This window comes from Enterobacter cloacae complex sp. SHL001, assembly GCF_049236825.1.
Classification (GTDB): Bacteria; Pseudomonadota; Gammaproteobacteria; order Enterobacterales; family Enterobacteriaceae; genus Enterobacter; species Enterobacter hormaechei_C.
On sequence record NZ_JBMKIP010000009.1, the window covers coordinates 1 to 57,671 of the forward strand.

At 55.6% G+C, this 57,671-nt stretch carries 52 protein-coding genes, 1 rRNA gene and 1 pseudogene (1 of these 54 running past the window's edge); 26 read left to right on the forward strand and 28 right to left on the reverse strand.

The genetic code is table 11. From position 1 onward, the window contains the following. The first annotated feature begins 233 nt into the window (after positions 1-233). Positions 234-349 (forward strand): 5S ribosomal RNA (gene rrf / locus ACOTYH_RS19255). A 98-nt stretch (positions 350-447) separates the two neighbouring features. On the opposite strand, the gene mobB is transcribed toward rrf, so the two are convergent. Beyond that, the gene (mobB, locus tag ACOTYH_RS19260; RefSeq protein ID WP_048246651.1) at positions 448-951 is read right to left on the reverse strand and encodes a molybdopterin-guanine dinucleotide biosynthesis protein MobB; all 504 of its coding nucleotides are present in this window, start codon (positions 949-951) and stop codon (positions 448-450) included. Further along, positions 948-1,532: a molybdenum cofactor guanylyltransferase MobA gene (gene mobA, locus ACOTYH_RS19265; protein ID WP_017694040.1), complete on the reverse strand. Its 585-nt coding sequence runs from the start codon at positions 1,530-1,532 to the stop codon at positions 948-950. Before mobA ends, mobB begins: the two co-directional genes overlap by 4 nt. Positions 1,533-1,600: 68 nt before the next feature. On the opposite strand from mobA, the gene ACOTYH_RS19270 reads away from it, so the two are divergent. The 3 genes from ACOTYH_RS19270 to dsbA all read left to right on the forward strand — a co-directional run bounded on the left by ACOTYH_RS19270 (position 1,601) and on the right by dsbA (position 3,583). Next, positions 1,601-1,870, forward strand: coding sequence for a YihD family protein (locus ACOTYH_RS19270; RefSeq protein ID WP_003861904.1), 270 nt, complete (start codon positions 1,601-1,603; stop codon positions 1,868-1,870). A 75-nt stretch (positions 1,871-1,945) separates the two neighbouring features. After that, positions 1,946-2,932 carry a serine/threonine protein kinase gene (locus ACOTYH_RS19275; protein WP_058689023.1) on the forward strand — a complete coding sequence of 329 codons (987 nt, stop codon included), beginning with the start codon at positions 1,946-1,948 and terminating at the stop codon, positions 2,930-2,932. A 27-nt stretch (positions 2,933-2,959) separates the two neighbouring features. Then, entirely contained in the window at positions 2,960-3,583 is a 624-nt protein-coding gene (gene dsbA, locus ACOTYH_RS19280) for a thiol:disulfide interchange protein DsbA (protein ID WP_015569896.1), read from the forward strand. 22 nt (positions 3,584-3,605) lie between these two features. Here dsbA and ACOTYH_RS19285 read toward each other — a convergent pair whose 3' ends face one another. Then, the gene (locus ACOTYH_RS19285) at positions 3,606-4,514 is read right to left on the reverse strand and encodes an acyltransferase (RefSeq protein WP_049012784.1); all 909 of its coding nucleotides are present in this window, start codon (positions 4,512-4,514) and stop codon (positions 3,606-3,608) included. Positions 4,515-4,953: 439 nt separating this feature from the next. Between ACOTYH_RS19285 and polA the strand changes: the two genes are divergently transcribed. Continuing rightward, positions 4,954-7,746 (forward strand): DNA polymerase I, encoded by a 2,793-nt coding sequence (gene polA, locus ACOTYH_RS19290; protein WP_058700980.1) that lies wholly within the window; start codon positions 4,954-4,956, stop codon positions 7,744-7,746. A 312-nt stretch (positions 7,747-8,058) separates the two neighbouring features. On the opposite strand, the gene yihA is transcribed toward polA, so the two are convergent. Then, complete coding sequence (gene yihA, locus ACOTYH_RS19295; protein ID WP_003861913.1) at positions 8,059-8,688, reverse strand: ribosome biogenesis GTP-binding protein YihA/YsxC; 630 nt, start codon at positions 8,686-8,688, stop codon at positions 8,059-8,061. Between the two features lie 579 nt (positions 8,689-9,267). On the opposite strand from yihA, the gene yihI reads away from it, so the two are divergent. Next, positions 9,268-9,783, forward strand: coding sequence for a Der GTPase-activating protein YihI (yihI, locus tag ACOTYH_RS19300; protein ID WP_015569898.1), 516 nt, complete (start codon positions 9,268-9,270; stop codon positions 9,781-9,783). A gap of 188 nt (positions 9,784-9,971) precedes the next feature. Beyond that, the gene (gene hemN / locus ACOTYH_RS19305) at positions 9,972-11,345 is read left to right on the forward strand and encodes an oxygen-independent coproporphyrinogen III oxidase (protein WP_015569899.1); all 1,374 of its coding nucleotides are present in this window, start codon (positions 9,972-9,974) and stop codon (positions 11,343-11,345) included. Positions 11,346-11,445: 100 nt separating this feature from the next. On the opposite strand, the gene ACOTYH_RS19310 is transcribed toward hemN, so the two are convergent. The 4 genes from ACOTYH_RS19310 to glnA all read right to left on the reverse strand — a co-directional run bounded on the left by ACOTYH_RS19310 (position 11,446) and on the right by glnA (position 15,717). Continuing rightward, positions 11,446-11,556: a YshB family small membrane protein gene (locus ACOTYH_RS19310; protein WP_017382667.1), complete on the reverse strand. Its 111-nt coding sequence runs from the start codon at positions 11,554-11,556 to the stop codon at positions 11,446-11,448. Positions 11,557-11,666: 110 nt separating this feature from the next. Further along, the gene (glnG, locus tag ACOTYH_RS19315; RefSeq protein ID WP_003861919.1) at positions 11,667-13,079 is read right to left on the reverse strand and encodes a nitrogen regulation protein NR(I); all 1,413 of its coding nucleotides are present in this window, start codon (positions 13,077-13,079) and stop codon (positions 11,667-11,669) included. A gap of 11 nt (positions 13,080-13,090) precedes the next feature. Further along, complete coding sequence (gene glnL / locus ACOTYH_RS19320; protein WP_003861923.1) at positions 13,091-14,140, reverse strand: nitrogen regulation protein NR(II); 1,050 nt, start codon at positions 14,138-14,140, stop codon at positions 13,091-13,093. A gap of 167 nt (positions 14,141-14,307) precedes the next feature. Beyond that, positions 14,308-15,717 carry a glutamate--ammonia ligase gene (gene glnA / locus ACOTYH_RS19325; protein ID WP_003861925.1) on the reverse strand — a complete coding sequence of 470 codons (1,410 nt, stop codon included), beginning with the start codon at positions 15,715-15,717 and terminating at the stop codon, positions 14,308-14,310. A gap of 377 nt (positions 15,718-16,094) precedes the next feature. Here glnA and typA point away from each other — a divergent pair, with 377 nt between their 5' ends. After that, positions 16,095-17,918 carry a ribosome-dependent GTPase TypA gene (gene typA / locus ACOTYH_RS19330; protein WP_006808726.1) on the forward strand — a complete coding sequence of 608 codons (1,824 nt, stop codon included), beginning with the start codon at positions 16,095-16,097 and terminating at the stop codon, positions 17,916-17,918. 80 nt (positions 17,919-17,998) lie between these two features. On the opposite strand, the gene ompL is transcribed toward typA, so the two are convergent. From ompL to yihU, 7 genes are all read right to left on the reverse strand, one after another. Next, complete coding sequence (gene ompL / locus ACOTYH_RS19335; protein ID WP_003861929.1) at positions 17,999-18,685, reverse strand: porin OmpL; 687 nt, start codon at positions 18,683-18,685, stop codon at positions 17,999-18,001. 74 nt (positions 18,686-18,759) lie between these two features. Next, positions 18,760-20,184: an MFS transporter gene (locus tag ACOTYH_RS19340; protein WP_149121138.1), complete on the reverse strand. Its 1,425-nt coding sequence runs from the start codon at positions 20,182-20,184 to the stop codon at positions 18,760-18,762. 43 nt (positions 20,185-20,227) lie between these two features. After that, positions 20,228-21,610, reverse strand: coding sequence for an MFS transporter (locus tag ACOTYH_RS19345; RefSeq protein ID WP_003861932.1), 1,383 nt, complete (start codon positions 21,608-21,610; stop codon positions 20,228-20,230). Positions 21,611-21,655: 45 nt separating this feature from the next. Then, the gene (locus tag ACOTYH_RS19350; RefSeq protein ID WP_193361327.1) at positions 21,656-23,680 is read right to left on the reverse strand and encodes an alpha-glucosidase; all 2,025 of its coding nucleotides are present in this window, start codon (positions 23,678-23,680) and stop codon (positions 21,656-21,658) included. A 16-nt stretch (positions 23,681-23,696) separates the two neighbouring features. After that, positions 23,697-24,938: a sulfoquinovose isomerase gene (gene yihS / locus ACOTYH_RS19355; protein ID WP_032668940.1), complete on the reverse strand. Its 1,242-nt coding sequence runs from the start codon at positions 24,936-24,938 to the stop codon at positions 23,697-23,699. Positions 24,939-24,952: 14 nt separating this feature from the next. Continuing rightward, entirely contained in the window at positions 24,953-25,828 is an 876-nt protein-coding gene (gene yihT, locus ACOTYH_RS19360; protein WP_015569905.1) for a sulfofructosephosphate aldolase, read from the reverse strand. 17 nt (positions 25,829-25,845) lie between these two features. Further along, positions 25,846-26,736, reverse strand: coding sequence for a sulfolactaldehyde 3-reductase (gene yihU, locus ACOTYH_RS19365; protein WP_032649900.1), 891 nt, complete (start codon positions 26,734-26,736; stop codon positions 25,846-25,848). A 155-nt stretch (positions 26,737-26,891) separates the two neighbouring features. On the opposite strand from yihU, the gene ACOTYH_RS19370 reads away from it, so the two are divergent. From ACOTYH_RS19370 to fabY, 6 genes are all read left to right on the forward strand, one after another. Further along, complete coding sequence (locus ACOTYH_RS19370; protein WP_026080563.1) at positions 26,892-27,788, forward strand: sugar kinase; 897 nt, start codon at positions 26,892-26,894, stop codon at positions 27,786-27,788. A gap of 34 nt (positions 27,789-27,822) precedes the next feature. Beyond that, positions 27,823-28,623 carry a DeoR/GlpR family DNA-binding transcription regulator gene (locus ACOTYH_RS19375; RefSeq protein WP_003861944.1) on the forward strand — a complete coding sequence of 267 codons (801 nt, stop codon included), beginning with the start codon at positions 27,823-27,825 and terminating at the stop codon, positions 28,621-28,623. 118 nt (positions 28,624-28,741) lie between these two features. Next, entirely contained in the window at positions 28,742-29,341 is a 600-nt protein-coding gene (gene yihX, locus ACOTYH_RS19380) for a glucose-1-phosphatase (protein WP_058689019.1), read from the forward strand. Then, entirely contained in the window at positions 29,335-30,216 is an 882-nt protein-coding gene (locus ACOTYH_RS19385) for a virulence factor BrkB family protein (RefSeq protein WP_058689018.1), read from the forward strand. Before yihX ends, ACOTYH_RS19385 begins: the two co-directional genes overlap by 7 nt. After that, positions 30,213-30,650, forward strand: coding sequence for a D-aminoacyl-tRNA deacylase (gene dtd / locus ACOTYH_RS19390; protein ID WP_015569909.1), 438 nt, complete (start codon positions 30,213-30,215; stop codon positions 30,648-30,650). The genes ACOTYH_RS19385 and dtd overlap by 4 nt, the downstream gene beginning before the upstream one ends. A 44-nt stretch (positions 30,651-30,694) precedes the next feature. Then, positions 30,695-31,636 carry a fatty acid biosynthesis protein FabY gene (gene fabY, locus ACOTYH_RS19395; protein WP_015569910.1) on the forward strand — a complete coding sequence of 314 codons (942 nt, stop codon included), beginning with the start codon at positions 30,695-30,697 and terminating at the stop codon, positions 31,634-31,636. A 14-nt stretch (positions 31,637-31,650) separates the two neighbouring features. Here the strand turns inward: fabY and ACOTYH_RS19400 are convergent. Further along, positions 31,651-32,565: pseudogene (locus ACOTYH_RS19400) on the reverse strand (alpha/beta hydrolase); the annotation flags it as partial. 198 nt (positions 32,566-32,763) lie between these two features. On the opposite strand from ACOTYH_RS19400, the gene ACOTYH_RS19405 reads away from it, so the two are divergent. After that, positions 32,764-33,006, forward strand: a complete 243-nt coding sequence (locus ACOTYH_RS19405) for a ribbon-helix-helix domain-containing protein (RefSeq protein WP_015569912.1) — start codon at positions 32,764-32,766, stop codon at positions 33,004-33,006. A 2-nt stretch (positions 33,007-33,008) separates the two neighbouring features. After that, on the forward strand, positions 33,009-33,380 hold the full coding sequence (locus ACOTYH_RS19410) for a type II toxin-antitoxin system VapC family toxin (RefSeq protein WP_017382676.1): 372 nt from the start codon (positions 33,009-33,011) through the stop codon (positions 33,378-33,380). A 39-nt stretch (positions 33,381-33,419) separates the two neighbouring features. Here the strand turns inward: ACOTYH_RS19410 and fdhE are convergent, their stop codons facing one another. The 4 genes from fdhE to fdnG are packed head-to-tail and all read right to left on the reverse strand — an operon-like array spanning position 33,420 to position 38,943. Beyond that, positions 33,420-34,349 (reverse strand): formate dehydrogenase accessory protein FdhE, encoded by a 930-nt coding sequence (gene fdhE, locus ACOTYH_RS19415; RefSeq protein WP_003861956.1) that lies wholly within the window; start codon positions 34,347-34,349, stop codon positions 33,420-33,422. Beyond that, entirely contained in the window at positions 34,346-34,981 is a 636-nt protein-coding gene (fdoI, locus tag ACOTYH_RS19420; RefSeq protein WP_003861958.1) for a formate dehydrogenase cytochrome b556 subunit, read from the reverse strand. The genes fdhE and fdoI overlap by 4 nt, the downstream gene beginning before the upstream one ends. Then, entirely contained in the window at positions 34,978-35,880 is a 903-nt protein-coding gene (gene fdxH / locus ACOTYH_RS19425) for a formate dehydrogenase subunit beta (protein ID WP_014072386.1), read from the reverse strand. The genes fdoI and fdxH overlap by 4 nt, the downstream gene beginning before the upstream one ends. Before the next feature lie 12 nt (positions 35,881-35,892). After that, on the reverse strand, positions 35,893-38,943 hold the full coding sequence (gene fdnG, locus ACOTYH_RS19430; protein ID WP_086626598.1) for a formate dehydrogenase-N subunit alpha: 3,051 nt from the start codon (positions 38,941-38,943) through the stop codon (positions 35,893-35,895). Positions 38,944-39,314: 371 nt separating this feature from the next. On the opposite strand from fdnG, the gene fdhD reads away from it, so the two are divergent. From fdhD to ACOTYH_RS19460, 6 genes are all read left to right on the forward strand, one after another. Further along, positions 39,315-40,151, forward strand: a complete 837-nt coding sequence (gene fdhD / locus ACOTYH_RS19435; RefSeq protein ID WP_023295636.1) for a formate dehydrogenase accessory sulfurtransferase FdhD — start codon at positions 39,315-39,317, stop codon at positions 40,149-40,151. Between the two features lie 114 nt (positions 40,152-40,265). Then, positions 40,266-40,478, forward strand: a complete 213-nt coding sequence (locus tag ACOTYH_RS19440) for a DUF1471 domain-containing protein (protein ID WP_032651998.1) — start codon at positions 40,266-40,268, stop codon at positions 40,476-40,478. 464 nt (positions 40,479-40,942) lie between these two features. Continuing rightward, entirely contained in the window at positions 40,943-41,650 is a 708-nt protein-coding gene (locus ACOTYH_RS19445; RefSeq protein ID WP_058688864.1) for a DUF1120 domain-containing protein, read from the forward strand. Between the two features lie 76 nt (positions 41,651-41,726). Then, complete coding sequence (locus ACOTYH_RS19450) at positions 41,727-42,413, forward strand: fimbria/pilus chaperone family protein (RefSeq protein WP_032668945.1); 687 nt, start codon at positions 41,727-41,729, stop codon at positions 42,411-42,413. Between the two features lie 26 nt (positions 42,414-42,439). Further along, positions 42,440-44,863 carry a fimbrial biogenesis usher protein gene (locus ACOTYH_RS19455; protein WP_023295634.1) on the forward strand — a complete coding sequence of 808 codons (2,424 nt, stop codon included), beginning with the start codon at positions 42,440-42,442 and terminating at the stop codon, positions 44,861-44,863. Continuing rightward, on the forward strand, positions 44,854-45,453 hold the full coding sequence (locus ACOTYH_RS19460; protein WP_032649890.1) for a hypothetical protein: 600 nt from the start codon (positions 44,854-44,856) through the stop codon (positions 45,451-45,453). Before ACOTYH_RS19455 ends, ACOTYH_RS19460 begins: the two co-directional genes overlap by 10 nt. Positions 45,454-45,495: 42 nt before the next feature. On the opposite strand, the gene ACOTYH_RS19465 is transcribed toward ACOTYH_RS19460, so the two are convergent. Together ACOTYH_RS19465 and ACOTYH_RS19470 are read right to left on the reverse strand one after the other, a co-directional pair. Then, positions 45,496-45,819, reverse strand: coding sequence for an AzlD domain-containing protein (locus ACOTYH_RS19465; RefSeq protein ID WP_015569921.1), 324 nt, complete (start codon positions 45,817-45,819; stop codon positions 45,496-45,498). Continuing rightward, positions 45,819-46,478: an AzlC family ABC transporter permease gene (locus ACOTYH_RS19470; RefSeq protein WP_015569922.1), complete on the reverse strand. Its 660-nt coding sequence runs from the start codon at positions 46,476-46,478 to the stop codon at positions 45,819-45,821. The genes ACOTYH_RS19465 and ACOTYH_RS19470 overlap by 1 nt, the downstream gene beginning before the upstream one ends. A 103-nt stretch (positions 46,479-46,581) precedes the next feature. Here ACOTYH_RS19470 and ACOTYH_RS19475 point away from each other — a divergent pair, with 103 nt between their 5' ends. The 4 genes from ACOTYH_RS19475 (at position 46,582) to ACOTYH_RS19490 (ending at position 51,694) form a co-directional block, all read left to right on the forward strand. After that, positions 46,582-47,130, forward strand: coding sequence for a helix-turn-helix domain-containing protein (locus ACOTYH_RS19475; RefSeq protein ID WP_032649886.1), 549 nt, complete (start codon positions 46,582-46,584; stop codon positions 47,128-47,130). Between the two features lie 17 nt (positions 47,131-47,147). Further along, the gene (locus tag ACOTYH_RS19480; protein WP_421637869.1) at positions 47,148-48,143 is read left to right on the forward strand and encodes a LacI family DNA-binding transcriptional regulator; all 996 of its coding nucleotides are present in this window, start codon (positions 47,148-47,150) and stop codon (positions 48,141-48,143) included. Between the two features lie 105 nt (positions 48,144-48,248). Beyond that, on the forward strand, positions 48,249-50,372 hold the full coding sequence (locus tag ACOTYH_RS19485) for an alpha-galactosidase (protein WP_047055762.1): 2,124 nt from the start codon (positions 48,249-48,251) through the stop codon (positions 50,370-50,372). A gap of 44 nt (positions 50,373-50,416) precedes the next feature. Further along, complete coding sequence (locus ACOTYH_RS19490) at positions 50,417-51,694, forward strand: MFS transporter (protein WP_015569924.1); 1,278 nt, start codon at positions 50,417-50,419, stop codon at positions 51,692-51,694. On the opposite strand, the gene rhaM is transcribed toward ACOTYH_RS19490, so the two are convergent. The 6 genes from rhaM to rhaS form a co-directional block, all read right to left on the reverse strand. Continuing rightward, a complete protein-coding gene (rhaM, locus tag ACOTYH_RS19495) occupies positions 51,682-51,996 on the reverse strand; it encodes an L-rhamnose mutarotase (protein WP_047055759.1) in 315 nt (104 codons plus the stop codon). The two genes, ACOTYH_RS19490 and rhaM, sit on opposite strands and share 13 nt — an antisense overlap. After that, positions 51,993-53,141: a lactaldehyde reductase gene (gene fucO, locus ACOTYH_RS19500; protein ID WP_022649823.1), complete on the reverse strand. Its 1,149-nt coding sequence runs from the start codon at positions 53,139-53,141 to the stop codon at positions 51,993-51,995. Before fucO ends, rhaM begins: the two co-directional genes overlap by 4 nt. A gap of 97 nt (positions 53,142-53,238) precedes the next feature. Beyond that, the gene (locus ACOTYH_RS19505) at positions 53,239-54,243 is read right to left on the reverse strand and encodes an ABC transporter permease (RefSeq protein ID WP_058688869.1); all 1,005 of its coding nucleotides are present in this window, start codon (positions 54,241-54,243) and stop codon (positions 53,239-53,241) included. After that, positions 54,240-55,244 (reverse strand): ABC transporter permease, encoded by a 1,005-nt coding sequence (locus ACOTYH_RS19510; RefSeq protein ID WP_045327161.1) that lies wholly within the window; start codon positions 55,242-55,244, stop codon positions 54,240-54,242. Before ACOTYH_RS19510 ends, ACOTYH_RS19505 begins: the two co-directional genes overlap by 4 nt. Further along, the gene (locus ACOTYH_RS19515; protein WP_015569928.1) at positions 55,245-56,747 is read right to left on the reverse strand and encodes a sugar ABC transporter ATP-binding protein; all 1,503 of its coding nucleotides are present in this window, start codon (positions 56,745-56,747) and stop codon (positions 55,245-55,247) included. Positions 56,748-56,846: 99 nt separating this feature from the next. Further along, positions 56,847-57,671, reverse strand: the 3' portion of a protein-coding gene (gene rhaS / locus ACOTYH_RS19520) for a rhamnose ABC transporter substrate-binding protein (RefSeq protein WP_032649875.1). It continues 162 nt past the right edge of the window; 825 of the gene's 987 nt are visible here — the last part of the coding sequence; its start codon lies beyond the right edge, outside the window; it ends in the stop codon at positions 56,847-56,849.

The window sequence follows — 57,671 nt, forward strand, 5'->3', positions numbered from 1 at the left end:
GTTGAGCTAACCGATACTAATGAACCGTGAGGCTTAACCTTACAACGCCGAAGGTGTTTTGGCGAAGAGACAGACACGATTTTCAGCTTAGATTCAGAGTCCGAAGGATTTTGCGCTGAGACAAGGCGGCAAACGAAGGAAAGGAAGGAGCATACTGAGGTATGTGACTGACTTTACGAGAGCAGCCAACGCAGTATCAGTGCGAAAGACACAGGACAGAGCACAAGAATTTGCCTGGCGGCTGTAGCGCGGTGGTCCCACCTGACCCCATGCCGAACTCAGAAGTGAAACGCCGTAGCGCCGATGGTAGTGTGGGGTCTCCCCATGTGAGAGTAGGGAACTGCCAGGCATCAAACAAGTGAAGAGGCCATCCGGAAGGATGGCCTTTTTGCGTTGTACGTCGAAAAACGGCAGGCCGGGCAAGGCGAAGCCGCCACCCGGCAGATCTCAGACTGCACACCACGCCAAAATAAACGCTGCAATCCCCTCCACATTATTCAAATCCAGAACCGGTACTTCCAGCGACAACGCAACGTCACTGGCCACGGCAATCACATGCTCATCCAGCATTAGTTCGCTAACATCATGCCCGGCGCCGTTTCTGAACAGCAAGATCTTAGGCACGGCCTCATGCTTAAACCCCTCAACCAGCACCAGATCCAGCGTGGAGTGATCCATCCGGCTGACAAGATAAACGAGATCCAGCGGTGCTTCATCCGGTGTTTCTGTCATTAACGCCCAGCGCTGGTTACTCGCCACCATCGTTTGTGCAGCGCCAGCCTTACGCAGCTCATAGCTATCTTTCCCCGGCTTATCGACATCCATGTTATGGTGCGTATGCTTAATCAATCCGGGACGAATGCCTTTGGCGCAAAGTGCTGGTATTAGTTTTTTTAGCAGCGTAGTCTTCCCGGTGCCACTCCAGGCAGAGATCGCTAATACGGGTATCATTTCTTCTCCTGCATTATCTGCAAATCTTCCGTCGTGTTTACATTCACAAACGCCGATTTCATGTCGCTGAAATCAACGGAATGCCCTCCGGACTGACGCATAAATACCATGACGCGCCGCTCTCCTGCGGCCAGGTAATCTTCCAGCGCGGATATTAACGAGCGATTAATCAATGCGATCGTTGGATGGTCGCGTTCACCGTCGTGTACCCAGACGACGGGAGCACCACCGCGCCGCTGCACCAGACGTTCAACCAGGCAGGACGGGATGAAGGGCGTATCACAGGAACAAAAGAGAAACCACTCTCCATGCGACTGCTGCATAACGGAAAGCATTCCCGCCAGCGGACCGGGGTAGTCCACCAGGTTATCCTGATAAACCGGATACCCGCTGCGCTGATAAATATCAACATGTCGGTTAGCGCTGATCGCCATCGAGGACACCTGATCTGCAAGCGTATCAGCAACATGCTGCCATAATGGTGTGTTATTCAGGAGCTGAAGCCCCTTATCCTTTCCGCCCATACGCGTTGCCCTGCCCCCGGCCAGAACAACTCCGATGATTTCCTGGCATTGATTCACGAATATCGCCTCTTTTATTGTGGGATTGACCCTGCTAACGTGTCTCTCTAAATGAAAGGAGCACTACCATGAAATGTAAACGTCTTAATGAAGTCATTGAGCTTCTCCAGCCGGCCTGGCAAAAAGAGCCAGAGCTGAATCTGATGCAATTTTTACAGAAACTGGCGAAAGAGTCAGGTTTTGATGGCGAACTGGCAGACCTTTCTGACGACATCCTGATCTACCACCTGAAAATGCGTGACTCGGCTAAAGATGCTGTTATTCCTGGCATTCAGAAAGATTATGAAGAGGATTTTAAAACCGCATTACTGCGTGCCCGAGGCGTAATTAAAGAGTAAAAGCTTGTAAGCGGAGCCACCGAAATCGCCACAAGATGATATCCTGAATCATTCGTATAATTTCCGGATGATCGGATGAACGACCAGGCTTTTACTTTCCAGACACTACACCCGGATACCATTATGGATGCGCTGTTCGAACAGGGTATTCGGGTGGATTCCGGGTTAACCCCTTTAAACAGCTACGAAAACCGTGTCTACCAATTTCAGGACGAAGAGCGCCAGCGCTTTGTCGTAAAGTTTTACCGTCCACAGCGCTGGTCCGCAGAACAAATTAAGGAAGAGCATCAGTTTGCCCACGATCTGCTGGATGACGATGTTCCCGTTGCGGCACCCATTAAATTCAATAACCAAACGCTGCTGACCCATCAGGGCTTTTACTACGCGGTATTTCCGAGCCTGGGCGGAAGACAGTTTGAGGCAGATAATATCGATCAGATGGAATGGGTTGCCCGCTATCTGGGGCGCATTCATCAGACGGGACGTAAAAAACCGTTTGTTGCCCGTCCGACGATTGGTGTTCAGGAATATCTTATTGAGCCGCGACAGGTATTCGAAACATCGGCGCTGATCCCGAATGCGCTAAAGGATAATTTCCTCACGGCGACCGATAAGCTTATTGATGCTGTAAAAGCCTGCTGGCGGGATGATATTACTACTCTGCGCCTGCACGGTGACTGCCACGCCGGGAATATTCTCTGGCGCGATGGCCCACTATTTGTCGATCTTGATGACGCACGTATGGGACCCGCGGTGCAGGATCTGTGGATGCTGCTCAACGGTGATAAAGCCGAGCAGCGCATGCAGCTTGAGACCATAATTGAAGCTTATGAAGAATTTAGCCCCTTTAATTCAGACGAAATTGCCTTGATAGAACCTTTACGTGCGATGCGATTTGTTTATTATCTCGCGTGGTTAATCAGGCGTTGGGAAGACCCGGCTTTTCCCCGAAATTTCCCCTGGCTTACCGGGGAGGATTACTGGCGCAACCAGATATCCACATTTACCGAGCAGGTTAAGGTTCTACAGGAACCCCCTTTGCAATTAACGCCGATGTATTAATTGGACACACCCAGGAGAGAGTTAATCATGAAAAAAATTTGGCTGGCGCTGGCTGGTATGATTCTGGCATTTAGCGCAACTGCTGCGCAGTTTACCGACGGCAAGCAGTACATTACGCTGGACAAGCCTGTTGCTGGCGAGCCTCAGGTGTTGGAGTTCTTCTCCTTCTACTGCCCGCACTGCTACGAGTTTGAGCAGGTACTTCATGTTTCTGACAACGTGAAGAAAAAGCTGCCGGAAGGCACCAAAATGACGAAATACCACGTTGAGTTCCTTGGCCCACTCGGTAAAGATCTGACTCAGGCATGGGCGGTCGCGATTGCGCTGGGTGTGGAAGATAAGATCACCGCGCCTCTGTTTGAAGCCGTACAGAAAACCCAGACCGTACAAACTACGGCAGATATCCGTAAAGTGTTCGTGGATGCCGGTGTTAAAGGTGAAGACTACGACGCTGCCTGGAACAGTTTCGTGGTGAAATCTCTCGTGGCACAGCAGGAAAAAGCTGCCGCTGACTTCCAGTTGCAGGGCGTGCCGGCGATGTATGTTAACGGCAAATACCAGGTGAATATGCGTGGTATGGACACGACCAGCATGGATATCTTCGTACAACAGTACGCTGATACCGTGAAATACCTGGTTGAGAAAAAGTAACAAACATAAAGAAAAACGCCGGTCACTGACCGGCGTTTTTGTATGAAGATTTAATCTTAGCTATCTGCTCGTCTTTCTCTTTCCAGAGTGTATTAAGCCAAAGCTGGAAACGACGTTTGAAGTTTTTATCGTTGACATAATCCCCGTGCAGTTCAGTGTTGACGGGCATCAGATCAACGCGGACAACGATACGCGTCAGCCTGCCGCTGAGCATATCGTAGAACGGCGTCCTGTCATTTTCCGGATAGCAGAGCGTTACGTTCAACAATTTATCGAACTGCTCACCCAGCACGTTGAGCGCCATTGCGATGCCCGCAGCCTTTGGCGGCAACAGGTTCCGATAAGGAGAACGAGTCTGCTGGCGCTTCTCTTCGGTAAAGCGTGATCCTTCGACGAAGTTAACAATGGTGGTGGGATGCGCGCGAAACTTCTCGCAAGAACGGCGCGTGGTTTCCACGTCCTTACCGCGGCGTTCCGGATGACGAATTAAATAGCTGCGTGAATAGCGTTTCATAAACGGCATATCCAGCGCCCAGCAGGCCAGTCCAATGAAAGGCACCCAGGCCAGCTGCTGTTTCAGAAAGTATTTGTTCATCGGAATGTGTTTGCGAAACAGTACGCACAATACAACGATGTCGGCCCAGCTGTGGTGATTGCAGATCAGCAGATACCAGTTCTTTTTGTTCAGCTTCTCCAGCCCCTGAACATCCCACTTCAGCCAGGGGTTCAGATGCAGCAGGATCGCCAGCCCTTCACACCAGCAGTACATCATAAAATTACAAAAAGCAGACACCGCGCGCCATACCGGAGGGACAGGCAGCAGAAGTTTAATTATTCCGGCAACGATGATTGGCACAGAACAGGCGATGGTAACCAGAATAGTTAAAATGACGCTTAACCATAATGTTATCGCTGCGAGTATTCTCGACATAATGAATTTATTCAGATAGTTAGCTGTAATTGAGCAGCCGGCTATCCGGTGCTGGGCGCCGATCTTATCAGAAATTCGCTCAGACCAGGGCGGTTTCACACCAGGAGGCTGCGGCTTTTACTGCCAGGCAGCGAATTTTTGCATATAGACAGAGTGCTTAAGTCTTATATCCACATAGACTAAATAAACATCAGTGAAGCGCGATCTTAAGTGATCTTATAGCAACACTTTGATTTTATTAGATAAATAAGTTCTCAGTATCACTTTTATAAAGCTGTTATTCACCTGTATTAAAAATATGCACAAACTTATCCACAGTTTTGTTTTGCGAGCGATCTTCCCGATCGCAAAATCTTTTTCTGTATAAAGCGCTAAAACCTGATGTTTTCATCCTTCTGTGGCATCCTTTACCCATAAATTCATAAAAGGCACGGACATTATGGTTCAGATCCCAGAAAACCCACTTATACTCGTCGATGGCTCTTCTTACCTGTATCGGGCGTATCATGCGTTTCCTCCTCTGACCAACAGCGCAGGGGAACCTACCGGCGCAATGTACGGCGTGCTGAATATGCTTCGCAGCCTGATTCTGCAATACCACCCAACCCATGCGGCCGTGGTGTTTGATGCGAAGGGTAAAACCTTCCGCGATGAATTATTTGAGCATTACAAATCTCACCGTCCCCCTATGCCTGACGATCTGCGTGCGCAAATTGAACCGTTGCACGCTATGGTGAAAGCGATGGGGCTGCCACTGCTGGCGGTCTCAGGCGTTGAAGCTGATGACGTAATTGGTACCCTGGCGCGCGAAGCGGAAAAAGCAGGCCGCCCGGTTCTGATCAGTACCGGTGATAAAGACATGGCGCAGCTGGTAACGCGCGGGATCACGCTGATCAACACCATGACAAACACCATTCTTGGCCCGGAAGAAGTGGTCGCCAAATATGGCGTGCCGCCAGAGCTCATTATTGATTTCCTCGCCCTGATGGGCGATTCCTCGGATAACATTCCTGGCGTACCGGGCGTAGGCGAAAAAACAGCTCAGGCGCTGCTGCAAGGGCTGGGCGGGCTGGATACGCTATATGCAGAACCCGACAAAATTGCCGGTCTTACCTTCCGTGGCGCAAAAACCATGGCCGGAAAGCTCGCCGATAACAAAGAGGTGGCTTATCTCTCCTATCAGTTGGCCACCATCAAAACTGACGTAGAGCTGGAGCTTACCTGCGAGCAGCTGGAAGTGCAGGAACCCGCCGCCGACGAACTGCTTGGCCTGTTCAGAAAATACGAATTTAAACGCTGGACCGCGGATGTTGAAGCCGGGAAATGGCTTCAGGCGAAAGGGGCTAAACCTGCGGCGAAGCCGAAAGAGACCATCGTTGTCAATGCCGAAGAGCAGGCAGAAGAAGAGGCGGCAGCGCTCTCCTTCGACAACTATGAAACCATCCTTGAAGAGTCACGGCTCATCGCCTGGATTGAAAAGCTGAAAAAAGCGCCAGTATTTGCTTTCGATACCGAAACGGACAGCCTTGATAACATTACGGCTAATATGGTGGGCCTGTCATTCGCAACGGAGCCGGGTATTGCAGCCTATGTTCCGGTGGCTCACGACTATCTGGATGCGCCGGAGCAAATCTCCCGCGAGCGCGCCTTAGAACTGCTGAAGCCGATTCTGGAAGACGAGAAAGTGCTGAAGGTTGGGCAAAACCTGAAGTACGACCGCGGTATTCTGCAAAACTACGGCATTGAGCTGCGTGGTATCGCTTTTGACACCATGCTGGAATCTTACATTCTGGACAGCGTGGCGGGCCGCCATGATATGGATTCCTTATCCGATCGTTGGCTGAAACACAAAACCATCACCTTTGAAGAAATTGCCGGTAAGGGCAAAAATCAGCTGACCTTTAACCAGATCGCGCTGGAAGAAGCAGGCCGCTACGCCGCGGAAGACGCTGACGTCACGCTACAGCTGCATCTCAAAATGTGGCCGAAATTGCAGAAGCACGAAGGGCCGCTGAATGTGTTCCAGAACATTGAGATGCCGCTGGTGCCTGTGCTGTCCCGCATTGAGCGCAATGGCGTTAAAATCGACCCAACGGTGCTGCATAACCACTCTGGTGAGCTGGCGCAGCGCCTGACCGAGCTTGAACAGAAAGCGCATGAGCTTGCTGGCGAGGCATTTAACCTGTCTTCACCGAAACAGCTGCAAACCATCCTGTTTGAAAAACAGGGTATCAAGCCGCTGAAGAAAACCCCGGGTGGCGCCCCTTCAACGTCTGAAGAGGTGCTGGAAGAGCTGGCGCTGGACTATCCGCTGCCAAAAGTTATTCTGCAATACCGTGGTCTGGCTAAGCTGAAATCGACCTATACCGACAAACTGCCGTTGATGATCAACCCGAAAACGGGCCGCGTGCACACCTCCTATCACCAGGCTGTGGCGGCGACCGGGCGACTTTCGTCAACCGATCCTAACCTTCAGAACATTCCGGTGCGTAATGAAGAGGGCCGCCGTATTCGCCAGGCTTTCATTGCGCCAGAGGATTATCTGATTGTCTCCGCGGACTACTCGCAAATCGAACTGCGTATTATGGCGCACCTGTCACGCGACAAAGGCCTGCTGACGGCCTTTGCCGAAGGGAAGGACATCCACCGGGCAACCGCTGCCGAAGTGTTTGGGCTGCCGCTGGAGAGCGTGACAAACGAGCAGCGTCGTAGTGCAAAAGCGATCAACTTCGGTCTGATTTACGGCATGAGTGCCTTTGGTCTTTCACGCCAGCTCAATATCCCGCGTAAAGAGTCGCAGAAGTATATGGATCTCTACTTCGAGCGGTATCCGGGCGTGCTGGAATATATGGAACGTACCCGCGCGCAGGCGAAAGAGAAAGGCTACGTTGAAACGCTGGATGGCCGTCGTCTCTACCTTCCGGACATCAAATCCAGCAACGCCGCGCGCCGGGCTGGTGCTGAACGTGCTGCGATCAACGCCCCTATGCAGGGCACTGCGGCGGACATCATTAAACGCGCAATGATTGCCGTCGATGCCTGGCTCGAAAAAGAGAAACCGCGCGTGAAAATGATCATGCAGGTACACGATGAACTGGTCTTTGAAGTTCATAAAGACGATCTGGAGACGGTCTCTCAGAAGATCCATGAACTGATGGAAAACAGCATGAAGCTGGACGTACCATTGCTGGTGGAAGTGGGTAGCGGCGAAAACTGGGATCAGGCTCACTAAGGGTTATCGGAATAACGCGCGTTTTATGTAAGTAAGCAACATAAGTACGCGCGTTTTGTGACGATCATTAGAATTCCCTATGTAAAGAATGAAAAAAAACTACAAAAAGTGCTTTGTCCAGCGATAAAAAAAGAGTAGAGTTAACGACGTAGGGTACAGAGGTAAGATGTTCTATCTTTCAGACCTTTTACTTCACGTAATCGGATTTGGCTGAATATTTTAGCCGCCCCAGTCAGTAATGACTGGGGCGTTTTTTATTGCGGCAAAGAAAGTTTCAGGCGAAAAAAAGCGCGGTCATCGCCGCGCCTGTTGTTACTCTGCTTCCGCTTCAGTCGCCGGTTCCAGATCGTTAAACCAGCTGTCGAGTTTCTGTCGCAGTTTATCCACGCCCTGCTTTTTCAGCGAGGAGAACGGTTCAACCTGTACATCGCCGTTGAATGCCAGCACCGCTTCACGAACCTTGTTCACCTGCGCCTTGCGCGCGCCGCTCGCCAGCTTATCTGCTTTTGTCAGCAGCACCAGCACCGCAATATCGCTTGCCACCGCCCAGTCAATCATCTGCTGGTCGAGATCTTTTAGCGGATGACGAATATCCATTAGCACCACCAGACCTTTCAGACACATGCGTTTTTCCAGGTATTCGCCCAGCGCACGCTGCCATTTGATCTTCATCTCTTCCGGTACCTGCGCGTAACCGTAGCCCGGTAAATCGACCAGGCGTTTGCCTTCAGCCACTTCAAACAGGTTAATCAGCTGAGTACGGCCAGGTGTTTTCGAGGTACGCGCCAGGTTTTTCTGATTGGTGAGCGTATTCAGGGCACTGGATTTTCCCGCATTGGAGCGGCCAGCAAATGCCACTTCAATCCCTGTGTCTGAGGGCAGGTGGCGAATATCGGGCGCACTGGTGACAAAATGCGTCTGTTGGTAGTTCCAGGTAGTCACGTGGTCGTCTCCAAAAATCGTAATCTGCGGGGATTATACCTGAATGCGGGCAAAAGGCTTTTCCCTTCGTCATTGACATGTAAGTGAAAGCCCTACGGAATGTAAGAGATCTGCCCTTAAGCGTATGAGAAATTTAAGAGAAATCGCAGGCGCTAAAAAACTCAAAATATTAAAATTCAAAGAGTTATTAATGAGTAATTATCTGAAAATCCGGTTTTGTACCTTTTCATAGCTTGTTAGTTTAAGGGAACAAGGTAAAGTGTGTGCCAGGGCGAGGATGCCAACAGGATAACGACTTAAGGATAAGGGTCAGGAGCGCCAGGAGGCGAAGACTCAGGATTGTCAGGACGACCGGCGCCTGGAGGCGTTTTTAACAGGAAACGGAACCGTATCACGGACGGTAGTAGCCAAGGGATAAACAGGGTTTGTTGCAGGCAAACAGGGAATGTCTGACCCGTTAAGGGTTGTGAGTCAGGAAAAAAGGCGACAGATTGCTCTGTCGCCTTTTTTCTTTGCTTGCTTTCTGCTAGATTTCGCCGCAATTCTATACTGAAGAAAACGACTTAAAGATAAAACATCATGAAAAAACCGACCTCCGCTGCGGGCGTGAAACGCCCTGCAAAAGCACGCCGCAAAACGCGCGAAGAACTGAATCAGGAAGCGCGCGATCGCAAACGCGATAAAAAACATCGTGGCCATGCTGCGGGTAGCCGTGCTAACGGTGGCGGTGCCGCAGGCGCTTCTGCAAAAGGCAAGCAGCAGAAAGATCCTCGTATCGGCAGTAAAACTCCCATTCCACTGGGCGTGACAGACACGCCGGTCACTAAGCAGCACAAACCAAAGAGCGAGAAACCTATGCTTTCACCGCAGGCTGAGCTGGATATGCTGGAGAACGATGAGCGCCTGGATGCGCTGCTGGAACGTCTTGAAGAGGGTGAAACCCTGACCGCTGAAGAGCAGTCCTGGGTGGACGCCAAACTGGACCGCATTGATGAACTGATGCAGAAGCTGGGTCTGTCCTACGATGATGAAGAAGACGAAGAGGAAGACGAAAAGCAGGAAGATATGATGCGTCTGCTGAAAGGTGGAAACTAACATTTGCACCCGGCAGGTACACTCGTCCTGCTTATAACCCTTCCGGTTATATGTTATCTGGTGTGGTTATTCGTTAAACTACGGCGGTTGTCGCGGCGACAGAAGTGGCTGCGCACCCGAATGATGTCCCGCAACGGGACCAGAAGGGGCCGCCGTATACGAACGCGACACCAACGGAAGGAGTGAGCATGTCTGTACCATCTATCGACTGGGATTTGGCCCTGATCCAGAAATATAACTATTCCGGGCCGCGTTATACCTCATACCCCACCGCGCTGGAGTTTTCTGACGCTTTCGGCGAGGCGGATTTTCAGCAAGCTGTGGCGCGCTATCCCGAGCGCCCGCTGTCGCTCTACGTCCATATTCCGTTCTGCCATAAGCTCTGCTACTTCTGCGGCTGCAATAAAATCGTTACCCGCCAGCAGCACAAAGCCGATCAATACCTCGATGCGCTCGAACAGGAAATTCTGCACCGCGCACCGCTGTTTAAAGGGCGTCACGTCAGCCAGCTTCACTGGGGCGGTGGTACGCCAACTTATCTGAATAAAGCGCAGATCAGCCGCCTGATGGCGCTGCTGCGCGGCAATTTTAGTTTTAACGACGACGCCGAAATTTCGATCGAGGTCGATCCGCGTGAAATCGAGCTGGATGTGCTGGATCATTTACGCGCCGAAGGTTTCAACCGCCTGAGTATGGGCGTACAGGACTTCAACAAAGAAGTACAGCGCCTGGTAAACCGCGAGCAGGACGAAGCGTTTATCTTTGCCTTACTCAACCATGCGCGTGAAATCGGCTTTACCTCAACGAATATAGACCTGATTTACGGCCTGCCGAAGCAGACGCCGGAGAGCTTCGCCTACACGCTTAAACGCGTGGCTGAGCTTAACCCGGACCGTCTGAGCGTCTTTAACTATGCGCACCTGCCGACGCTGTTCGCCGCTCAGCGCAAAATCAAAGATGCGGATCTGCCTTCCGCCCAGCAGAAGCTGGACATTTTGCAGGAGACCATCGCCTCGCTGACCGAAACCGGCTATCAGTTTATCGGAATGGATCACTTTGCCCGCCCTGACGATGAACTGGCGATTGCCCAACGCGAAGGTGTTCTCCACCGTAACTTCCAGGGCTACACCACCCAGGGCGATACCGATCTGCTCGGAATGGGCGTCTCCGCCATCAGCATGATTGGCGACTGCTACGCCCAGAATCAGAAAGAGCTGAAGCTGTACTATCAGCAGATAGACGAAACCGGCAACGCGCTGTGGCGCGGCATCGCGCTAACCCGCGACGACTGCATCCGTCGTGATGTGATTAAGGCGCTTATCTGCAACTTCCGTCTCGAATTTCGCGAGGTGGAGTCGCAATGGGATCTGCAATTCAGCGATTACTTTGCCGAAGACCTGAAGCTTCTGGCGCCGCTGGCGAAAGACGGGCTGGTGGATGTGTCGGAGAGTGCGGTTGTCGTCACGCCGAAAGGACGTCTGTTGATTCGTAATATCTGCATGTGCTTCGATGCCTATCTGCGTCAGAAGGCGCGTTTACAGCAGTTCTCGCGGGTGATTTGAGCTGTAATGCCGGGTGGCGGCTTTGCCTTACCCGGCCTACTTAAGTGCGAGATGTAGGCCGGGTAAGCGAAGCGCCACCCGGCTTTTCATCGACAGCTCGTTAGCTAAACAGCCCAACCAGTGCCGCACACAATACCGCCGCAACGGCAGTTTGTGGCGTGTGGCTTTCTGCTGCTCCGCTCGAAAGCAAAGTCACTAATGATTCCAGCATGATGCTCCCCCCTGTTTCCGGGCACGATCATACAAAACTCATCGGAACAGTAAAGCGCAAAATAACGGCACTTTGCGCTCAATTAGTAACCTTTACACAGCGGAGTAAGATCACTCCATTCCCAGCTCTTTCAGCTTGCGCGTCAGGGTGTTTCGACCCCATCCCAACAGGCGAGCCGCTTCCTGTTTGTGGCCCTGGGTATGACGAAGCGCGGTAGTCAACAGCGTGCGCTCCATCTCAGGCTGCGCTTCGGAGAGCAGATTTTGATGACCGGAACGCAGCGCGCGATCTGCCCACTGCGCCAGCAGCGTCGCCCAGCTGTCCGGCAGCGCATGTCCGGCGGTGCTTTCGGGCACGGTGGCTTCAAACAGCTCGGCGGGGAGATCCTGAATCAACACTTCCTGTCCGGCGGCCATTACGGTCAGCCAGCGACAGGTGTTTTCCAGCTGACGCACGTTGCCCGGCCACGCCAGACGGGTGAGGGCGGCATCCGTTTCCGGATGAAGCTGCTTGGCTTCCACGCCCAGCTCGCGGGCCGCCACTTGCAGGAAATGGCGCGCCAGACGCGGGATATCTTCCCGACGCTCGCGCAGCGGCGGGAGGTGGACGCGGATCACGTTCAGACGATGGAATAAATCCTCACGGAATTTCCCCTCCTGCACGCGCAGCTCCAGGTTCTGGTGCGTCGCGGCAATAATACGCACGTCCACCTTCACCGGCGCATAGCCGCCCACGCGGTAAAACTGGCCATCTGCCAGCACGCGCAGCAGTCGGGTCTGAACATCCAGCGGCATATCGCCGATTTCATCCAGGAATAGCGTTCCGCCGTCAGCCTGTTCAAAGCGTCCCTGACGAATGGTATTTGCCCCGGTAAACGCCCCTTTTTCGTGGCCGAACAGCTCAGATTCAATCAAATCTTTGGGGATCGCCGCCATGTTCAGGGCGATGAAAGGCGCTTTCGCCCGCGGGCTGTGGCGATGCAGGGCGTGCGCAACCAGCTCTTTACCGGTCCCTGATTCACCGTTAATCAAGACGCTGATAGACGAGCGCGACAGACGCCCGATGATGCGAAACACGTCCTGCATGGCCGGCGCTTCACCGATGATGTCCGTCGTAGGCCCGAAATCCGGCGCGTGGCGGGGCTGCTGTTGCTCCTGATAGTGGCTGATGGCGCGTTCGACCAGGGCAACGGCTTCGTCGATATCAAACGGTTTTGGCAGGTAATCAAACGCCCCCTGCTGGTAGGCGCTAACGGCGGCATCCAGGTCGGAGTGGGCGGTCATTATGATGACCGGAAGCATGGGGTGGCGCTGTTTGATCTGCTTTAAGAGCGCCAGTCCGTCCATGCCCGGCATGCGAATATCCGAGAGCAGAACGTCCGGCGTTTTGGTGGTGAGTGCGTCGAGCACTTCGCTGCCGCTCTCAAATGTCGTGCAGCTTAATCCCGCTCCTGTGAGCGCGCGTTCAAGCACCCAACGGATGGAGCTATCGTCATCGACTACCCAGACTATCCCTCGTTGCATAAACGTCACCTTTATTTTTTAATCGGCAGGAAAACCGAAAACTCGGTATGTCCCGGCCAACTGGTAAATTCAATTTTGCCGGAGTGTTGGTCAATCAAATTACGGGCTATGGATAACCCCAGCCCGGTGCCGCCTTCGCGACCGCTGACCATCGGGTAGAACAGGGTGTCCTGGAGATGCGGCGGGATCCCCGGCCCGTTATCTTCCACATCAATACGTGCCGCCAGACGATAACGCACGCCGTGCAGCGTCAGCTGGAATGCGGTGCGGGTACGCAGAATAATTTCGCCACCCTCCGGGCCCAGCGCCTGCAACGCGTTACGCACAATGTTCAACAGCACCTGTTCAATCTGGTCCGGATCGTGCGCCAGCTCCGGCAGGCTTGGGTCGTAATCACGCACCAGCGTGACGTTATCCGGCAGCTCCATAGAGACGAGTTTCACCACCCGCTCCGCGACCTTGTGAATGCTTTCTGAAACATGCATCCCCGGCTGCTGCGGCCCGAGCAGGCGATCGACCAGATTACGCAGACGGTCCGCCTGCTCGATAATGACGTTGGTATACTCCGCCAGGGCAGGGTCAGGCAGCGCTTTGGTCAAAAGCTGTGCCGCACCGCGTAAGCCGCCCAGCGGGTTTTTAATTTCATGAGCCAGCCCGCGTACCAGGTCGCGCGCCGCAATCTGCTGAGCATGCTGTAGCTGCTCCTGGCTGAGACGACGCTGGTTATCCATCGGCGCCATTTCCAGCAGAATCATGCCATCTGGCAGGCGCTGTGCGGTGAGGGACAAAATATGCGAGCGTCCGTCAATCACCAGCGTCACTTCGTTATCGGTGAAGCCCTGACCCGCCTGCAAACTCTCCTGCATCAGACCAATATTCAGCGAGAAATAGCTCAGCAGTTCAGGCAGCGGCGTGCCAAACAGTTTACGGGCGCTTTGAGCGAGCAGCTGCTGCGCCGCCGGGTTGGCGTAATGCACCGCCAGCTCGTCGTCGACCAGCAAGATACTGTTAATCAAAGAATTGAGGATCTGCCCAGCATCGGGCAGCGTGCCAGTTGCCATTCAGCAGTCTCCTGGAATCGTTGCACTATTTTAGTGCAGTATAGCGTTTTAGAGGTAAAAAGCGCGTGAGATCAGGTTGTTGGTGGAGAAAAAAGCCCATCCGAAGATGGGCTAAAGTTTCCACGGCAACTACTCCCGACGCGTATGCGCCGGGTAAAACAAATCAATTAAACGCTGTAGTACAGTTCGAACTCAACCGGGTGCGGAGTCATACGTACGCGGTCGTTCTCTTCAGTACGCAGCGCGATGTAAGCGTCGATTGCTTCATCGGTGAACACGCCGCCAGCGGTCAGGAACTCACGGTCTGCGTCCAGCGCTTGCAGGGCTTCTTCCAGCGAGCCGGCGACCTGTGGGATCTCTTTCGCTTCTTCTGGCGGCAGGTCGTACAGGTTTTTGTCCATGGCTTCGCCCGGGTGGATCTTGTTCTTGATACCGTCCAGACCGGCCATCAGCAGTGCTGCGAAGCACAGGTATGGGTTAGCCGCCGGGTCCGGGAAGCGCACTTCGATACGACGCGCTTTCGGAGACGCCACCACCGGGATACGGATAGAAGCAGAACGGTTACGGGCAGAGTACGCCAGCATCACCGGTGCTTCGTAGCCTGGGACCAGACGCTTGTAGGAGTTGGTGGTCGGGTTCGCCAGGGCGTTGATCGCTTTAGCGTGTTTGATAACACCGCCGATGTAGTGCAGCGCCTGCTCAGACAGACCCGCGTATTTGTCGCCAGAGAACAGGTTGGTGCCGTTCTTGGACAGGGACATGTGGCAGTGCATGCCGGAACCGTTGTCGCCGAACATGGGTTTTGGCATGAAGGTCGCGGTTTTACCGAAACGATGCGCAACGTTGTGCACAACGTATTTGTAGATCTGAATCTCATCCGCTTTTTTGGTCATGGTGTTGAAACGGGTTGCGATTTCGTTCTGGCCAGCCGTTGCCACTTCGTGGTGGTGCGCTTCAACAACCAGGCCCATCTCTTCCATGATCAGACACATGGTAGAACGGATGTCCTGTGAAGAATCGACCGGAGGAACCGGGAAGTAACCGCCTTTCACGCCCGGACGGTGACCTTTGTTACCACCTTCGTATTTGGTGGAAGAGTTCCATGCGCCTTCGATGTCATCGATAGCGACGTGGGAACCAGAAATGGAAGCACCAAAACGGATGTCATCGAACAGGAAGAACTCTGGCTCTGGCCCGAACAGAACGGTGTCTGCGATACCGGTAGAACGCAGGTACTCTTCAGCGCGTTTTGCGATAGAGCGTGGGTCACGGTCATAGCCTTGCAGCGTGCCAGGTTCCAGGATATCGCAGCGGATGATCAGCGTAGGTTCTTCGTAGAACGGGTCAATGAGCGCAGTGGTTGCGTCTGGCATCAGAACCATGTCGGATTCGTTAATGCCTTTCCAGCCGCCAATGGAGGAGCCGTCAAACATTTTGCCTTCTTCAAAGAATTCGGCGTTCACCTGATGAGCAGGGATCGTGACGTGCTGTTCTTTACCTTTGGTATCGGTGAAGCGCAGATCAACAAACTTCACTTCATGTTCGTTCAGCATCGTCAAAACGTGTTCAGCGGACATACTTAACTCTCCAGATTGGTCATTGTCGTCGTGGTAACGAGGTCTTCAAATCGGCTGGGCTGCCATATTTTTACTGTATTTCTGTTAAGCGAAATCTGTGCCAACTTTTAAATCACCCCAAAAAGGCGTTATCATGCGCACCATAGTGCAGAAGGGCTGCACCACATTGGATTTGTTGCACCATTATAGTGCTTCTGTGTGAACATCGAGCACCATATTGGTGCAATTTACGTTAAAGTGCCCTTTTACCGCTCCGTGAAAGCGATCACAAAGCATCTCTGCAATACTTGTTTGCGGGGGATGTTTGTGATCCTGTTTTGTAGTGCGATTAATCCGTGTACAATAACGCGCTATTTCTAAATGCCTGAGGCAAAGTTGTGATCGAAAAATTGCGTAATATCGCCATCATCGCGCACGTCGACCATGGTAAAACTACCCTGGTTGATAAGCTGCTACAGCAGTCCGGTACGTTTGATGCTCGTGCCGAAACTCAAGAGCGTGTGATGGACTCCAACGATTTGGAGAAAGAGCGTGGGATTACCATCCTCGCCAAAAACACCGCTATCAAATGGAATGACTACCGTATCAACATCGTTGATACCCCAGGGCACGCCGACTTCGGTGGTGAAGTTGAGCGCGTGATGTCCATGGTGGATTCCGTGCTGCTGGTGGTTGACGCATTTGATGGCCCTATGCCGCAAACGCGCTTCGTGACCAAAAAAGCATTTGCCCACGGCCTGAAACCTATCGTTGTGATCAACAAGGTTGACCGTCCTGGCGCGCGTCCTGACTGGGTTGTTGACCAGGTCTTCGACCTGTTCGTTAACCTCGACGCGACCGACGAACAGCTGGACTTCCCTATCGTTTATGCGTCTGCGCTGAACGGTATCGCCGGTCTGGATCACGAAGACATGGCGGAAGACATGACTCCGCTGTACCAGACGATTGTTGACCGCGTTCCTGCGCCAAACGTTGACCTGGAAGGCACCCTGCAAATGCAGATCTCCCAGCTCGACTACAACAACTATGTTGGCGTAATCGGCATTGGTCGTATCAAGCGCGGTAAAGTGAAGCCTAACCAGCAGGTCACTATCATCGATAGCGAAGGCAAAACCCGTAACGGTAAAGTCGGTAAAGTTCTGACTCACCTGGGCCTTGAGCGTATCGAGAGCGACATCGCTGAAGCGGGCGACATCATCGCCATCACCGGTCTGGGTGAACTGAACATCTCCGACACCATCTGCGATCCGCAGAACGTCGAAGCGCTGCCAGCCCTGTCCGTTGATGAACCAACCGTATCCATGTTCTTCAACGTCAACACCTCTCCGTTCTGTGGTAAAGAAGGTAAGTTTGTTACCTCTCGTCAGATCCTTGACCGCCTGAACAAAGAGCTGGTGCACAACGTTGCGCTGCGCGTTGAAGAAACCGAAGACGCTGATGCATTCCGCGTTTCGGGTCGTGGTGAGCTGCACCTGTCTGTTCTGATTGAGAACATGCGTCGTGAAGGTTTCGAGATGGCGGTTTCCCGTCCGAAAGTTATCTTCCGCGAAATCGATGGCCGTAAACAAGAGCCATTCGAAAACGTAACGCTGGACGTTGAAGAGCAGCACCAGGGTTCTGTGATGCAGGCACTGGGTGAGCGTAAAGGCGACCTGAAAAACATGAATCCAGATGGCAAAGGCCGCGTACGTCTCGACTACGTGATCCCAAGCCGTGGCCTGATCGGCTTCCGTTCTGAGTTCATGACCATGACTTCCGGTACTGGTCTGCTGTACTCCACCTTCAGCCACTACGACGACGTTCGTCCGGGCGAAGTGGGCCAGCGTAACAACGGCGTGCTGATCTCCAACGGTCAGGGTAAAGCGGTTGCGTTTGCGCTGTTCGGTTTGCAGGATCGCGGTAAGCTGTTCCTGGGCCACGGTGCTGAAGTTTACGAAGGCCAGATCATCGGTATTCACAGCCGTTCTAACGACCTGACGGTAAACTGCTTGACCGGTAAGAAACTGACCAACATGCGTGCGTCCGGTACTGACGAAGCAACGGTTCTGGTTCCACCGATCAAGATGACGCTGGAGCAGGCTCTGGAATTCATCGATGATGACGAACTGGTCGAAGTGACGCCTCAGTCAATTCGTATCCGTAAACGTCACCTGACCGAGAACGATCGTAAACGTGCAATGCGCGGTGCGAAAGAAGAGTAATTCGGTTATGCCGTAGGCCGGGTAAGCGCATGCGCCACCCGGCAACAAAAAAGCCGCTGAGCGATCAGCGGCTTTTTTTATTAGAACGAATACCGCAACCCTAAACGGATCCGGTACTGCTCGCGGTTGTAATCATTCCATCGGTCCAGCCACTGTAGCTCAAGATACGGCAGCCAGTTTCTGTCGATCTTATAGCTGAATTTATTGGTAATTTCCCAGTGATGGTCTTTGCCATTTTTGCTGTGGTAATCATTCACCCGCTGGAAAAAGTGCGGCTCAAAGGTGTAGAAAAACGCATCCGTCACTTTGAAATTCCAGTAGTTGGCAAATTCATGTGTGTCGTTCTTATCCATCTGCCCGTTATAGTCCGGCGTATCGTAATTGTTATGGTTATAGCGATAGCGGAACGTCAGATTAAACCAGTCCGTAAATTTATAGTTAGTATCTAAATAAACCGCGCCACCTGATCCTGCGCTGCTGTCATTAATCAAGCCGCCGGGCTGGAAGGTCAGTTTGTCGGTCGGTTTGAAGAGTGGATACCACCCCTCAATTTCGTTATAGCTGTGCTTCAGTTCGTCCCATTTCCCCACGTTATAAGCGTTGGTGAACATCAGTCCCGCGCCCATATCGAAGTTATAGCCCGCACGCAGGATCACTTCGTGCAGCTCAGAGGCGGTGTTGTAGGCTTCGCGCGTTTCGACATAGGCCCCGGCAAAAACCGGGCAGGACACAGACGACACGATCAGTACAGTGATGATTCTTTTCATAATTTGTCCAAGTATCAGGTACAGAAAGGCCTCCCTCCTGATAAACAGGAAGGACATACTGGCCGGATTTATTGTTATAAAGTGACTGCTGACGCTTTATTGTTGGTGGTTATCTCAGGGGTATTTGCTGTCTGTTTTTTCCGTTTTCCAATCTCCTCGATAATAAAGGCGAAGCGCGCTTCGTTGAGTTTATAAAACAGCCCCATGGTCACGGCGGCAACGATCGCCAGGCCGCACGGCCAGAGGAAAATAAGCTGGCGCAACCCAAGCAGCGTGCCTGCGCTCTGTACGGCATGGGGAACATAGCCAATCTGGGTCAGCATGATACCGGGCAGAAAACCGGCCAGCGCCGCGGAGATTTTGCGCGAGAAGGTATAGCCGGTATACACCGACCCTTCGGCGCGGATCCCGGTTTTCCACTCGCCGTAATCAACCGTATCCGGCACCAGCGCCCAGTTCAGGCTGTTCACAAACGCGGTGCCGAAAAAGGCCATGCAGGAAAAGAGCACGAACAGCAGGGAACTGGTCCCCCAGACGAAGTTCAGCACGTCGCCCACCGCCCACAGCGTCAGCCCGCCCAGATAGACCGGCTTCTTGCCAAAGCGCTTCACCGCGCCAGGCACCAGAAACACGCCAATCAGAATGCAGCCCATGCTGAAAAAGCCCATCCACGACAGGAGATGCAGATCGTTCAGCACGTACTGGGTGTAATAGACCTGAATCGCCAGCTTGATGTTAAACGCGGCGAGGGTACACAGGTTAGCGATGCACAGCACCAGCAGCGGCGGATTGCGGAAAATCGCGCAGAACGATTTCAGAATGCCGGGTTTATGGTGATCGGGCGTAAGCTCGACGTAGCGCTCTTTCACCCCGCTGTAGCACCACCACATGCAGAACAGTCCCCCGGTGACGAACATCAGCGCGGCCACCAGATAGCCGAGTGAGGGCTGGCTGACGAACAGCGCCTGAATCGGCATAAAGCCGACAGTGCAGAGCAACAGTCCTACCGTTGCGCCGCCCTGACGCCACGCCGCAAGCTGCGCGCGCTCGTTCGGGTTTTTGGTGATGGCCGGAACCATTGCACCGTAGGCACAGTTCATCAGGCTGTAGCAGAGCCCAAACATCATGAAGAGCACGGTGGCGAGAGCCGTTTTCACCGTCAGGCTAAAGTCGTTGGCCATAAACTGCGCCGTGGCCACCAGCGCCACCGGCACGGAGGCGTAGAGAATGAATGGCCGGAATTTCCCCCGCGCGCCGATATTACGCCGGGAGTCCAGCAGCACCCCGGTCAGCATGTCGGTAAACGCGGTAAAGAACTTGGCGACCAGAAAAATGATGCCGCCGTAGAACGCGGGCATGCCCAGCTCGTCCGTGTAAAACTTCAGCAGATACAGCGTGCCAATACACAGCATCAGGTTCGAGCCAAAATCACCCATCCCGTAGGCGCACTTCTCTCGCAGGCTCAATTTCAGGGTTAACGGATCAGTATTATGTGTCATGGTCGATCCTCAAAGCGCCCCGCAGGGCGCTCAATCACGTCATTTATGCCGTACGTTTGCGCAGCTCAATTTCTTCCACGATGCGCACATACATCTTCTCGTTAAGGTTGTAGAAGCAGCCCATCGCCACGATGGTGATGACTGCCAGCAGACTCGGATAGATAAATATCAGCTGCCGTAGCCCTTCAACCGTGCCGGCGGATTGCACCACGTTGGGCACATAGCCGATCTGCGTGAGCATGATCCCCGGGAAGAAGCCCGCCAGCGCCTGCGATACCTTACGGAAGAAGGTAAAGCCGGTGTAGACCGTCCCCTCGGAGCGTACGCCGGTGCGCCACTCGCCGTATTCCACGGTATCGGACACCAGCGCCCAGTTCAGGCTGTTCACGAACGCGGAGCCGAAGAACGCCAGGCAGGAGAACGCCACGAAGCTCACCGAGCCGCCGCCGAAGAAGTAGTTAAGCAGATCGCCCGCCACCCAAATCATCAGCCCGCTGATGTAGACCTTTTTCTTACCGAAGCGCCGCACCGCGCCGGGCATCATAAAGACGCCGATAAAAATACAGCCCATGCTGAAGAAGCCCATGTACGACAGCAGGATCGGGTCGTTCAGTACGTACTGCGTGTAGTAGACCTGAATGGCGAGCTTAACGTTAAAGGCGCCCAGCGTGCACAGGTTAGCGATGCACAGGATAAACAGCGGACGGTTCCCGGCGATGGCGCGAAACGACTGCAACAGCCCCGGTTTCTGCGCCGGGTTAGCAGGCTGCGTCTCGACGTAACGCTCGGTTACGCCTTTATAGCACCACCACATAAAGAACAACCCGAACAGCGAGAAGAGGGTGGCGGCAAAGATGTAGCCAAGCTGGTCGTTGCCCTCAATCAGGTTCATCACCGGGACAAAGCCCACCGTACAGAGCAGCAGACCCAGCGTGGCGCCGCCCTGGCGCCAGGCGGCCAGCGAAGCACGCTCGTCCGGGTTTTTGGTAATGGCGGGCACCATCGCGCCGTAGGAGCAGTTCATCATGCTGAAGAACAGGCCGTACAGCATGAACAGCACCGTCGCCATCACCGTTTTACCGGTAATTTCAAACGGTGTGCCGACGAAGTTAGCTATCGCCAGCAACGTTACCGGGAAGGCTGCATACAGCACGAACGGGCGGAATTTCCCTTTCGGGCCGATCTTGCGCCGGGAATCGAGCATGATCCCGGTGCCCATGTCGGTGAAGGCGGTAAAAAACTTCGCAATCAGGAAGATAATCCCGCCGTAGGTGCCAGGCAGCCCCAGGACGTCGGTGTAGAACTTCAGCAGATACAGCGTGCCGATATCAAGCAGGATGTTAGAGCCGAGATCGCCCATCCCGTAGGCGAGTTTTTCTTTAAACGGCAGGCGCAGGGTTGCCGGATCAGAAGTATGTTGACTCATTATTGTTCTCCGTCTGCCCGCAGGTTTCCCCGCGGGCGAGCCTTATCAGATATGACGTAAGGTGCTAAACAGATCTGCCCATTCGCTGTGCTGGCGATAGAAGACCGGCGGTTTGCCGAGCGGGGCATCAACGGTGATGTCACCGCCCTGGCAGGTTTCCCCGGTCCACGCATTGACCCAGGTGTCCTGCGGCAGATAGAGCGACCAGTCGCGGCGTCCCTCTTCATGAACCGGCGCCACCAGCAGATCGCGGCCAAACAGGTACTGGTATTTCAGCGTGTAGGCGCGCACGTCGTCCTCGTAGTGCAGGAACAGCGGGCGCATCACCGGTAGGCCGCTCTTCGCGTTCTGCGCTACCGCAGCTTTGATGTACGGCTTCAGAGTGGTGAAGACGGTGGTCATGCGCGCGAAGTGGGCGATGGTGTCCGCGTCGCCGTCGAACTGCCAGTTGTCGCCAGGGCGGTTGCCCTCGTGGGTACGCATCATCGGCGTAAAGGCGCTGAAGTCGCACCAGCGCAGCAGCAGCTCTTTGCTGCGCTTCATCTCGAAGAGGGTCGTATAGCCGCCAATGTCGCTGTGGTGCAGCCCGTGCCCGGTCATCGCCAGCGACAGCGCCGCCGGTACGACGGACGCCAGACCATCGTCCAGGCTCCAGTCGACGTTCTGATCCCCCGCCCACATCATCACCGAGTGCTTCTGGCTGCCGGTGTAGCCCGCGCGCATGAAGAACAGGATCTCCCCGAGCTTGCCGGTCTCCTCCAGCGCTTCGTAGTTACATTTCGCCCACAGGGCAGGCCAGGCGTTATGCATGATCTCCGCGCTCACGCCGTTGTGCAGGAAGGTATCGGTCGGCAGATATTCCCCGAAATCGGCCATCCAGCCGCCGCAGCCCAGTTCGATCAGGTTCTTTTTGATCACCTCTTTGTACCAGCTGTAGGCTTCCGGGTTAGTCAGGTCGATAACGCCCGCGTAGAACTCGCCGAACTCAACGTGGTAATCCTTGCCGTCGGCATCTTTGGTCAGATAGCCGCGCTTCGACGCCTCTTCGCAGAGATCTTTATCGCTGGCGACGTACGGGTTGATATAGGAGAGGAACTGCACGCCTTCCTCTTTCCACTGCGCAATCCGCTCATCAAGCTGCGGATAGAGCGTGCTGTTCCACTTCCAGTTCCACATTACGCGTTTGCCAAAGGAGGTCATCCGGATGCCGGACCAGTCCTGCGCCCAGATGCCGTTTACCTTCACGCCGCCCTCGCGCATGGCGTCGAGCTTCTGCTGACACACCTCGGTGCCGCCCTGAATACCCAGCGTCACGCCGTCGTAAACCCAGTCCGGCAGTTCAGGCTGACGCCCCAGCAGGCCGGTCAGTTTTTCCAGCAGATCGACGTAGGTTTCTGCGCATTCGAAGCGCAGCGTGGCGTTATCTTCCCAGAATGCCAGCTCGTGGAAGTCCGGCGCGCTGAAGTCGAAGTTCATATAACAGCTGTTATCCATGTGGCAGTAGTACTTCTGGGTGCTCACGAAGGTAGGCTGTGGGAAGAAGGTCCAGTAGTAATCGCCGCCCGCGTTCTCTTTGCAGTCGGCCTGCCAGGTGACGTAGGTCTGCTTGTTGCGGCCCACGCCCTGCTCGCTGGTCCACAGCGGGAACGGCTTGCCGCGCAGATCGAAATACGAGAACTGCTCGCCGCAGCCGTAGATATGATCGTCAGGCTGAGCCGCCAGCCGCAGCCAGATGCGGTTATGGCTGGCGGCGTCATTTTTCAGCTTCAGCTCCAGACGGCCCTCACCATCCACGCCCACCAGCAGCGTCGCGCTCACCGCGTCGCCGCGGGTAAAGCGGATTGCCCAGCCCGCGCTTTGCTGCGTGACGGTCGCGTTCGTCAGGGCAATCTTTTCGTTAAGCTTGTCTTTGATGCTGAAATTGCCGCGAAACATCTCGATATCCGCTTCGCCTGCACCGATCCACAGGCAGGGGGCATCCGCAGAGTGGGATAAAATCAGACGGTCCTGCCAGCGCAGGGTGAAACCACTTTCGTTATTTTTCAGGTCAATATTGTGTAGGGTACGCATAAAAACTCCGTCTTTATTATTTGGCCAGGCTATCCAGTAATCCGGCGGCGACGGCAGGGGCTAAGCCCGGCGCCAGCGGCAGGCGGGGGATCACCAGGCAGTGCAGCAGGTGGTAAATATCCTGCTTGCCGTCCCAGACTTTGGTGGTCACTTCGTTATTGGTGTCCAGCTCCTGCCACCATGAACCGTTTTCGTAATCCATCAGGTACTTGATGCAGTAATCCCACCATTTCTGATACCAGGCTTCGTACTGCGCCTCGCCGGTGACGGTGTAGAGCGCGTAAGCCGTGCCCATCGCCTCGACGATTGGCCAGCGCACGCGTTCGCGCACGATAGGCTTGCCGTCCCAGCCCACGGAGTAGACAAAGCCGTCCGCCCCGTCGGGTGCCCAGGCGTCGCGAATAGTGGCGTGAAACAGGCCTTTCGCATCTTCCAGCAGCCACTCCGGCGGGGTTTCAAAGCGGGCTTCCAGCGCGGCACGCAGGTGCAGCATCAGGCGGCCCCACTCGATCCAGTGCCCCGGCGTGCCGCCGTAGGCGCGGAAGCGGTGGGCAGGGTTATCGATGTTGTAATCGCGGATCGGGTTCCAGCTGGTGTCGAAATGCTCGTTAACGCGGTACTCCCCTTTGCGCGCCACGTCGTGAATAATCACCGAGGCGATACGCAAGGCGCGGTCGAGCCATTTCCGGTCGTGGGTCACGTCATAGACGATGAGGAAGGCTTCCACGGCGTGCATATTGGCGTTACCGCCGCGATAGTCTTCCGTTTTGCTGAAGGCTTCGTCCCAGGACTCCAGGCACATCTGCTCCTGTTCGCTCCAGAAGTAGCGCTCAATCACCTCGATGGCATTGTCCAGCAGCTTGCGTGCCTGCGGGTGGCCGGTGGTGACGGCGCTCGCCGCGCCCAGCAGGACGAAGAAATGCTGATAGCCCTGCTTGGACGCATCAATCACGCCTTCATCGTTTACGCAGGCGTACCAGCCGCCGTGCTGTTTATCGCGCAGCGGACCGTTCAGGGCATTAATGCCGTGCTCAACCAGCGCGTACGCGCCGGGGCGCCCCATGTTCGCCGCCACCGCGTAAACGTGCAGCATGCGGGCGGTGATCCACAGATGGGTGCCCATATCGCTGCGCACCTGCCCGTTATTGCCCAGCCAGCCAAAGCCGGTTGGTACGGCGGCGTTTTTGCCGAAATCGAAAATGCGGTCGGTCTCTTGTTCGAGCCAGCGGTTATGGCTCAGGGTGTTAAACCATTTCATGTTCGGGTCCTTTTTCAACGGCGAGCCATCATTTCGTCGACGATCTCACCCAGACGCTGAAGTTTTGGTACGGAAATATCACGCAGCATCAGCTCGGTGTCCGGCAGGCCAATCACCGATGACCAGACGGCGCGCCCGGCTAAAAAGCCCGATGCCCCCGCCTGCATGGCGACGCTTACGGCACGCGGGAATAACTTATCGTCCACGCCGGAGGAGAGGATCACCCACGGCATGGCGATGTTCTCGTTCAGCTTCTGCGAGGCCGTCAGTAGCTCGTGCTGTGTGCCCTTACCAAACAGCGGCATTTCCACTTTGTAGAGGTCGGCGCCGCTGTCGCCCAGCTCTTTGGCCGCATCGATGATCGCCTGCTCGCGGTCAAACGCGGCGCCGCGGCGCGGGGGACGCACCACCGGCTCGATAATGCTCAGCAGCCCGTTGTCGTGGCACAGCGTATTGAACGCTTTCACCATTTCCAGGCGCTGCTGCGGATCTTCATCGCTGCGCCACAGCACCAGCAGCTTCAGCGCCTTACCGCCATCGCGTTTGACCGCCTGCGCGTCAACGTTCTTGTCGATCACCACGCTGTCGACCGGAATGCCGTTCCCCGGGATAAACTCGTCGGCGGCGACAATCATTGCGCAGCTTTTGGCCACGGCCTGCTGCTCGACAATCTGGCGGTAGCAGAACTGCTGGTCGACGAGGATCGCAGAGGCGTACGGCGACAGAATTTTCGCCGCATTGACCTTGAAATCCGTCAGGTGCTGGTCGGTTACCGGCACCGGCGCGCCTGCGGCAGCAAACATCAGGCGCATCGCTTCGCGCTGATCCACGGCCAGCATCGCAAAACCGCCGGAAGGTCGGGTGATATCTTTCAGGGTGTACATCGTCATTCCTCAGTCCTTTCGTATCAGTGTGTTTTTTTCAGCCCGGCAGATGCGCGAACCTGTTCAAGAATGGCTGTCCAGTCTTCGCGCCCGCGCCCGGCGGCGCGTGCCTGGTTGTAAACTTCGCGGGAAGCCGCGCCCAGCGGCATCGGAACGTGGAGCTGGTTGGCCACGTCGAGGGCGATCCCCAGATCCTTATGCGCAAGGTCGATCATAAAGGCGGGTGAAAGATCCCCTTTCAGTACCTTGTTCGGCCATGACGTGGTGAAGTGGCCTTTACCCGCCGGCGTGCCGCTCATCACCTTGAGCGCCACGTCAAAGGAGAGGCCAAGCGCTTCGCACAGTACGGCGGCTTCGGCGGAAAGGGCGTTCAGGGCGATGCTCATGTAGTTATTGATGAGCTTCACGCGGATGCCCATTCCCGGCCCGCCGGCGTTAATCAGTTCATTGCCCATCGCCATTAAAACGGGGGTGGCGCGCTCAACCTGCTGCGCCGTACCGCCCGCCAGCAGGAGCAGCGTACCGGCGATGGCATGATCAGAGGTGCGTCCGACGGGCACGTCCATCAGGCTGAAGCCTTGCTCAGCCATGTCGCGGATCAGTGCGTCGGTTTGCAGCGGGTGAATGGTGGACATATCAATGACCAGCGCGTCGCGGGATAACCCTTCGCATACGCCGTGCTCGCCGAACAGCACGCTGCGCACCAGGTCGCCGTTTGGCAGCATGGTAATGACGAATTCGGCCTCCGTTACGGCCTGCGCTGGCGTTCCCGCCGCCCGGGCGCCGCTCTCTACCAGCGCCTGAACCGCCTGCGGGTTCACATCAAAAACGTTAAGCTGGTGGCCCTGTTTCAACAGATTCTTCGCCATGGGCGCGCCCATCTGTCCTAAGCCGATAAATGCGATTGCTGACATGCCTCTCTCCTGTCACATCGTGTCAATTTTTGCGCGTTTGTGGTGTCTGTTTTTGATCGTATTTGTAATTTATAGTCAAAAAATTGACACGGGTCACTTTTTAAACATTTGGTGAAATTAAAATGAAGGCATCAGAAATCGCAGAAGGAATCACCATGACTCGCATCGTTTGTGTCGGCATTACCGTGCTGGATCGCATCTGGTATCTCGATGATTTACCGAAAGAAGGTGGGAAATATGTCGCAAAAGACTATACGGAAGTGGGCGGCGGCCCGGCGGCAACGGCGGCAGTGGCAGCCGCGAAACTGGGCGCGGAAGTGGATTTTATTGGCCGGGTGGGGGACGACGATACCGGCAGACGACTGCTTGCGGAGCTGGAATCCCTGGGGGTGAACACCCGCTATACGCGCATAGTTAAGGGAGCCCGATCGTCGCAATCGGCGGTGCTGGTGGACGCAAGCGGAGAGCGCGTTATTGCCAACTACCCCAGCCCCGATCTCCCTGCGGCGGCAGACTGGCTGCATGAAATCGACTTCTCTCAGTGGGACATTGTCTTAGCCGACGTGCGCTGGCATGACGGGGCAAAACAGGCATTTACCCTGGCCCGCCAGCAGGGCGTACCGACGCTGCTGGATGCGGATGTCACCCCGCAGGACATCGCGGATCTGATTGCCTTAAGCGACCACGCGGCCTTCTCCGCGCCAGGACTGCGGCGGTTAACGCAGCTGGATGAAACCGAAAACGCGCTGAAGAAAGCACAAACGCTCACAAATGGACATGTGTATGTCACACAGGGGCGAGACGGCTGTTTCTGGCTGGAAAACGACACGCTATGTCATCAGCCTGGTTTTGAAGTGAACGTCATTGATACCACCGGGGCGGGCGACGTGTTCCACGGTGCGCTGGCGGTCAGCCTGGGGCAGAAATTACCCGCCGCAGACGCCGTGCGTTTTGCCAGCGCCGTCGCAGCACTGAAATGTACAAAGCCCGGCGGGCGCGCGGGTATACCCGACTGTGATCAAACCCGCTCTTTTTTGTCACTTTTTGTATAAAATGCGGGGCGTGATGGTTTTCAGAGGACAGCCCATGAGCCTTACCGAACTGACCGGCAACCCGCGTCACGATCAGCTGCTGACGCTGATTGCCGATCGCGGCTATATGAACATTGATGAACTGGCGCAGCTGCTGGATGTCTCCACGCAAACCGTGCGCCGGGATATCCGCAAGCTCAGCGAGCAAGGGCTGATCACCCGTCATCACGGCGGCGCGGGCAGGGCATCCAGCGTGGTCAACACGGCGTTCGAACAGCGTGAAGTCTCGCTTACCGAAGAGAAACGGGCGATTGCCGAAGCGATTGCGGACTATATTCCCGACGGTTCGACCATTTTTATCACCATCGGGACGACCGTGGAGCACGTTGCCCGGGCACTGCTTAACCATAATCATCTGCGCATCATCACTAACAGCCTGCGGGTGGCGCACATTCTTTATAAGAATCCGCGCTTTGAGGTGATGGTGCCCGGCGGTACGCTGCGCCCGCATAACGGCGGCATTATCGGTCCTGCGGCAACGGCGTTCGTGTCAGGATTTCGCGCAGATTACCTGGTCACCAGCGTCGGGGCGATAGAGCACGACGGCGCGATGATGGAATTTGACGTTAACGAAGCCAGCGTGGTGAAAACCATGATCGCTCACTCCCGTCACATTTTACTGGCGGCCGATCATACGAAATACCACGCCTCCGCGGCGGTTGAAATCGGCAACGTGGCGCAGGCGACGGCGCTGTTCACCGATGAGCTGCCCGGCCCGGCGCTGCAAAATCACCTCAAATCCAGCAAGGTTGAGGTTGTCGAAGTCAATTCCGGAGAAGAGCAGCAGGCTGGCTGAAAATCCTATGGCCCGATATTGCGATTCGGGCCTTTCCTTTCTCTAAGCTGAATCTGGCGCATAGCTAAAGTTTCTCTTTCCCGCTACAGTTACTTTTCCACGGCGAAAGGAGATAAACATGCTTTATATCTTTGACTTAGGAAATGTAATCGTCGATATCGATTTTAACCGGGTGCTGGGCGCATGGAGCGATTTTAGCCGTGTTCCGCTGGCGACGTTAAAGCAGAATTTCGCGATGGGTGAGACTTTCCATCTGCACGAGCGCGGTGAGATCAGCGATGAAGCGTTCGCAGAGCGTTTCTGTCAGGAAATGGGTCTCTCGTTAAGCTACGAGCAGTTTTCCCACGGCTGGCAGGCCATATTTGTCGCGATCCGCCCCGAAGTGATCGACATCATGCACAAGCTGCGCGAGCAGCGGCATCGTGTCGTCGTCCTGTCGAATACCAACCGCCTGCATACCACCTTCTGGCCGGATGAATACCCGGAAATCCACGCGGCGGCAGATAAGGTGTATCTCTCCCAGGAGATGGGGATGCGTAAACCTGAGGCGCGCATCTATCAGGCGGTATTGCAGGAAGAAGGATTCACGGCGGCGGATGCGGTCTTTTTTGACGACAACGCCGATAATATAGAAGGGGCTAATCAGTTAGGTATCACCTCCATTCTGGTGACCGGAAAAGAGACGATACCGAACTACTTTGCGAAGCAGTTATGCTAAAAACCGTTCATCAAAAAGCCAATCACCACACGCGCCCGCTGAGGGCGTGGCTGAAACTCCTCTGGCATCGCATTGACGAGGACAACATGACCACGCTGGCGGGCAATCTCGCTTACGTGTCGTTGCTCTCGCTGGTGCCGCTGGTGGCGGTGATTTTTGCGCTTTTTTCGGCGTTTCCGATGTTTGCCGATGTGAGCATGCAGCTTCGCCATTTTGTTTTCGCGAACTTTATTCCTGCCACTGGCGATGTGATCCAGAACTACATTGAACAGTTTGTCGCTAACTCCAGCAAGATGACGGCGGTGGGGGCATGTGGGCTTATTGTTACCGCGCTGCTGCTGATGTACTCCATCGACAGTGCGCTCAACACCATCTGGCGGAGCAAAAAAGTCCGCCCGAAGGTTTACTCCTTTGCCGTCTACTGGATGATTTTAACCCTTGGCCCATTGCTGGCGGGGGCAAGCCTGGCGATCAGTTCCTACCTTCTTTCGCTGCGCTGGGCGACCGACTTAAACAGCGTGATCGATAACGTGCTGCGTATATTCCCGCTGATTTTATCGTGGCTTTCGTTCTGGCTGCTCTACAGCGTGGTACCAACCACGCGCGTACCCAACCGGGATGCCGTGGTGGGTGCGCTGGTCGCGGCGTTGCTCTTTGAGCTGGGCAAGAAAGGATTCGCGCTTTATATCACCATGTTCCCCTCTTATCAGCTGATTTACGGCGTGCTGGCGGTGATCCCCATTTTGTTTGTCTGGGTCTACTGGACGTGGTGTATCGTCTTGCTTGGCGCCGAAATAACTGTCACTCTCGGGGTCTACCGCGAACTCAAAAAAGCAGCAGAAGCTGAAATACAACAAGAAGCAGACCAACCATGATTGCATTGATTCAGCGTGTAACCCGTGCCAGCGTCACCGTGGCGGATGAGGTGACGGGTGAAATTGGCCCAGGACTTTTGGTGCTCCTGGGTGTCGAAAAGGATGACGACGAACAAAAAGCCAACCGCTTGTGTGAGCGCGTACTGGGCTACCGCATTTTCAGCGATGCGGAAGGCAAGATGAACCTGAACGTTCAGCAAGCGGGCGGCAGCGTGCTGGTGGTCTCTCAGTTTACGCTGGCCGCGGATACCGAACGCGGCATGCGCCCGAGTTTTTCGAAGGGCGCGGCACCGGATCGCGCAGAAGCCCTTTACGAGTACTTTGTTGAGCGCTGTCGCCAACAGGACATGAATACACAAACCGGACGATTCGCTGCGGATATGCAGGTTTCGCTGGTGAACGATGGCCCCGTCACATTCTGGCTTCAGGTATGAGCCAACTGGCGGCATGGCCGCGGGTAACAAGAGAGAGTACAGCTATGTATCACCTTCGAGTACCGCAAACGGAAGAAGAATTAGACGCTTATTACCATTTCCGCTGGGAAATGCTGCGCAAGCCACTGCATCAACCTAAAGGCTCTGAACGCGACGCCTGGGACGCGATGGCGCACCACCAGATGGTGGTTGATGAAGAGGGCAACCTCGTTGCCGTGGGACGTCTGTATATCAATGCCGACAACGAAGCTTCAATCCGCTTTATGGCCGTTCATCCCTCCGTGCAGGACAAAGGCCTTGGAACGCTGATGGCTATGACGCTGGAATCCGTTGCCCGTCAGGAAGGGGTCAAGCGTGTCACCTGTAGCGCCCGCGAAGATGCCGTTGAGTTCTTTGCCAAGCTTGGTTTCGTGAATCAGGGGGAAATCACCGCCCCGCAAACTACGCCGATTCGTCACTTTTTGATGATCAAACCCATCGCCACGCTGGACGATATTCTCCATCGCGCCGACTGGTGCGGGCAGCTCCAGCAGGCATGGTATCAGCATATTCCGCTCAGTGAAAAAATGGGTGTGCGTATTCAGCAATATACCGGGCAAAAATTTATTACCACCATGCCGGAAACCGGCAACCAGAACCCGCACCATACCCTGTTTGCCGGCAGCCTGTTTTCACTCGCCACGCTCACCGGCTGGGGACTGATCTGGCTAATGCTGCGCGAACGTCATCTCGGCGGCACCATTATTCTGGCCGATGCCCATATCCGCTACAGCGCCCCGATCAGCGGCAAGCCGAGCGCGGTTGCTGACCTGGGCGCACTGGGCGGCGATCTCGACCGTCTGGCGCGTGGACGTAAAGCACGCGTACAGATGCAGGTGGAGCTGTTCGGCGATGAAACGCCAGGCGCGGTGTTTGAAGGCACCTATATCGTTCTGCCTGCGAAGCCGTATGGCGCGTATGAAGAGGGCGGGAACGAGGAGGAGTAGTCTCCTTTACACTCTCGCCCGGCATGGTTAATGCGCCAGGCAATATCTCGCGTAACGTCTCGCGCTGACTGGCTAATTCCACCCAACTGGAAGAAGCCGTGAATTACACCCCGCCATCGTTGAGCGGTACACTTCACGCCTTGCTCCGTGAGGCGCTGATAAAGCGCCTCGCCTTCGTCGCGTAACGGATCATACTCCGCGGTAACAATATGGACCTTCGGCAGACCGCTAAAGTCGTTGCGCCACAGTGGGCTGACTTCAGGATGTTGACGGTCGGCTCCAGCCAGATACATTTCATAGCCGCTCAAAAGGGTATCGCGAGTAATCACGTAATCCATGCCATTGAGGGTATAGCTTTCAAAACTGGCCGTAGCGTCGAGCATGGGGTAGATAAGAATGAGCTGCGCGGGATCCCAGAGACCTTTGGCCTTAAGCCGCAATGACGTTACCAGCGCAAGATGACCTCCCGCGCTGTCTCCACAAAGTGTAATCCGGTTTTTATCCACACCTAATTGTTCTGCATTTTGCCAGACAAGATCTGCCGCTCTCTCTGCATCGTCATGCGCAGCGGGGAAAGTATTCTCGGGTGCGAGTCTGTACTGAACCGCAATGACCCGGCAGTTACCGTAAAACGCCAGTTGGCGAAGCTGATTATCATGGGTTTCAAACCCACCGCTGACAAAACAACCGCCATGATAGTAGAGGGCACAAGATAACGTTTCAGGGGCATTGAAAGGCGAAAATACCCGAAAGGTCATATCCTCAAGAACAAGCGTTTCAACCTGGACACGCGTTTCTGTTTCCCCGGCTAGCGCTGTGCTGGCAACATATCCGCTTCTCCGGTCATCAATACTCTGCTTTCGCGAGGAAGGTCGTCCTGCGGCAATAAACTCCTGTACCAGCTTATCAATACCCTTTTCCAGTGCCATGATTACGTCCTTTTACTGTGTTTTTATACAGTTTATAGCCTGGTTTACAGCAGATGAAAACAGAGAAATGTTGAGAGGTGCATGTGGTGGAAAGTGGCTCGCATAATCGATCATTCCCTAAAAAACGTCCTTTCACCCTAAATTGATAAAGAGTATTTTGCCTGAAAATTAACCAAAGATGATATACTAAGGTGATATATGAGCGTTTTGGCGGAACTTGATATGGGCAGAATACTTATTGATTTGTCTGATGACGTGATTCAACGTTTGGATAATCTCAAGCAATTGCGAAATCAGCCACGTGCTGAACTGCTTCGGGAAGCGATAGAGCTGTATCTCGACCAGCAGAGTTCTTCTGTTATCCGAAATGCGCTTGGTCTGTGGGGAGACAGAAAAGAGGACGGGCTTGAGTATGAACGCAAGCTGCGTGAGGAGTGGTAATCATGGAGCACATGGCAGTGTTTGATACCAATATTCTCATTGATCTCTTCAACAACCGTATTGAAGCTGCGGATGCGATTGAGCATACCGCGTCGCATCGTGCCATCAGCTTAATTACCTGGATGGAAGTAATGGTGGGCGCTCGCAGGCATGGTCATGAAGCGAAAACGGCAGCCGTTATGGGCGCTTTTGAAATTATTGATGTGTCTCGGGATATTGCGGAAAGAAGCGTTTTACTACGTGAGAAGCATGGAATGAAACTGCCTGATGCTATCATTCTGGCCACAGCGCAGAGCAGAAAATGTCCGTTGATTTCTCGCAACACGAAAGATTTTGCGGGTATTGACGAGGTCCTTACGCCTTACCAGGTGTAGGCCGGGCAAGCTCGCGCCGCCCGGCACTCTCACAGGAGATTACTCCCCTTCACCCGGGAACAGGAACGGGTTGATCGAGCTGCGGGCAAAGCCCTCCTGCTCCATCTTCGCGTCCAGAATCAGCGAGGCGAGATCGTCGGCCACGGCTTCGACTTTCGGGTCTTTTTCCTGATACAGAATCTTCAGGTAGGTCCCGCAGTCGCCGCAGCTCTCCGCTTTCACCGCCGCGTCTTCATTTTCCAGCGACCAGTAGTTCAGATCGCGGGTCTGTTCGCAGTTGCTGCACTTGATGCGCACCACGTGCCACTCGGTTTCACACAGGTTGCAGTGCAGGTAGCGCAGCCCCTGAGTGGTGCCGATTTGCACCATGCTGGAGACCGGCATTGAACCACACACCGGGCAGAACTGGCGCGCTTCGCCGTATTCGGCGCGGGCTTTACCTGGAATCAGGCTCGCCATTTGCGCCCAGTAGAGCGACAGCGCAGCCCAGATGAACGGCGCTTTATCGCTGCTCACCAGTGAGAAGTCGGAAGCAAACAGCGCGCTCGCCATCTCTTCCAGCTCCTGATCGGAGGCTTTTTCCAGGTTCTCAATGACTGCCAGCGCCGTGCCGCTCATCTCGGGCTTCAGCTCGGCGATCAGGGAATGCAGCAGCTTATGCCAGTGCTTGTCGCGCGGCAGGACGTGAATATCCAGCGGCGGTTTGCCCTGCTCATTGGCTTCCTTGATGCGTGCGGTCAGGTCCATTTGCAGCGGATGGTCGTACAGCACCACTTCCTGCGCATGGGCGACCAGCGCGGCAAAACGCAGAAAATCGCCCAGCGGGTTGTTCTCTGCCAGCTCGCGCAGACGCTCTGCGCGGCGGTTGTAGAGGTTCTTGAGTCTGGGGAATAACAACGGCGGAATATACTCCGCCGTACGTTTCTCGCTCGACCCCAGCTCATCTTGCGGGATTATGCGAATACTCATTCAGATGACTTTTCCTGTTTCTGGCGGACTTCTCGGTACCAGCGCGGGTGATGTTTCTTCGCCCACGTTTTGGTGACCCAGCCTTCCACCATCGCGGTAATGGTGCCTTTCACCCAGAGGGCGGCGTAAATATGCACCATGATAACCACAATTAACGCCACTGCGGCAAATGAATGCAGCATCAGCGCGAATCGGATCACCGGGATTGAGAAAGCAGGCGCAAAGTACGGACGCCAGATGATCACGCCGCTCACCAGCAACAGGACCAGGAAGATAATCGCCGCCCAGAATACGCATTTCTGGCCGAAGTTATAACGCCCGGTATCACCCACTTCCTCGTTGACGACGATCTTACGAATATTCTTCGCCCAAAAGATATCATCCCGATTGATTAGGTTATGGTGCCAGTAACGGAAAAACATGATGATGAACGACGCGAACATGATGACGCCCACAAACGGGTGCAGTATACGCGCCAGCTGTGGTGTCCCCATGATCTGCATCAGCCAGTTGAAGGACGGGAAGAAGAACCCCAGCCCGCTTATCGCCGCCAGCATGAAGCAGAAGGCGGTGACCCAGTGGTTGATGCGTTCCGGCGCGGTGTAGCGCACGATGGTGTCACGTTTTCTCATTTGCGCACCTCGTCTTTCTCTTCATGCAGGTTGTCGTCTTCCTCTTCCGCACGGTTCGGACCAACGCCGACGTAGTGGAAGATGCTCGCTGCGAAGGTGGCCGCAAAACCGACCGCGGCCAGCGGTTTCCAGATGCCTTTCCAGAACTTCACGGTCGCGCTGATTTCCGGGTTCTCCGGCAGGCCGTGATACAGGTTCGGCTTGTCGGCGTGGTGCAGCACGTACATCACGTGCGTACCGCCAACCCCGGCCGGATCGTACAGGCCCGCGTTATCGTAACCACGAGTTTTCAGCTCGCCCACGCGCTCTGCCGCCAGCGTTTTCATATCCTCTTTGGAGCCAAAGTGGATAGCGCCAGTTGGACAGGTCTTCACGCACGCTGGCTCCTGGCCGACATTTACGCGGTCAACGCACAGCGTACATTTGTAGACGCGGTTGTCTTCCGGGTTCAGGCGCGGCACGTCAAACGGACAACCCGCGATGCAATAGCCGCAGCCAATACACTGCTCGGACTGGAAGTCGACGATGCCGTTGGCATACTGAATGATAGCCCCTTCTGACGGACACGCCTTCAGGCAGCCCGGATCCGCACAGTGCATACAGCCATCTTTGCGGATAAGCCATTCCAGTTTGTCGTTCTGCTCCACTTCCGAGAAACGCATTACCGTCCAGGACTTGGCGGTCAGGTCCGCCGGGTTGTCGTACACCCCGACGTTGTGACCCACTTCGTCACGGATGTCGTTCCACTCTGAACAGGCCACCTGACAGGCTTTACAGCCGATACAGGTGGTCACGTCGATAAGCTTCGCCACTTCCTGCTGGTGGTCCCGCGCCTGAGGCGCGGGCGTGAAACCGTTAGTCGCGGAACGACGGATAATGTCTTGAGATTGATAAGCCATAAGTCGTCTCCGTTACACCTTTTCCACGTTCACGAGGAAGGCCTTAAACTCCGGCGTCTGCGTGTTCGCATCACCGACGAACGGCGTCAGGGTGTTCGCAATGAACCCTTTCTTCGCCACGCCCTCATAACCCCAGTGAATTGGGATGCCGATGGTATCCACCTGCTGACCGTGAACGTTCAGCGTGCGAATACGCTTGGTCACCACCGCCTTGGCTTTGATGTAGCCGCGGTTAGAGGAGACCTTCACGGTATCGCCATGGGCAATGCCGAGTTTGTTCGCCAGCTTCTCGCCGATCTCCACAAACTGCTCCGGCTGCGCGATGGCATTCAGCAGCGCGTGCTTGGTCCAGTAGTGGAAGTGCTCGGTCAGACGGTAAGTGGTGCCGACATAAGGGAACTTGTCCTTTTTACCCAGCGCTTCAAAATCGCCTTTGAAGATGCGGGCTGCCGGGTTAGAGACCACGTTCGGGTGCAGCGGGTTAGTACCCAGCGGCGTCTCAAACGGCTCGTAGTGTTCCGGGAACGGACCTTCCGCCATCTTATCGATAGCAAACAGGCGCCCCATCCCTTCAGGCTGCATGATAAACGGCCCGACATCGCTGCCCGGTGCGGCAGTGCTGTAGTCCGGAATATCCACGCCGCCCCATTTCGCGCCGTCCCACTTCAGTAGCTGACGCTTCGGATCCCACGGGTTGCCTTGCGGGTCAGCAGAGGCGCGGTTATAGAGGATGCGGCGGTTAAGCGGCCACGCCCATGCCCAGCCCAGCGTATTGCCGAGGCCCGACGGGTCGGCGTTATCGCGGTTGGCCATCTGGTTGCCTTTCGGCGTCCAGCTACCGGCAAAGATCCAGCAGCCGCTGGAGGTCGTACCGTCATCGCGCAGGTGCGCAAAGGTGCTGAGCTGATCGCCTTTCTTCGCCAGCACCGCACCGGTCGCCGGGTCGATAACGTCCGCCAGCGCCTTACCGTTGCTCTCCATCGCCACTTCTTCCGGAGACGGATTCTCTGGCGTCGAGTAGTTCCAGGTCATGTTCAGCACCGGCTCAGGCGTTGCGCCGCCTTCAGCCGCGTACATTTTACGCAGACGTAAGAAGATACCGGCCAGGATCTCGCCGTCGTTCAAGGCGATGCCCGGGGCATCCGCGCCTTTCCAGTGCCACTGCAACCAGCGGCCGGAGTTGACGATAGACCCGTTCTCTTCCGCGAAGCAGGTAGACGGCAGACGGAACACTTCGGTCTGAATCTTCGACGGATCGACATCGTTCGACTCACCGTGGTTCTGCCAGAACGTCGACGTTTCGGTATTGAGCGGGTCAATCGTCACCAGGAACTTCAGCTTCGACAGAGACTCGACAACCTTGTTCTTGTTCGGGAACGACGCCACCGGGTTAAAGCCCTGGCAGATATAGCCGTTGACCTGGCCCTGGTGCATCATTTCGAAGTACTGAAGTACGTCGTAACCTTTGTCCCACTTCGGCAGCCAGTCAAAGCCCCAGCTGTTTTCTGCCGTCGCCTTGTCGCCGTAGAAGGCTTTCATCAGCGAGACGAAGAACTTCGGATAGTTGCCCCAGTAGTTCACCTGGCCTTCGAGCAGCGGTTTTGGCGTGCTGGCCGTCAGGTAGGTTTGCAGGTCGGTCTGTTTCTCGCTCGGCAGGTTCATGTAACCCGTCAGGCTCTGAGACAGCAGGCCGAGGTCGGTCAGACCCTGAATGTTGGAGTGACCGCGCAGGGCGTTCACACCGCCGCCTGCCATCCCCATGTTGCCGAGGAGCAGCTGAACCATCGCCATGGTGCGGATGTTCTGCGCGCCGATGGAGTGCTGCGTCCAGCCGAGCGCATACAGGAACGACGCGGTTTTATCTTTCGCGCTGGTTTCCGCTATCAGCTCGCACACCTTCAGGAAGTCCGCCTTCGGCGTCCCACAGATGTTTTCGACAACCTCCGGCGTATAGCGGGACACGTGCTCTTTCAGCAGGTTCCACACGCAGCGCGGGTGTTGCAGGGTGGTGTCGCGCTTCGCAAAGCCGTTTTCGTCCAGCTCGTAGTTCCAGCTGGTTTTGTCGTATTTGCGTTTTTCGGCGTCATAACCGCTGAACAGGCCATCTTCGAAGTGGTAATCCTCACGCACGATCAGGCTGGCGTTGGTATAGGCTTCGGTGTACTCGCGGTTATATTTTTCGTTGGTCATCAGGTACAGCAATACGCCTGACAGGAAAGTGATGTCAGTACCTGAACGAATAGGGGTGTAGAAATCCGCCACTGACGCTGTACGCGTAAAGCGGGGATCGATCACAATCAGCTTCGCGCCGTTGTGGATTTTGGCTTCCATCGCCCAGCGGAACCCGACAGGGTGCGCTTCAGCGGCGTTACCGCCCATCACCACAATGAGGTTGGCGTTTTTGATGTCGACCCAGTGGTTGGTCATCGCACCGCGACCAAATGTTGGAGCAAGACTTGCTACCGTTGGTCCGTGTCAGACACGCGCCTGGTTGTCGACCGCGAGCATACCGAGTGCGCGCGTAAATTTCTGGGTTAAATAGCCGGTTTCGTTACTGGACGCAGAAGCACACAGCATGCCGGTGGAGAGCCAGCGGTTAACGGTGGTGCCTTCGGTATTCTTCGCGATAAAGTTGGCATCGCGGTCTTCTTTCATCAACTTAGCGATGCGATCGAACGCTTCCTCCCAGCTGATTTGCTGCCATTTGTCAGAGCCGGGAGCGCGATACTCAGGAAACTTCAGGCGGCTTTCGGAGTGGATAAAATCTACCAGACCGGCCCCTTTCGGACACAGCGCACCACGGTTGACCGGGTGATCCGGATCGCCTTCGATGTGGAAAATGGATGCTTTGGCGTTTTTCGCACCGTCGCCGAGGCTATACATTAACAGCCCACAGCCGACGGAGCAGTACGTACAGGTGTTACGGGTTTCGCGGGTGCGCAGCAGTTTATACTGCCGTGTTTCCGCCAGCGCTACACCGGGCGCAAAGCCCAGTGCCGCCGCCGTGGTGCCTGCCATACCGCCAGCGCAGATCTTAAAGAACTGCCTTCTGCTGACCTGCATGGGTCACTCCTTGGTTCATTACGACATTGCTATGTAGTTTTACTTTGCGGTTGAGAATTAACCGCAAAGGAGAAAAATTTGCATTAATCCCTCATTTCTCCGAGGGATAAGCCCAGAATACCACAATGTCGGTACGCCTGTTCTAACGGGGTTAAAACAAAGTGAACGTATTATCACGGCATTGATTATAAAATGTGATATCAATCACATTTTATCCTGTGCATGTTAAAGAGGTGTAGCAGCTGATCGGTTGCACCCCTCCGTATTGAGTAGGAGAATGGTTGCTGAAAAGTTGATCCATACTATGCGTAAGGCCTGCCGTTTGTGTTGCAATAGCAGGCTCACTTCCGTGGTTGTTCAGGAATACCGTTGTGTCTAAACAAAACCGTGCTGCCCACGTGTCGCCACTGCCTGCGGGCATTGTGGAACTGTCGGTACACAGACCGCCTCACATTTCACATGCCACGCCGGATTTTCTGGCGGAAGAGGTCCCCGTTGCCCTGGTTTACAACGGGATTTCGCATGTGGTGATGATGGCTTCGCCGAAAGATCTGGAACTGTTCGCCATAGGTTTTTCCCTCTCGGAAGGCATCATTGCGCATCCGCAGGAGATCTACGGTATGGATGTGGTTCAGGCCTGTAATGGCCTTGAAGTACAAATCGAACTCTCCAGTCGTCGCTTTATGGGGCTGAAAGAGCGCCGCCGGGCGCTGGCCGGACGCACCGGCTGCGGCGTGTGTGGCGTTGAACAGCTTAACGATATCGGTAAGCCCGTCGCGCCGCTGCCGTTTACCCAGACCTTCAACCTCGGTAACCTCGACAAAGCCCTGGAGCACCTCAATGATGTCCAGCCCATAGGTCAGCTGAGCGGCTGTACACATGCTGCGGCGTGGTTGCTCCCGTCGGGCGAGATCGTCGGAGGTCATGAAGATGTGGGCCGCCATGTGGCGCTGGATAAGCTGCTGGGCCGTCGCGCGCGTGAAGATGCCGTCTGGCAGCAAGGGGCCGCGCTCGTTTCCAGCCGCGCCAGCTATGAAATGGTGCAGAAAGCGGCCATGTGCGGCGTGGAGATCCTGTTTGCGGTGTCGGCTGCGACAACGCTGGCGGTCGAAGTGGCAGAGCGCTGCAACCTGACGCTGGTGGGGTTCTGCAAGCCGGGCAGGGCGACAATTTACACCCATCCGCAGCGATTAATTGTTAATCAGTAATTTTGAATGAGTATAGCAAAACCTTCCGCTTTTAGTTGTTCATGATGAGGGCTAGTATTTGTCTCATCAAGGCACGGTGCCTTATCTAAACAACTTAACGAAAAGGTTTATCTCATGAAAAGCATCAAAACTTTTGTCGCTTTAATCGCTCTGGCTACTTCTTTCGGTTCTTTCGCTGCGCAGACTGTGACTGCGTCCGCCTCTACGCTGGATGGTGCAGAAGCTAAAATCGCCGCACAGGCTCAGGAAGCGGGCGCGTCATCCTACAAAATTACCCAGGCATTCACCGGTAACCGCGTACACATGACCGCTGAACTGAACAAATAAGTCATATAGCCGCTGTCCCTTGCTTTTCGGAGCAGGGACAGGTTTCATTCATCTTCCTTCTGCTTAATTTTCTTTTGACTCCTCCCAAAACAGTCATATCCTCCTGGATAAACCTTATTAACTAAATAAAATAAGTAAGAATCCGCTTTTTAATGTGACTTTTTTTTAAAAAACAACAATCCCATAAGTATATCAAATAAATGGTCTGGCCAGTTGATTCCTTGTATTTATTCAATGAATGTTTTTGGCGGTTGCATTCGGTTATTTTAAGTTTCATATATAAAATATTTATTATTGATCTTGAGATTTAAGGAATTCCTCAGGCTCTAATCCTAAAACGTTTTGGGGTTATTGATCTGAGCTATCTGTAATGCTACTTTCTAAAACAATGTTTAGTAGTACCCCCTTAGGCCAAATATTAATTATTTGGCATATTTTGTATTTCACTTTTATAAGGAAATTAAATGAACGCGATATTTAAAAAAGGAATGCTGGCGTCCGCGCTGGCTGTCGTGGCGTCCTCTGCTCTGGCAGCTTCCAGTGTTGATATTCAGGTGACGGGTAAAATCGTCCCCTCTTCCTGTACGCCTACATTTATTAGCGGTGGTGGTATTGCCGATTATGGCACGATAAGTGCGTCTTCACTGAATTCCACTTCGGCTACACCATTGGCGGATGTTAAAATTATTCCTGTTTCCATTACCTGTGAAGAGGCCACCCGCATTGCAGTAACGTTTAATGATGCCCATGCAGACTCAGGACCAACTCAAGTTTTGCCGACCAGTTTTATTGATACGGAATTTGGGAGAGAGGCGTACCAAACCGCCGGGCTGGGTATGTACAATGGTAAGAAAATTGGTGCCTACTCATTAGGGATTCAGCTTACGAAAGGCGCTGTCACGAACGACGCAGGCGATGAACTGTATCCTACTGCATCGCGCGATAACGGAACAACGTGGGCAACAACAGGCGGACAGCGCTATTTAAAAGTAAACACAGACAAAAGCGAATTATATTCCTTCAGTGACACATTGGGCGGCACGCCTGTCGCACAAACCAAGGTTAACTTTAATGTGGGTGTCGCCGCGATGATTAACCCAACCGATGATTTAAATATCACGGATGAAGCCACCCTGGACGGCTTAACCAACGTTGAGCTGGTTTATCTGTAATCACCCCCACGTATCATGAAATACCTGACACCTCACCCCGGTGGGGTGTCATTACCAATATTAATGGACTAATATTATGCTGCTTTTAAAGAGAACGCTGATCTGTGCCTGCCTGCTGGCCTCATTCAACGGTATGGCTGCCGGGATGGTGCCGGATACCTCGCTGCTTATTGTCAATGAAGACAAGCAGGGGGCCAGCATGGATGTTAAAAACACGGATGCTGAAGCACAGCTGCTGTACACCAAAATTATTGATCTCCCGGACGACCCCAAGCCGGGCCTGTTTGCCACGCAGCCGGTTGTGCGCGTAGATGCGGGTAAAACCCAGCGCGTACGTTTTGTGCTGAAAAGCAGCGCTGAGCCGCTGAAGGTGGAACATTTCAAGCGTGTCATTTTTACCGCTATCCCTCAGCGTGAAAAAAATAAAGTTAAAGTGGTGTTTAGCCAGAACCTTCCCGTCATTATTCACCCGGCTGGCCTGGCGGTAAATATTGAACCCTGGAAGGCACTCACCTGGCAGATAAAAAATGGCAATGTCACGGTTGAGAATAATACGCCTTATGTCGTCCGACTGGAGCAAAAGGTGAAATTAATGGCCTCGGGTACGATCGCGACATTAGCTAAGACTTACATTCTTCCTGGCGAAAAAATGATGGCCAGCGCCCCAGCCAAAATATCAGCATCCGAAAAACAAATCGAAATCTATCCGGCAACGCGTTATGGCTACAAGGCAGGGAATTATATCGCCGACCTTCAGCAATAAAATCACTTAACAAACATGGAGTAGTTATGTTAAACGGTTCCTGTAAAAAGGGAATGCTCGTGTTTTGCCTTAGCGTGCTGGCATTTAATATTCGGGCTGAGATTTCCTCTAATGCGAATGAATCTCTGGAACTGGCGCGAGCCATATTTGACAGCGATGCTTTAAAAAATAACGGGCTTGATCCGGCCATTGCGGATTACTATTCCCTCACTCCCCGTTTTACCCCTGGCTACCATAATGTGACGGTTAATATTAATGGTAAGCAGCGCAATATTATGCCCGTGAAATTTGATGAGGAAGGAACGCCCTGTATTGATAAAGCGTTTCTGGAAAACGCGGGCCTGATTAAACAGACGAAAAGAGGCACCTGCCCGAAGATTTATCACTACTGGTCCGGATCAACGATTCAGACTTCGCCGGATATTGATGAAATATCGGTTGTTGTACCGCCTGAAGCGATCGACCCTGATTATGGCCGACAGTTCGCCGAGGTGCGTGGCGGACGTGCAGCCATGCTGAATTACTCCATGTTTGGCACCCATAATCACTATGATGATGAGAACGCTGACCGTTTCCAGTCGACCTTTGAAATGGGCTTTAATGCCGGAGACTGGATTGTGCGCAGCACGCAGTTCATTAGCGACGGCAGCGATCAGGATTTTGAGGTTGACTCCCTCTACACCTATGCCCAGCGTACCTTTACCGATTATGGCGTGATGGTGCAGGGTGGCCAGATTAACATCGCCAACAGCCGCTTCAGTATTCCGGGAATTTACGGGGTCCAGATGATGCCGGATACCGCACTCACTCCTCAGGTGGGGACGGGCGTCGAAGTCAGCGGTATTGCCCGTAATCCGCAGGCTCGCGTCGATATCCGCCAGGGCGGACAGCTTATTTACTCAACGCTGGTTCCTGCCGGTCCGTTCAACCTGGATGACGTGCCGCTGGCGAACCTCAACACCGACCTGAACGTAACGGTCACCGAGACTGACGGCAGCGAAAACCGATTCACTGTCTCGGCAAGTACGTTCCGCAGCAATCATATAGGCCGTGCCCCGGGCTTTACGCTGGCTATGGGCCGCGTTGAAGACATGGACTCACGCTTTGAAAATCCGTGGGTGGTGTCCGCCAACAACGGCTGGTCTGTCAATAAGCGTGTCAATTTCCTGGCCGGTATGGTGATGGCGGATAACCACTATTATGGCTTCTCCGGCAACCTCGATACCATACCGATGCAGAACCTGTATGCCTCGTTGGGTTTTCTGGCGTCAATAGACAACCAGACGCAAACTGACGGCAACAAAACGACGCTGGATCTGGGTTACTCCCTGCCGTGGGGCATTGGGCTTTCGCTGGGCGGTAGCTATGGCACACCGGACTATCGCGAGATGGCGGAACTTTACGGCGACGATGACGATATGTCGCAAACCAAATACGACACCAGCGTCGGTATCAACTGGTCGAGTACCACGCTGGGCCGCTTTTCCCTCAGCTATTATCGCAACGAGAGCTGGAACAGCGACTATGACAGTCGCCGGTTTATCTCGTCGTGGTCACAGACTTTTAAATACTTCAACGTGAGCGTGAACTGGGAGTCGGATGTCAGCCGGCACGACAGCAGCGACAACGATCAGTTTTACGTAAACGTGTCGATCCCGCTGGGACGCTCAGGCGTGACAACCAGCTCCTGGTATCGCGAGAGCGAAGGTAAGCGTTCTTACGGCACGCGGGCGATGGGCTCGCTCAACGCTGAGAACCAGTACACGGTGGGGGTCACTCAGGACCAGGAAGAGAACACCACCAGCTGGGACAGCTCGCTGAACAGTAATCTGCATTACACCAACCTGGCGCTGGCGGCAGGAGGAGATAACGACAGCAATACCAACTACTCAGCAGCATTAAGCGGCGGGATTGTCGCCCACAGCGACGGGGTGACCTTCTCGCCTTACCGCGTGACCGATACGTACGCCATTGCCAGACTGGATAAACCGGTGGCTGGCATCGAGATAGGTACCCCGCGCGGCGCGGTATGGACCGATAAATGGGGCCAGGCGATTATTCCTGCGCTGTCGCCGTTCCGTGAAAGCACGATTGAGATCAACACGGAAAGCCTGCCAGGCAATCTGGACGTAAGAAATGGCAGAACAGCGATCAAAGCGTCTCACGGCGCTGTGGCGAAGTGGGAGTTTGCGACGTTAAGCCAGCGCCGCGTGCTGCTCAGTATACGCCGTGCGGACGGTACGCCGCTGCCGGAAGGTGTCTCGATTGTGGACGCGGCAGGGGAGTATGTGACGAGTGCGCCAGAAGACGGCGTGATCTTCCTGAACGATATCTCTGCCAGCCAGCAGCTGTATGCGAAGCTGGATGAAGGGCGTTGCAGGCTGACGTACACCCTGCCGGAGGCAGAACCGAATAAATTCTATGAAGAGGTGACAGGGAAATGTCTCTGAATAACGTTCGTCAATACGCGCTGATGCTTATGCTGCTCTGCGGCGCAGCGGGACTTTCGGGAATGGCGCAGGCCGATGACGGCGCCTGTGAAATGATGTCGGCGGTGAAGAAAGTCGATTACGGGCGCTACCGTAAAGAGGATATGCGGCAAACGTCCGCTGAACATATTGGCAAAGTGTACAACGGTTATGCTTCTGTGATGCGTGAAGTTCAGGTTTCGGTGCTGTGTCCGGATGTGCGCAAAATGCGCATCTCCGTAGACGGGATTGCCCGACAGAACCTGGCGTATCGTTTTACGGACAGCGGCGCGATGAAAATCGAATTCAAAGATGGGCGGGTGGACGGGAACCCCGTGCAGCTGGCCGCGGTCGATATTGGCGCGGTAGCCGTTCAGGGAGGCGCTTCTCAGGTGACGCTGAAGCCGGAAAAAGCGCTGGCGGCGGTAAACGGTACAGAAGTGGCGGGCGAGCAGTTTGTCGCCACCATGATGATCACGACCTATCTCTCTGACAAGGCGTTTAGCGTTACTAACACCACGGATTTTGAAGAAACGCTGACGCTTAACGTCGATACGCTTCCTGCGCATTAACCCCTCAGATGCCCGGCAGCGCTGTTCTGTCGGGCATTTTTCTTAGTGGATCCCCGCCAGACGCAGCAGCGCCGTCACCACCGCCGCCGCGACGATCACCACAATTAACGGCATTTTGCGCCAGGCCAGAAACACCGCGAACCCCACCCCCAGTACGCGCGCCATCCCGGCAAAATGGTCCCCTTCATAAAACGTTGTTGCCAGCGCGACGGAGAACAACAAAACGGTTGCCGCGTCTGAAAGCAGCGCCTGCGACCGTTCAGAAAGCGCCAGCCGGCTACCGAGTTTCGCCCCGCCGAGACGCATCAGATAGGTTCCGGCAGAAAGAATGGCGATGCCGAGAATAAAGACCGTCATGTTTTCCATTATTTTTTCCTCGCGGCAAGGCCGAGCAAAGAGAGCAGCACCGGCAGGCCAACCGGCGCAAACGGTACGGCGGCCAGCGACAACACTGCGCCGCTACAGGCGCGGATCAGCGTGGTACGGTTTTTAAATGCCGGCACCACTAACGCCAGCAGGATCGCCGGGAACACCGCGTCCAGCCCGATGGTTTCCGGGTCCGGCAGCAGCTTGCCGACCATCGCGCCCAGCACCGCCCCTAGCGGCCAGATGATTGCCACGCCCAGGCCGCACAGCCAGTAGGCCGCTTTACGCTGCTCGGCGGTTTTTTGCGACAGGCCGAACACCACACTTTCATCATTCATGATATGACAGCCCAGAAAGCTCAGGCCGCGCTTGCCCACCAGTTCACGCACCGTAACGCCGAACGGCACATGGCGCGCGTTAACCAGTAAACCGGCCGCTGCCGCTGCCAGCGGATTGCCGCCGCTCGCCACGATGCCGATAAACATAAACTCGGATGCGCCTGCCAGCACCGTGAGGGAGAGGACAAACGGCACCCACAGCGGGAAACCGTAGGCCATCGCCAGTGAGCCATAAGACATGCCGACCACGCCCACCGCGAGGCAGACCAGGACGATCGCTTTTATCGTGTCGCCTTTCAGGCAAGAGAGGTGATTCTTCATACCATTTTAGCCATATCGAACGTATTTCCATTATAATGAACGCATCAGAAACGTTTTACAAGACGAACGATTCGTTCGTTATAGAGAGAAAGAGGCCGTTATTATGACGCAGCCAATCAGCGTGATCGCCAAAAGCCTGGTGCGAGAACGCTTGCGAACCGGGCTCTCACTGGCGGAAATTGCCCGCCGTGCCGGGATCGCCAAATCCACGCTTTCTCAACTGGAGTCTGGCAACGGCAATCCTAGCCTGGAAACGCTGTGGTCGCTTTGCGTGGCGCTGGATATTCCGTTTGCCCGGTTACTGGAGCCGCAGCAACCCGTCACGCAGGTGATCCGCCGCGGCGAGGGCACAAAAGTCGTCGCCGGGCAGGCGAACTACGAGGCGATTTTGCTCGCGGCGTGTCCGCCTGGCGCGCGTCGTGATATCTATCTGCTGCTGACTCAGCCGGGGGCAGACCGTATTTCCCAGCCCCATCCGCCTGGGTCGGTTGAGCATATTATCGTGACCCAGGGGCGGGCGGTGGTCGGTCTGATCGACGCGGCGGAAGAGCTCGGCCCGGGAGATTACATTTGCTACCCCGCTGACCAGCCGCATATCTTTAAGGCGCTGGAGCCAGATACGCACGCGCTGCTGGTGGCGGAACAAAACTAACAAAGATACGGAAAATCATGTCGCTTAAAGCCATTGCCAAAGAACTGGGGCTGTCTGTTACCACCGTCAGCCGCGCCCTCAACGGGTATGACGACGTTTCTGCTGAGACGCGCGCCCGCGTGGAAGCGGAGGCCCAGCGCCGTGGCTACCGACCAAATACCTTTGCCCGTCGCCTGAAGATGGGCAAAATCGACGCCGTCGGGCTGGTGTTTCCGGTGCATCCTGTTCCGCTCAATAACAGCGTTTTTATGGACATGGTCGGCGAAATTAGCCACGAACTGGCGCGACATGAGATTGACCTGCTGCTCATCGCTGACGACGATCTGGCGGACAAACACAGCTATATGCGCATGGTGCAGAGCCGACGCGTGGATGCGCTGATTGTGGCGCATACGCTGGATCACGATCCGCGTCTTGAGCAGCTACAGGCCGCCGGGTTCCCGTTCCTGGCGCTCGGCCGCAGCCAGCTCCCGCAGCCGTACGAGTGGTTCGATTTCGACAACTATGCCGGCACATATCAGGCCACCCGCTGGCTGATCGAGAAAGGCCATCAGCGCATTGCGCTGCTGGGCGAAAGCAACAACCAGGCATTCATCACCCAGCGCCGCCAGGGCTACCTGGACGCGCTGCGGGAAGCCGGACTTTCCAGCGAATGGCTGCGTGCCATGCCCCCTTCGCGTCGCGTGGGGTATGCCACCACGCAAGAACTTCTCTCCCTGCCGCAGCCGCCCACGGCCATCATTACCGACTGCAACACCCACGGCGACGGCGCAGCGATGGCCCTGGCGCAGATGGGGCGCTTAACCGGTGAAAATGCCGTTTCGCTGGTGGTCTATGACGGCTTACCGCAGGACAGCATTGTCGATATCGACGTCGCGGCGGTGATCCAGTCTACCCGTCAGGGTGTCGGGAAACAGATTGCCGATATGGTGCGCCAGCTGATTAATGGCGACGACATTGACACCCTTCAGGTGCTCTGGCAGCCAGAATTCTCCCCAGGCCAGACGGCCTGATTACACCAAAAATTCCAAACCCGATCACAGATCCGAAACGTTTTGGTTTGTATCCGAAACGTTTCGGATCAACACTCAGGACATCCCGATGACAGGAGATGTCTGATGCAAGATTCCATTTTTCGACTTGAAAGCAATACGGTTGACGTGGTGGTAAAAACCCACCCGTTCGCCGAAATTCTCTACTGGGGGCCACACCTTCAGCACTTTTCGCCGCAGGATGTGCTGAGTATTGCGCGCCCGGTTGCTAATGGCAGGCTGGACGTCGACTCCCCCGTCACGCTGATGGCAGAGCTGGGGCATGGGCTGTTTGGCTCGCCGGGCATCGAGGGGCACCGCCAGGGGCTGGACGGATCGCCGGTATTTAAAACCACGCAGGTGCAGCAGGCGTTAAACGCCCTGACAATCACTGCTGAAGACGAGCATGCAGGCCTGCGTCTGACCAGTGAAATAACGCTGGATGCCAGCGGCGTACTGGTGGTGCGTCATGGGTTAACCAACCTGAAAACGCAGGCGTGGCAGGTGGATCGCTTTGCCGTGACGCTGCCGGTGGCCGAACGCGCGCAGGAGGTGATGGCCTTCCACGGTCGCTGGATCAGGGAGTTTCAGCCGCACCGCGTGATGCTTGAACATGACAGCTTTGTGATTGAAAACCGTCGGGGTAAAACCTCCCATGAACATTTCCCGGCGCTGATTTCAGGTACGCCGTCATTCAGTGAAATGCACGGCAACGTCTGGGGTATACATCTGGGCTGGAGTGGTAACCACCGCCTGCGCGCAGAGGCGAAAACCGATGGCCGCCGCTATATGCAGGCCGAAGCGCTCTACCTGCCGGGTGAAATGGCGATTGAAGAGGGGGAAACGCTCTGGACGCCGCGCCTGTATGCCAGTCACTCCCCGCACGGGCTGAACGGCATGAGCCAGCAGTTCCACCGCTACCTGCGCGACAATGTTATCCGCTTCCCGGAAGATAAACCGCGCCCGGTGCACCTCAACACCTGGGAGGGGATCTACTTCAACCACGATCCGGACTACATCATGCGCATGGCCGACGAGGCCGCTGCGCTGGGCGTGGAGCGCTTTATTATCGACGACGGCTGGTTTAAAGGCCGCAACGACGACCACGCCGCGCTGGGCGACTGGTATCTGGACAAGAAAAAATACCCGAACGGCCTAAAGCCGGTAATCGATCACGTTAAACAGCTCAGCATGGAGTTTGGTATCTGGGTTGAGCCGGAGATGATTAACCCCGATTCCGATCTGTATCGCGCGCACCCTGACTGGGTGCTGGCGCTGCCGGGCTACGCCCAGGCGACCGGGCGACACCAGCTGGTCCTCAATCTCAATATTCCGCAGGCCTTTGAATATCTGGTCGAACGCATGAGCTGGCTGCTGGGCGAACACGCGGTCGACTACGTGAAATGGGATATGAACCGCGAGCTGGTGCAGCCAGGGCACAAGGGCAAAGCCGCCGCCGACGCCCAGACGCGCCAGTTTTACCGCCTGCTGGACGTGCTGGGCGAGCGCTTCCCGCACATTGAGTTTGAATCCTGCTCGTCGGGTGGCGGGCGTATTGATTACGAAGTGCTGACCCGCAGCCACCGCTTCTGGGCGTCCGATAACAACGACGCGCTGGAGCGCAACACTATCCAGCGCGGCATGAGCTACTTCTTCCCGCCGGAGGTGATGGGGGCGCATATCGGTCATCATAAATGTCACGCCACCTTCCGCCAGCACAGCATTCAGTTCCGCGGGCTAACAGCGCTGTTTGGTCACATGGGGCTGGAGCTGGATCCGCTCACCGTCGATGCGCAGGAGCGTGAAGGCTATCGCCATTACGCCGCGCTGCACAAGCGGTGGCGAGAGGTCATTCATCACGGCACCCAGTGGCGCGTGGATATGCCGGACGCCACCACCCTGGCGCAGGGTATAGTGAGCGAAGATAAGACGCAGGGGCTGTTTTTGGTCAGCCAGCTCGCGATGCCGGATTACACCCTGATGATGCCGCTGCGCATGCCGGGGTTAGACGCCAGCGCGCTGTACCGCATCACGCTGCTCGATCACCCGAACATCCAGATTACGGGCGAGGGCGGGCACACCATGCGTAAGCTGCCTTCGTGGATGGAAGCGCCGCAAACGGTGAGCGGCGAGTGGCTGATGCAGGCGGGTATTGCGCTGCCGATTCTGGATCCGGAAACCGCCATTCTGATTGGTGTGGAACGCGTGTAAGGGTGACGGGCCGGGCAACCGGCCCTCCGTTGAGGATAAAAATAATGAACACAACAACCTGTACCCACAAAGACAACCCTAATTTCTGGATCTTCGGGCTGTTCTTCTTTCTCTACTTCTTCATCATGGCCACCTGCTTTCCGTTCCTGCCGATCTGGCTGTCGGACATCATCGGCCTGAACAAAACCCATACCGGGATTGTTTTCTCCTGCATCTCGCTGTCGGCCATTGCCTTCCAGCCGGTGCTGGGGGTCATTTCGGACAAGCTGGGGCTGAAAAAACACCTGCTTTGGATCATCTCGGTGCTGCTGTTCCTGTTCGCGCCGTTCTTCCTGTACGTCTTCGCCCCGCTGCTGAAAACCAATATCTGGCTGGGGGCGCTGAGCGGTGGGTTGTATATCGGCTTTGTCTTCTCAGCGGGGTCGGGGGCGATTGAGGCCTATATTGAGCGCGTAAGCCGCAACAGCTTTTTTGAGTACGGCAAGGCGCGTATGTTCGGCTGTCTCGGCTGGGGGCTGTGCGCCTCAACGGGCGGCATCCTGTTCGGCATCGATCCGTCGTACGTCTTCTGGATGGGGTCGGCCGCGGCGCTGTTGCTGATGCTGCTGCTGGTGGTCGCGAAACCGAAGCCTAACCAGACGGCGCAGGTGATGAACGCCCTGGGCGCGAATCAGCCGCAGATCACCGCTAAAACCGTTTTTACCCTGTTCCGCCAGCGCAGAATGTGGATGTTCATCCTGTACGTGATTGGCGTGGCCTGCGTGTATGACGTCTTCGACCAGCAGTTTGCCACCTTCTTCAAAACCTTCTTCGCCACGCCGCAGGAGGGGACCCGTGCCTTTGGTTTCGCCACCACGGCGGGGGAAATCTGTAACGCGATCATTATGTTCTGCTCGCCGTGGATTATTAACCGCATCGGCGCGAAAAACACGCTGCTGATTGCCGGGGTGATCATGGCGACGCGCATTATCGGCTCGTCGTTTGCCACCACTGCCGTGGAGGTGATTGCCCTGAAGATGCTGCACGCGCTGGAAGTCCCGTTCCTGCTGGTGGGGGCATTCAAGTACATCACCGGGGTGTTTGATACGCGCCTGTCGGCCACCATCTACCTGATTGGCTTCCAGTTTGCCAAACAGTCGGCGGCGATCTTCCTCTCCGCCTTTGCCGGAAATATGTATGACCGGGTCGGCTTCCAGGAGACGTATCTGATACTGGGCTGCTTCGTGCTGGCGATCACGGTGGTGTCGGCGTTTACGCTGAGTGGCAGGCGGGAGATTGCTGCCGCCTCGGGGGCAGCAGCGTTAACACATCAGTCCAGGTAAAACACCTCTTTCAGCGCCGAACTCACCGGGCTGTTATCCGGGTTCGACGGCATAACGTCACCCATATATTTCCACCAGCGCTGGCAGACATCGGTGTTTGCCACCGCGTTCCAGCGCTCTTCCGATTCAATCTCCACCATCGCAAACAGCAGGTTGCGAGCTTTGTCGAGATAGATGGCGTAGTGGTGCGCGCCGTGGGCTTTCAGTACCGCCTCCAGCTCAGGCCAGATTGGGTTGTGGCGACGTGCGTACTCCTCGTGCGCGTCCGGGTTTACCTGCATCACAAACGCTTTGCGGATCATAAAGCCTCCAGGTACAGCTCGCGGACCTCATCGCGGCTGGCGGTGCGCGGGTTGCACGGCGCGCACGGGTCGGCGAGGGCTTTATCCAGCCAGCCTTCAATATCGGCTTTGGTGACGCCGAGCTGGCTAAATCCGGACGGAATGCCGACGCGAGCGCTCAGGTCGCGAATCGCCTGAATGGCCGACATGCTGGCCGCTTCATCGCTCATGCCGCGCGTGTCAACGCCCATCGCCTGCGCCACGCGGGCAAATCGGGCAACCGCGTTCGGGCGGTTAAAGTTTTCGATGATCGGCAGCAGAATGGCGTTGCACACGCCGTGCGGCAGGTTGTGCGTCGCGCCCGGCTGGTGCGCCAGGGCGTGCACCAGCCCCAGACCGGCACTGTTAAACGCCATGCCCGCCAGATACTGACCAAAGGCCATCTGCTCGCGCGCTTCCAGGTTATGACCATCGTCAACCGCTTTCGGCAGCCACAGGTTGATCAGGCGAATCGCTTCCAGCGCGTTAGCATCGGTCAGCGGGTGCGCGCCGACGGACACGTAGGCTTCAATCGCATGAGTCAACGCATCCATGCCGGTTGCGGCGGTCACGGAGGCGGGAATATCGAGCATCACGCTGGCATCGTCCACGGCGATGTCCGGGATGATGTTCGGATCGATTATCACCTCCTTCACCTGGCGCGCGGAGTCGATGATCACCGCGTTGCTGGTCATCTCTGCTGCCGTGCCTGCGGTGGTGTTGATCGCCACAAGCGGTACGCCCGCGTTTTTCACCTTGCCGACGCCGGAGTAATCGGTTGACGGACCTGGGTTGGCGGTGAGGATTTTGATCGCCTTGGCGGTATCAATCGGGCTGCCGCCGCCAAAGGCAATCAGGTAATCACACTCCGCATCCTGATATGCCGCATAGCCTTTTTGCACCAGCGCTTCCGTCGGATTCGGGAATACCTCATCGAACAGGTGATACGACATCTGATGGGCGTCGAGCGCGGAAAACAAACTGTCGAGCAGGCCAAGTTTCACCAGCTGGCCGTCGGTGACAATCAGCGCTTTTCCCCACTGTTTGTTTGCCACCAGATTGACCATATCGCCGATCGCGCCCGCGCCGTGCAGGCTGATTTTGGGGAGTGCCAACATAAAGCTCATGATAATTCTCCTTAATTACTGTGATTTTTATGCCCGGCGGCGCTGCGCTTGCGCGGGCCTACGGTTAAGTAGGCCGGGTAAACGCAGTGCCACCCGGCTATGAGATCCGTCTTCGCTGCATCATCCGGCGGGTAATAATCGGCAGCGAAATCACCACGATCAGCATCGCGCCGATAATCACCGACATCACGATGCCGGGCACGTTGAGCAGGCTCAGGCCGAAGGTCACCAGCCCCATCAGGAAGGCGGCGATAATCACGCCCACCATGCTGCCGGACCCACCGAGAATATTGACGCCGCCGAGCACCGCCATCGTCACCACCGCCAGCTCCCAGCCCATCGCGATGGTCGGGCGGGTACTGCCCAGACGCGAGGTGAGCAGCACCGACGCCAGGCCGGACATCAGTCCTACCAGCGCAAACAGGATCAGGTTGTGGCGCTTCACGTTGATGCCGGAGTACCACGCGCCGGTCGGGTTGTTGCCGATGGCGTAGGTGCGGCGGCCAAAATTGGTGCGGTGCAGCACAAAGGCAAACAGAGCGGCCAGCACGATAAACAGCGCGAACTCAAACGACAGCGCGCCCCAGACGTAGCCCTGGCCGAACCAGGCGAAGCTCTCCGGGTAGCTGTTCAGCGCCTGGTCCCCGAGCAGGATGTAGGTGATCCCGCGGTACAGGCTCATGGTGCCGATGGTGATGACGATGGACGACAGGTTAAAGCGCGACACCAGAATACCGTTGAACAGCCCGCACAGTAGCCCGACGCCTAATCCCACGCACACCAGCAGTGGCGTATCGACGCCCGCCGCCGCGCAAAAGCCCATCACCGTGGAGCTGAGCGCGATGGTGGAGGCCACAGACAGGTCAATTTCCCGGGCGATAATCAGCATCGCCATCGGCAACACAATGATCGCTTTTTCCGTGAAGTTGAACGTCGCGTCAGAGAGGTTCCAGATATTGAGGAAGTAGGGCGAGGCGAGCGCGTTCACCACAAACACCGCCAGCGTCACCGCCAGCAGGAAGCCCTCCCAGCACAGCAGGCGCTGGAAGATGCCCGGCGCAGAAGTGGGTTTGAACTCTTCAGATGTCATCATTTTGCTCATGGTTTCACCGCCAGTTTCTGACGTGCCAGCGCCGCGTCGCGCAGGATCAGCCTGCCTTTGCGCTTGTTGCCGCGCTCGTTCAGCAGCACAGCGATGACAATGACCGAGCCGGAAATCGCCATCTGCCAGAACGGGGAGACGCCGATCACCGGCAGGGCGTTGTTGATGACGCCAAGGAACAGCGCCCCGAACAGACAGCCGAGCACGCGGCCGGTGCCGCCCATGGTGCTGATCCCGCCAATCACACAGGCTGCCACCACCTGCAATTCAAAACCGTTAGCGACGTCAACATACGCAACGGCAAAGCGTGATATCCACAGGTAGCCGCAGAACCCGGCCAGCAGACCGGAAAGGCAGAAGCTGATGAACTGCATTTTCCCGGCGTTGATCCCGGTGTAGTACGCTGCCGTGGCGTTCCCGCCTGCGGTGTAGAGCGCCCGTCCGGTGCGACTGTAGCGCAGGAAGTAGCCCACCAGCAGCAGTACGGCGATGGCGCACCAGCTCAGCACCGGCAGGCCCAGTACTGACGCACGCGGCAGGCCGAGGAAGTCTGCACCCATCTGGTTGGAGTTCACCCAGCCGCCGCCGGAGAGCAAAAAGATCATTCCGCGGTAGATGCTCATGGTGCCGAGCGTCACCACAATCGCCGGAATGCCCAGTTTCCAAACCAGCAGGCCGTTTATTGCGCCCATCAGCAGCCCAAGCGCGCTGGCAAGGATCAGCAGCGCCCAGACGGGCACGTCCGGGTAATGGAAATTAATCAGGGCGACAATCATCCCGGTCAGGGCCAGATTAGCCGCCATCGACAGGTCGATGCCTTTAGTGAGCAGCACCATCATCTGCCCGAGCGCGAGGACGATCAGAATGGCGGTGTCGTTAAACATCTCCACCAGGTTGCCCGGTGCGATAAACGATGGCACGCGGCTGCCAATGGCGACGACCATCAGGACAATCACCGCGCCAAGCAGCGCCTCGCGGTGTTTTAAGAGTGAGCTAAGCATTTATGCCGCCTCCTGTTTTGCACCGCTGGCGGCGCTGACGATGGTTTCCGCCGTCGCGTCTCCCGCCTGGTATTCGGCCACCATCAGCCCCTCGTGCATGACGATAATGCGATCCGCCATGCCCATCACTTCCGGCAGTTCGGACGAGACCATAATCACCGCCAGCCCCTGACTGACCAGCTCGGACATAAACTGATGCACGGCTGCCTTTGAGCCGATATCGATGCCTTTTGTTGGCTCATCGAGGATGATCACGTCAGGGTGCGTCGCCAGCCATTTGCCGATCACCACCTTTTGCTGGTTGCCGCCAGAGAGGGTCTCCACCGCCTGCTTCCAGCTGAAGGCTTTCACTTGCAGGCGCCTGGCGTATTCGTCTGCCAGCTTCCATTCGCGGTCGTCGTGCAGTACGCCGTTCGGATTGAGCCTGCTGAGCTGAGGCAGGCTGATGTTCTGGGCAATCGGCAGGGCGATAATCGCCCCCTGTTTCTGCCTTTCTTCCGGCACGCAGACGATACCGGCCTTGATCGCATCCGCAGGCTGGCGGAAGCGCCGGGGCTGGCCATTGAGGATAATTTCCCCGGACGATGGCCGCGTGACGCCGGAAAGCGCCTGCATCAGCTCGGTACGCCCGGCACCCACCAGCCCGTAAAAGCCGAGGATCTCCCCTTTACGCAGGGAGAACGAGATATGCGCAAACTCGGTCGGATGGCAGAGGTTTTTCACCTCCAGCACCGTCTCGCCTTTTTCGCAGTCGATTTTCGGGAAGGTTTGGGTAATGGCGCGCCCGACCATCATCGACACCATCCGCTCCTCGGTGATCTCATTTATTGCCCCTGCACCGACGAACACGCCGTCGCGCAAAATGGTGTAGTGATCGGCCAGCTCAAAAATCTCGTCGAACTTGTGGGAGATAAACAGGATGGCTTTTCCCTCCTGCTTTAAGCGCTCCACAATCTGGTAAAACTCGAGGATTTCATGCTGTGACAGCGCCGCCGTGGGTTCATCGAGGATCACCACCTGCGCCTCAAACGACAGCGCGCGGGCAATCGCCACCATGTGACGCTGGGCGATGCTCAGGGTTTTCAGCGTTGCGCGCGGGTCGATTTGCACCTCAAGGCGGGCGAGAATAGCCTGCGCCCGGCGGTGCATTTCCGGCCAGTCGAGCTTTTTCAGGAAGCCTTTGTGAAGGTACTGACCGACAAAGATATTTTCGGTAACCGAGAGTTCATCGAACAGGACGGTTTCCTGGTGAATGGCGGTGATGCCCATTTTATGCGCCGACTCCGGCGTCGGAAGGTGAACGGGGATCGCCTTGTAGAGAATTTCGCCCTCGTCGGGCTGGTATATGCCGGTCATCACTTTGACCAGCGTCGACTTGCCCGCGCCGTTTTCGCCGATAAGCGCCGTCACTTTGCCGGGCCACAGCGCAAGCTGCACGTTCTCAAGAGCACGCACGCCGGGGAACACCTTGGTGATGCCAGAAAGCTGTAGCAATGGGGTCATGATAGTTCTCCTGGACAGGGGAATTTGTAGGGCGGGTAAGCGGCAGCGCCACCCGCCTTTTGCCGGATGGCGCTACGCTTATCCGGCCTACAAATCGCATCAAAAGATTTTTGAGAACTTATCAATATTGCTGGCATCGTAAACGAACGGCTCGGCCATCGCGCCGTTGCCGTCGGCATCCAGCTTCACTTTGCCCAGCTTGCCCATGCTGGCCTCACCTTTCGTGGCGGTGCCTTTTACCAGGTCATCCGCCAGGTAGGTTGCGGCATAGCCCAGGTCAATCGGGTTCCAGATGGCAAAGCTCTTGCTTGCGCCGGACTTCACCGCGCCCGCCATCTCAGACGGCAGGCCTAAACCGGTGACGTACACTTTGCCAATCTTGCCCTGGTCCTTCACCGCCTGCGCGGCAGCCACAATGCCCACGGAAGAAGGCGAAACAATCACTTTCAGCTCCGGGTAGGTTTTCAGCAGGCCGACAGCTTCGCGGTAGCTCTTGTCAGAGAGATCGTCCCCGTAGGCCACGGTCACCAGATTGACGGACGGGTACTTCGGCAGCACCTTTTTCATCTCCGCAATCCAGGTGTTCTGGTTGGTGGAGGTTGGCGTGGCGCTCAGCACCGCCACATCGCCTTTCTCCACGTTCAGCGCTTTCAGGGCATCGGCGGCGAGCTTGACGTTAGTTTCGCCAATCAGGGCGTTATTGGACGGGTTGAGGTGGATCTGACGCCCGGCTTTCGCCACGCCGGAATCCCACGACACAACCTTGATGCCGCGCTGCATCGCTTTTTTCAGCACCGGCACGACGGCGTCCGGATCGTTCGCGGAAATCGCGATCGCATCAACGCCCTGGGCGATCAGCCCGTTCAGCACCTCGATCTGCGCTTCCGCCGTGGTGGTGGTCGGGCCGGTATAAATCACTTTTAC

Coding starts and splice junctions, on each gene's coding strand:
- ACOTYH_RS19450 (WP_032668945.1), top strand. CDS start 41,727: ATGCTGCTTTTAAAGAGAACGCTGATCTGTGCCTGCCTGCTGGCCTCA.
- ACOTYH_RS19475 (WP_032649886.1), top strand. CDS start 46,582: ATGACGCAGCCAATCAGCGTGATCGCCAAAAGCCTGGTGCGAGAACGC.
- hemN (WP_015569899.1), top strand. CDS start 9,972: ATGTCTGTACCATCTATCGACTGGGATTTGGCCCTGATCCAGAAATAT.
- yihT (WP_015569905.1), bottom strand. CDS start 25,828: ATGACGATGTACACCCTGAAAGATATCACCCGACCTTCCGGCGGTTTT.
- yihS (WP_032668940.1), bottom strand. CDS start 24,938: ATGAAATGGTTTAACACCCTGAGCCATAACCGCTGGCTCGAACAAGAG.
- ACOTYH_RS19470 (WP_015569922.1), bottom strand. CDS start 46,478: ATGAAGAATCACCTCTCTTGCCTGAAAGGCGACACGATAAAAGCGATC.
- ACOTYH_RS19455 (WP_023295634.1), top strand. CDS start 42,440: ATGTTAAACGGTTCCTGTAAAAAGGGAATGCTCGTGTTTTGCCTTAGC.
- fdxH (WP_014072386.1), bottom strand. CDS start 35,880: ATGGCTTATCAATCTCAAGACATTATCCGTCGTTCCGCGACTAACGGT.
- dtd (WP_015569909.1), top strand. CDS start 30,213: ATGATTGCATTGATTCAGCGTGTAACCCGTGCCAGCGTCACCGTGGCG.
- ACOTYH_RS19490 (WP_015569924.1), top strand. CDS start 50,417: ATGAACACAACAACCTGTACCCACAAAGACAACCCTAATTTCTGGATC.
- fucO (WP_022649823.1), bottom strand. CDS start 53,141: ATGAGCTTTATGTTGGCACTCCCCAAAATCAGCCTGCACGGCGCGGGC.
- ACOTYH_RS19460 (WP_032649890.1), top strand. CDS start 44,854: ATGTCTCTGAATAACGTTCGTCAATACGCGCTGATGCTTATGCTGCTC.
- ompL (WP_003861929.1), bottom strand. CDS start 18,685: ATGAAAAGAATCATCACTGTACTGATCGTGTCGTCTGTGTCCTGCCCG.
- ACOTYH_RS19410 (WP_017382676.1), top strand. CDS start 33,009: ATGGAGCACATGGCAGTGTTTGATACCAATATTCTCATTGATCTCTTC.
- ACOTYH_RS19270 (WP_003861904.1), top strand. CDS start 1,601: ATGAAATGTAAACGTCTTAATGAAGTCATTGAGCTTCTCCAGCCGGCC.
- ACOTYH_RS19465 (WP_015569921.1), bottom strand. CDS start 45,819: ATGGAAAACATGACGGTCTTTATTCTCGGCATCGCCATTCTTTCTGCC.
- ACOTYH_RS19350 (WP_193361327.1), bottom strand. CDS start 23,680: ATGCGTACCCTACACAATATTGACCTGAAAAATAACGAAAGTGGTTTC.
- ACOTYH_RS19405 (WP_015569912.1), top strand. CDS start 32,764: ATGAGCGTTTTGGCGGAACTTGATATGGGCAGAATACTTATTGATTTG.
- fabY (WP_015569910.1), top strand. CDS start 30,695: ATGTATCACCTTCGAGTACCGCAAACGGAAGAAGAATTAGACGCTTAT.
- ACOTYH_RS19510 (WP_045327161.1), bottom strand. CDS start 55,244: ATGCTTAGCTCACTCTTAAAACACCGCGAGGCGCTGCTTGGCGCGGTG.
- ACOTYH_RS19480 (WP_421637869.1), top strand. CDS start 47,148: ATGTCGCTTAAAGCCATTGCCAAAGAACTGGGGCTGTCTGTTACCACC.
- glnL (WP_003861923.1), bottom strand. CDS start 14,140: ATGGCAACTGGCACGCTGCCCGATGCTGGGCAGATCCTCAATTCTTTG.
- ACOTYH_RS19375 (WP_003861944.1), top strand. CDS start 27,823: ATGAGCCTTACCGAACTGACCGGCAACCCGCGTCACGATCAGCTGCTG.
- mobB (WP_048246651.1), bottom strand. CDS start 951: ATGATACCCGTATTAGCGATCTCTGCCTGGAGTGGCACCGGGAAGACT.
- polA (WP_058700980.1), top strand. CDS start 4,954: ATGGTTCAGATCCCAGAAAACCCACTTATACTCGTCGATGGCTCTTCT.
- glnA (WP_003861925.1), bottom strand. CDS start 15,717: ATGTCCGCTGAACACGTTTTGACGATGCTGAACGAACATGAAGTGAAG.
- ACOTYH_RS19275 (WP_058689023.1), top strand. CDS start 1,946: ATGAACGACCAGGCTTTTACTTTCCAGACACTACACCCGGATACCATT.
- rhaM (WP_047055759.1), bottom strand. CDS start 51,996: ATGATCCGCAAAGCGTTTGTGATGCAGGTAAACCCGGACGCGCACGAG.
- ACOTYH_RS19310 (WP_017382667.1), bottom strand. CDS start 11,556: ATGCTGGAATCATTAGTGACTTTGCTTTCGAGCGGAGCAGCAGAAAGC.
- ACOTYH_RS19370 (WP_026080563.1), top strand. CDS start 26,892: ATGACTCGCATCGTTTGTGTCGGCATTACCGTGCTGGATCGCATCTGG.
- ACOTYH_RS19285 (WP_049012784.1), bottom strand. CDS start 4,514: ATGTCGAGAATACTCGCAGCGATAACATTATGGTTAAGCGTCATTTTA.
- ACOTYH_RS19385 (WP_058689018.1), top strand. CDS start 29,335: ATGCTAAAAACCGTTCATCAAAAAGCCAATCACCACACGCGCCCGCTG.
- ACOTYH_RS19505 (WP_058688869.1), bottom strand. CDS start 54,243: ATGAGCAAAATGATGACATCTGAAGAGTTCAAACCCACTTCTGCGCCG.
- ACOTYH_RS19345 (WP_003861932.1), bottom strand. CDS start 21,610: ATGAGTCAACATACTTCTGATCCGGCAACCCTGCGCCTGCCGTTTAAA.
- ACOTYH_RS19340 (WP_149121138.1), bottom strand. CDS start 20,184: ATGACACATAATACTGATCCGTTAACCCTGAAATTGAGCCTGCGAGAG.
- fdoI (WP_003861958.1), bottom strand. CDS start 34,981: ATGAGAAAACGTGACACCATCGTGCGCTACACCGCGCCGGAACGCATC.
- yihU (WP_032649900.1), bottom strand. CDS start 26,736: ATGTCAGCAATCGCATTTATCGGCTTAGGACAGATGGGCGCGCCCATG.
- glnG (WP_003861919.1), bottom strand. CDS start 13,079: ATGCAACGAGGGATAGTCTGGGTAGTCGATGACGATAGCTCCATCCGT.
- dsbA (WP_015569896.1), top strand. CDS start 2,960: ATGAAAAAAATTTGGCTGGCGCTGGCTGGTATGATTCTGGCATTTAGC.
- ACOTYH_RS19440 (WP_032651998.1), top strand. CDS start 40,266: ATGAAAAGCATCAAAACTTTTGTCGCTTTAATCGCTCTGGCTACTTCT.
- ACOTYH_RS19485 (WP_047055762.1), top strand. CDS start 48,249: ATGCAAGATTCCATTTTTCGACTTGAAAGCAATACGGTTGACGTGGTG.
- fdhE (WP_003861956.1), bottom strand. CDS start 34,349: ATGAGTATTCGCATAATCCCGCAAGATGAGCTGGGGTCGAGCGAGAAA.
- ACOTYH_RS19445 (WP_058688864.1), top strand. CDS start 40,943: ATGAACGCGATATTTAAAAAAGGAATGCTGGCGTCCGCGCTGGCTGTC.
- yihI (WP_015569898.1), top strand. CDS start 9,268: ATGAAAAAACCGACCTCCGCTGCGGGCGTGAAACGCCCTGCAAAAGCA.
- ACOTYH_RS19515 (WP_015569928.1), bottom strand. CDS start 56,747: ATGACCCCATTGCTACAGCTTTCTGGCATCACCAAGGTGTTCCCCGGC.
- yihX (WP_058689019.1), top strand. CDS start 28,742: ATGCTTTATATCTTTGACTTAGGAAATGTAATCGTCGATATCGATTTT.